Below are 56,145 nucleotides of genomic sequence, written 5' to 3' on the forward strand. Positions count from 1 at the left end.
GGCGCCAGCGGTTACGCAGGGCCACGGCGACGGCGCGCTTGGCGTCGTCCTGACCGACGATGAAGCGGTCCAGTTCAGAGACGATTTCACGAGGAGACAGATCAGTCATGGTTCAGACAGTCCAGAAATACGCGTATCAGGCGCTCAAGCAGCACGCCGCCGCGCGGCGAGTGATAGCGCCCTACAAACTTTCAATGGTGAGATTGCCGTTGGTGTAGACGCAGATGTCGGCGGCGATCTTCATGGCCTTGCGGGCGATCTGCTCGGCGTCCAGTTCGGTGTTCTCGTCGATCAGGGCGCGGGCGGCGGCCAGCGCATAGTTGCCGCCCGAGCCGACAGCGGCCACGCCGTATTCCGGCTCCAGCACGTCGCCGACGCCGGTGACCGTCAGAATGGTGTCCTTGTCGGCGACCAGCAGCATGGCCTCAAGACGGCGCAGGTAGCGGTCGGTGCGCCAGTCCTTGGCTAGTTCGACGCAGGCGCGGGCCAGTTGGTCCGGATACTGCTCCAGCTTGGCTTCCAGACGCTCGATCAGGGTCAGGGCGTCGGCCGTGGCCCCGGCGAAGCCCGCCAGCACCTTGCCGTTCGCCAAAGTCCGCACCTTGCGCGCAGCGCCCTTGACGATGGTCGGCCCCATCGAGACCTGGCCGTCGCCGGCGATGACGGTGCGGCCGTTCTTGCGCACCGCCAGGATGGTGGTGCCGTGCCAGTCGGGAAAGTTGGAAGCGGTCGTGTTCATGGCGGATCAGATGGCGAGGAACCGGCGTCGCCGCAAGACGGCCCTGCGCCGCAGGGGATCGCTCTGGACGCTCATGGCTCCGCTTGCCTCTGGCGCGCCCGCGTGACAGGAGCCCCTCCCCGTACGCGTTCCTTCGAGTTCTTCTTGCCTCTGCACCGCGCCATATACGTCAGCGACGCCGTCGGCGACGCCGCGACGAGTCTGCTGGTTCTCGCCGAAATTCTCGGCGCCTCTATTAGAAACAATCGCAGGGACCGCGTCACGGGCGTGCTGATGCGCCACGACGGACGCTTCCTTCAGGCCATCGAAGGACGCCGCGCCGATGTGGACCGGCTGATGGACCGGCTGCGCGCCGACCCGCGCCATGAGAACATCCGCCTGCTGTCGGATCAGAACACCGCAGTGCGCCTGTTCGAGGAGTGGCCGATGACGCTGGTTGAGATGCCTCGCCCTGTCTGGCCGCACATGAGCCGCCCCTCGCTGGATCAGTTGAGCGCGGCCCAGGCCGAGGCCTTGCTGGTCACGGCCTCCGAGGTCCTGGCGCTTTCAGCCTGAAGAGCCCAGCCTGAAGGATCCAGCCTGAAGGATCCAACCTGACGCATCGGCCGGACTGCGCTAGACAGTCCGGCGTGACCCAGCCTTCCGCCCCCGCCGCCCCGGTTCGCTTTTCCGACGAAGAGGTCGAGCGCTACGCCCGCCAGTTGGTGCTGTCCGAGATCGGCGGCCCCGGCCAGCAGGCGCTGAAGCGCGCCCGCGTGCTGATCGTCGGCATGGGTGGGGTGGGCAACCCGGCCGCCCTCTATCTGGCCGCCGCCGGGGTGGGGACGTTGGGGCTGATCGACGACGATACGGTGGCCCTGTCGAACCTGCAGCGCCAGATCGCCTTCACTGCCGACGACCCCGACCGCGCCAAGGTCGAGGCGGGAGCCGAACGCCTCAACGCCCTGAACCCGCACGTCACAGTGCAGTCCTTCAACCGGCGCGTGACGACGGACAGCGCAGCGGCCCTGATGCAGGACTTCGACCTGGCGCTGGACGGCACCGACGACTTCGAGACGCGTCTGGCCGTCAACGCCGCCTGCGTGGCGGCGGGCAAGCCGCTGGTGTCGGGCGCCCTGGGCCGCTGGTCTGGGCAGGTGTCGGTGTTCAAGGGACGACCCTGCTATCAGTGTCTGGTGCCGGAGATTCCGCCCAACGCCGAGACCTGCGCCCGCGTCGGCGTGGTCGGCGCCCTGGCGGGCGTCATCGGCGCGATGGCGGCGCTGGAAGCGATCAAGCTGATCACCGGCGCGGGCGAACCGCTGACCGGCCGCCTGATGCTCTATGACGGTCTGGCCGGAACCAGCCGCGTGGCGAAGATCGCCGCCGACCCCGCCTGCCCGGTCTGCGGTCAACTCACGCCTAAAGCATCGCCGGAATGACCCGATCCGGCGGGCGGTGGCCGTTCTGATAGGTCATGATGTTGGCGATGACACGGTCGCCCATGTCCTGACGCGCCTCGATGGTGGCCGAGCCCAGGTGAGGCAGCAGCACCACGTTCGGACGGCCGATCAGGCCGGGGTGGACCTTAGGCTCGTGCTCGAACACGTCCAGACCGACGCCGAACAGGGCGCGGCGGTCCAGCGCCTCGACCAGGGCCGCCTCGTCGATCAGTTCGCCGCGCGCCGTATTGACCACGATGGCGTGCGGCTGAAGCCGGGCCAGACGCCCCGCCGACAGCAGATGATGCGTCTCCCTGGTCGCCGGGCAGTTCAACGAGATGACGTCCATCCGCGCCAGCATCTGGTCCAGATCGTCCCACCAGGTGGCGCCCAGCTCTTCGGCGATCATGTCCGGGACGGGCTTGCGGTTATGATAGTGGACCTGCATGCCGAAGGCCTTGGCCCGGCGGGCCAGGGCCTGGCCGATGCGGCCCATGCCGACGATGCCCAGACGCTTGCCCCACAGTTTGCGGCCGCACATCCAGGTCGGGCTCCAGCCCTCGAAGCGCCCGGCCTCGACGACGGCGGCGCCTTCGACGATGCGACGGCTGACCGCCAGGATCAGGCTCATGCCCAGGTCGGCCGTGTCCTCGGTCAGGACGCCGGGCGTGTTGGTGACGATGATCCCGCGCCCGACGGCGGCGTCGATGTCGATGTGGTCCACCCCTGCGCCGAAGTTGGCGATCATCTTCAGCTGTTCGCCCGCGCCTGCGATCAGTTCGGCGTCCAGCTGGTCGGTGATGGTCGGGGCCAGCACCTCGGCCCGCTGCAGGGCGGCGGCCAGTTCGGCGCGCGACATCGGCCGGTCGGTCAGGTTCAGCTCGGCGTCGAAAAGTTCGCGCATCCGCGTTTCGACGGCGTCAGGCAGGCGTCTGGTTAATACGACCTTAAGCTTGCGAGCGGACATAGGGGACCTGGGTTTTCCACGGGCGGCGCCCGTTCGGAACGGGTCGATATTCGGTGTCTAGCAAAGCTGCGGTCAGGAACAAAAGGGCGCCTCGCGTCGCGGCCCTCGCCGCGGTCCTGATGACCGGGGTTCTGCTGGCGGCGGGATCGACCATGCCGGACGGCCGCCCGACCCCGACGGGGCTGGAGGTGCCGCGCTGGGTGACGCTGAAATCCTCGCAGGTAAGGGCGCGTCAGGGGCCGGGTCTCGACTACCGCATCCTGTGGGAATATCGCGCCGCCGGCCTGCCGGTGCAGGTGATCGCCGAGACGCGCGAGTGGCGAAAGATCTGCGACCCCGATGGCTCCGTGGCCTGGATCCACCGCACCGTCGCCTCGGGCCGCCGCAGCGTGTTCAACCGCTCGGACGAGGCTGTGCCCATCCGATCGGGCCGGTCGGAAACCGCCTCGGTCCGCGCCCTGCTTTCGCCGCACGCCCTGGTGTCGCTGGACGAGTGCGAGGACGGCTGGTGCCGCGTGCGGGCGCGCAAGCTGCGCGGCTGGGTGCAGCAGAGGGCCGTCTTCGGAGCCCAGGAACGCGCCCTGTGCAACGCCGCCCGCCCCGCCGGAACCGGCCGCGCCTCCTGATCCTCCATATTGACGGCACGGTTGAGCGCGGCCTTCGGGTCGTGTAACCCGCCAGCAACACCTTTCGGAGCTGATCAATCTTGAGCCAGTCGTCGCAATATCCGTCGTCGTTCGATCACGAAGGCCTGCTGGCCTCGGGCCGGGGCGAGTTGTTCGGCCCGGGCAACGCCCAGCTGCCCGCGCCGCCCATGCTGATGTTCGACCGCATCAAGACCATCAGCGCCGACGGCGGCGACTACGGCAAGGGCTATGTCGAGGCCGAACTCGACATCAACCCGGACCTCTGGTTCTTCCAGTGCCACTTCATCGGCGATCCGGTCATGCCGGGCTGCCTGGGTCTGGACGCCATGTGGCAGCTGGTCGGCTTCTACCTGGGCTGGATCGGCGGCCCCGGCAAGGGTCGGGCGCTGGGCGTCGGCGAGGTCAAATTCACCGGCCAGGTGACCCCGGACATCAAGAAGGTGGTCTATAAGGTCCACCTGAAGCGCGTCATCAACCGCAAGCTGGTCATGGGCATCGCCGACGGCGTGCTCGAAGCGGACGGCGAGGTCATCTATACTTGCGCCGATATGCGCGTCGGCCTGTTCGGCGGCGCGGCTCCGGTGGAACCGAGCGCCGCCTGACCCCACTTGATGGACAGCCGCGGCCCACGCGGCGTCCGAAGACTTTGTAGGATTGGAAACACCATGCGGCGTGTCGTCGTCACCGGACTGGGCATCGTCTCCTCCATCGGCACCGGCCAGGACGAGGTCGCGGCCTCGCTGCGCAACGCCAAGTCGGGCGTTCAGCACGCGCCCGACCACGCCAGATACGGCTTCCGCTCTCAGGTCTGGGCGCCTCCCGCCCTGGGTCATACGGCCGAGGACTGGGCGCCGCTGGTCGACCGCCGCGCGGCCCGCTTCCTGGCCAACGGCACGGCCTGGGCGCACATCGCCTTTGAAGAGGCGCTGAAGGACAGCGGCCTGACCGCCGAAGAGATCAAGGACGAGCGCATCGGCCTGATCGTCGGCGAGGGCGGCCCCTCGACCCAGGTCATCCTGCAGGCTGCGGCCACCACGGTCGAAAAGGGCTCGCCCAAGCGCGTCGGCCCCTTCGCCGTGCCCAAGGCGATGGCGTCAGGCCCCTCGGCGGTGCTGGCTACCTGGTTCGAACTGAAGGGCATCAACTATTCGATCAGCTCGGCCTGCGCGACCAGCGCCCACTGCATCGGCGCGGCCGCCGAGCAGATCGCCTGGGGCAAGCAGGACGTGGTCTTCGCCGGCGGCTGCGAAGACATCGACTGGTCCATGTCGAACATGTTCGACGCCATGGGCGCCATGTCCTCGAACTTCAATGATACGCCGGACAAGGCCAGCCGCGCCTATGACACGACCCGCGACGGCTTCGTCATCGCCGGCGGCGCAGGCATCGTCGTGCTGGAAGAATACGAACGCGCCGTGGCGCGCGGCGCGACCATCTATGCCGAAGTCACCGGCTATGGCGCCAACTCGGACGGCTACGACATGGTGGCTCCGTCGGGCGAAGGCGCCGAGCGCTGCATGAAGATCGCGCTGGACATGGCGGGCAATCCGAAGATCGACTACCTGAACCCGCACGGCACCTCCACGCCGGTCGGCGACAGCAAGGAGATGGGCGCGGTGCGCAACGTCTTCGGCGACGACCTTCCGATGATCTCCTCGACCAAGTCGCTGACGGGCCACTCGCTGGGCGCGGCGGGCGCGCAGGAGGCCATCTACTGCCTGTTGATGATGAAGCACGGCTTTGCGGCCGAGAGCGCCCACATCGAAAACCTGGACCCCGAATTCGAAGGCATGCCGATCCTGCGTCAGCGCCACGACGGCGAGTTGAAGCACGTCATGTCCAACAGCTTCGGCTTTGGCGGCACCAACGCCAGCCTGATCCTGTCCAAGGTCTGATTTCACCGATCGCAAAAATCTGAAGCGACACGAAAACGCCCCCATTCGGTCCTTCGTCCGCCCGGAAGGGCGCTCACAAAAGCAGCATCGGCCCGTCGGAGCCTGGAAAAGTCCCGGATCCTGAACAGCCCCCCCAGCCCCCCGGATTTTTCCGCTTACAGGGCATCGGCGGGTCGATGCCTCCTCCAAGCGACGCCCGCGCCTGCCTCCCCTCCCCCTCCCGGCAGCGCGGGCGTTTTGCTGCCTGCCTTCCTCTCAGCGCACAAGACATCGCCCGCGCGAGGGTCACGCGGGCGATGCCGTAGAGCTTCAGATGGCGCCGGTCAGGCCGGAAGGTCGATCTCGACGCGTTCATTATCGCGCAGGACGATGATCGGCACGACCGCCTCGCCTGCAGCCTGAAGGCGCTGCGCCAGATCCTTCATGTCCACGATCTCGGCGCCGCCGACCTGAACCACCACGTCCCCGGCTTCGAAACCGGCGGCGGCGGCGGAAGACCCGGCCTCGACCACGGCGATCTGGGCGCCCCGGCCCGACGCAGGATTGCGCAGGGTCAGGCCGCGCGCGATGGCGGCCTGCGCCCCCAGACGCACAGCGGCGGGATCAGACGGCTCGACCGTCAGCTGGGTCGAGGCCTCGCGACCGTCGCGCAGATAGACGACGGGCATCCGGGTTCCGGCCTGGGCGATGCCCACCGTGGCCTGAACCGACCCGGCGTTGGCCACGGGACGCCCCTGAATCCGCGTCAACACATCCCCCGGCTTCAGCCCCGCCTGCTCGCCGGACGAGCCCGGCTCGACATCATAGACCACGGCGCCGCGCACGATGTTCAGCCCGATCTCGCGCGCCCGCTCGGCTGTCAGCGAGCCCAGCCCCAGGCCGACGCGGCCGCGCTTGACCTCGCCCGAGGCGCGCAGCTGGTCGACCACGAACATCATGATGCGCGTCGGCACGGCGAAGGCGATGCCGTCGTTGCCGCCGCCGAAACCGCCCGACAGAATGGCGGTGTTGATGCCGATCAGCCGCCCGCGGCTGTCCAGCAGCGGCCCGCCCGAGTTGCCCGAGTTCACCGCCGCATCGGTCTGGATATAGTCCTCGATGGCGTCGCCCATGCCCGAGCGGTTCAGGCCCGAGATGACGCCCATGGTCAGGGTCTGATCCAGCCCCAGCGGATAACCGACCGCAAAGGCCAGATCGCCGCTGCGCAGGGTATCGGAATCCACCGTCGTCACCTGCGACAGGCCTGTGGCGTCGATCTTCAGCACGGCGATGTCGGTCGCCTTGTCCGCGCCGATCAGGGTGGCGTCGAACAGGCGGCCGTCGATCAGGTCGACGGTGAATTTCTGGCCGTTCTCGATGACGTGATGGTTGGTGACGATGATGCCTTCGCGCGCGTCGATGATCACGCCCGAGCCGCCCTGCGACGGCTTGGGATTGCGCGCCGAACTGGGGCCGCGCGACTGGCCCAGCGTCGTCACCTGCACCACGGCGGGCAGGCTTTCCTCCAGCCCGGCGGCGAAGGTGAAGACGCCGCGCCGGGCGTCATAGGGCATGGCGGCGACGGGGGACTGCACCGCCGCGCTGGCCGCCATCACGGGCGCCGCCTGGGCCATGCCGCTGAAGCTGAAGATCGCCAGGGCGGCGCCGGCCAGCAGGCTGTGTTTGGTCATTCCGAGTTCCTTCACGCGCCGACCGCCTTGGACCGGCAGACTGGCGAGGACCGCCGCCCCGCAGGCGAGACAAACGCGCGACGACGGCAAAAGATCGGCCCGCCGCGCGTTTTCTGCAACGCTTGGATCAGAAGGCGGCTTCGCCGGTGATGGCGCGGCCCAGGATGAGGGCGTGGACGTCGTGGGCGCCTTCATAGGTGTTGACGGTTTCCAGGTTCATGGCGTGGCGCATGACGTGCAGTTCGCCGGTGATCCCGGCCCCGCCGTGCATGTCGCGCGCCTCGCGCGCGACAGCCAGGGCCTTGCCGCAGTTGTTGCGCTTCATCAGGCTGATGGCCTCGGGAACCCAGGCGCCCGTGTCCAGCAGGCGGCCCAAGGCATAGGCGCCCTCGAAGCCGAGGAAGATCTCGGTCTGCATGTCGGCCAGCTTCTTCTGCACCAGTTGGCGCGCCGACAACGGGCGGCCGAACAGGGTGCGCTCGGCCACATAGTCGCGGCTGGCGTGGAAGCAGAACTCGGCCGCGCCCATCGCCCCCCAGGCGATGCCGAAACGCGCCTTGTTCAGGCACGAGAACGGCCCGCGCAGACCCTGCACGCCCGGCAGGATGTTGGCTTCCGGCACGAAGACGTCGTTCAGGCCGATGTCGCCGGTGATCGAGGCGCGCAAGGACAGCTTGTCGCCGATCTTGCCCGTGGTGAAGCCGTCGAAGTCGCGCTCGACGATGAAGCCCCGGATGGTCCCGTCCAGCTTGGCCCAGACGATGGCCAGGTCGCTGATGGGCGAGTTGGTGATCCAGTATTTGCCGCCGTTCAGGCGATAGCCGCCGTCGACCGCCACCGCCGTGGTCTTCATCGACGCCGGGTCCGACCCGCCGTCGGCCTCGGTCAGGCCGAAGCAGCCGACCAGTTCGCCCGCCGCCATCTTCGGCAGGAACTTCGCCTTCTGCTCGTCGGAGCCGAAGGCGAAGATCGGGTACATGGCCAGCGACGACTGCACGCTCATGGCCGAGCGATAGCCGCTGTCAATCGCCTCGACCTCGCGCGCGATCAGGCCATAGGCGACGTGCGACGCTTCGGAACCGCCGTACTGCTCGGGCAGCATGGCGCCGAGGAAGCCCATCTCGCCCATCTCCGTCATGATGGCGCGGTCGAAGACCTCGTCGCGGAAGGCGGCGACGATGCGCGGCAGCAGGGCCTCGCGCGCATAGGACCGCGCCGCGTCCTGAACCATCCGCTCCTCGTCCGTCAGCCGCCCCGTCAGGTCGAAAGGATCATCCCAGCGGAACGTCTGGCCCGAAGATTTCTGTGCGGAAGGGGTCTTGCCGTCGGCCATGTGTCGTCCTCTTGAGCCTGAAAAGGAAGATTCGTCCGCGCCCGCCTCACGCGGGGTTGAAGCGACGTGACGAAGCGCCCTCTGTTCCTGGCGCGGGTTTAGGCCAGAATGCGGCGGCCGGGTAGAGGGACCGGCGCGAACACGCTAGGCTGGCTGCATGTCGAACGCTTTCAATCGTCTGTTCCGCGATCACCCGCGTGAGGTCAACGAGACCTATTTCGAGCATATGGCCGCCTCGTCGCGCTTCGGCTTCAAGCTGATGCGTTTGGCCGGCTGCGCCTTCATCCACGCCGTCGTGCCGGGCCGTCACAAGACGACGGTGTCCGACGCCATTCGCAGCATGGCCCATGACATGGGCGGCCGCGCCGCCGAAGCCCGCGAATGCCGGATGCGCGACGCTGGCGTCTGGGACGTCGGCCTCTAGGCGCGGTTCAGCACGCCCACCGACCATAAGGCCAGGCTCAGCAAAAGCACCGCCGCCAGGATCGCCAGCCCAGTCCACTGAAAGGCGCTGAACCGGCGCGGCAGGCTGGTGCCGACAAAGCCCGCGCCAGACGCGAACGCCAGCAGGGCGAGCCCGCGCGACGCTGCACGAACCGTTGAATCGGGCGCGTTCAGGTCATCGCCCTCGTCCGTGGCGAACTCTCCGGCCCGCGCGCGTTTCAGCAGGTCGCGCGCCTGCTCGGCCTGATCCGCCCGCCCCATGAGACGAATGCCCAACGCGCGCTGCATCAGGGGATCGACTGTCGTCTGGAACCGCTCGGTCACGGACACCTCGATGTCGTGCGACGACAGGAAGGCGGCCGCCAGATCGGCCTCATAGACGTCTTGATATCGGGCGATCTCGACCAGGCTCATGCCGTCACCTTATCATCCGCCGCCCAATTGAAAACGGCGGGGCCGAAGACCCCGCCGTCGTCAGTCGTTCGCGTCGCGCGGACCTTACAGGTCCAGCAGGGCGCGCGCCGGGTCTTCCAGCAGTTCCTTGATGCGGACCAGGAAGGTCACGGCTTCCTTGCCGTCGACGATGCGGTGATCGTAGCTGAGGGCCAGGTACATCATCGGACGGATCTTGACCTCGCCGTTGATGGCCATCGGGCGCTGCACGATGTTGTGCATGCCCAGGATGCCCGACTGCGGCGTGTTCAGGATCGGCGTCGACATCAGCGAGCCGTAGGTGCCGCCGTTGGTGATGGTGAAGGTGCCGCCCTGCATCTGATCCATGGTCAGGGCGCCGTCACGGGCGGCCTTGCCCAGGGCGGCGATGCCCTTCTCGATGCCTGCCAGCGACAGCGCATCCGCGTCGCGCAGCACTGGAACCACCAGGCCCTTGTCGGTGCCGACGGCGATGCCGATGTCATAGTGGTTCTTGTAGATGATGTCCGTGCCGTCGATCTCGGCGTTGACGGCCGGGATTTCATGCAGGGCCTGAACCACCGCCTTGGTGAAGAAGGACATGAAGCCCAGCTTCACGCCGTGGCGCTTCTCGAAGACTTCCTTGTACTGGGCGCGCAGGGCCATGACGTTGGTCATGTCCACCTCGTTGAAGGTGGTCAGCTGGGCGGCCGTGTTCTGGGATTCCTTCAGGCGACGGGCGATGGTCTGACGCAGGCGCGTCATCTTCACCCGCTCTTCGCGCGGCTGGTCGGCGCGGGGAGCGGCAGGCGCAGCAGCCTTGGGCGCAGCCGGAGTAGCGGCGCCGATGGCGGCGATCGCGTCGGCCTTGGTGATGTTGCCCTTCGGACCCGAAGCCGACAGCGAGGCCGGGTTCAGATTGTTCTCGGACACGACGCGCTGAACGGCGGGCGACAGGTGAGCCGAGGCGGGAGCCTGAGCCGAACCCGTGTTGGCCGGAGCAGCAGCCGCAGCCGGAGCAGCCGCAGCAGCGGCGCCCGAGGCGGCGACCGAACCGATCACCTGGCCGGGGGTCACAGTAGCGCCGTCAGCAGCCGTGATGGTCAGGACGCCGGCGGCCGGCGCCGAGACTTCCACGGCCACCTTGTCGGTCTCGATCTCGACCAGCAGCTCGTCCTTGGCGACGGTGTCGCCCGACTTCTTCAGCCAGGTTCCGATCGAGCCTTCGGCGACGCTTTCGCCCATCGTCGGCACGGCGATGTCGACCGCAGCGCCGCCCGAAGCGGCCGGAGCAGCAGCAGGCGCCGAAGCCGCGGCGGCGCCGCCTTCGGTCACCGAGCCCAGCACAGTGCCGGGAACGACAGTGTCGCCGTCATTGGCGTTGATCGCCGACAGCACGCCGTCGGCGGGCGCCACGACTTCGAGCGAGACCTTGTCGGTTTCCAGCTCGACCAGGACTTCGTCTTTCTTCACGGCGTCGCCGACCTTCTTGGTCCACTTGGCGATGGAGGCTTCGGCGACGGATTCACCGAGGGCGGGGGTCAGGATATCGGCCATCTTCAGTGTCTTTTCGTGTCTGAACTTTGCTTGTCTTTTAGGTCAGGCGCGGCGGTCAGGCCATGGCCTCGGCGAGGAAGGTCTCGAGTTCCTTCAGATGGCGGCTCATCAGGCCCGCAGCGGTCGAGGCCGAAGCCGGACGACCGACGTAGCGCGCGCGCTTGGCCTTCACGTCCAGCTTTTCGAGCGTCAGCTCGATCCACGGATCGACGAAGGTCCAGCCGCCCATGTTCTTCGGCTCTTCCTGACACCACACCAGATCGGCGTTGGGGAAGCGCGCCAGTTCCGCCGAGATCGACTTGATCGGCCACGGATAGAACTGTTCCAGACGCAGGATGTAGATGTCGTTGACGCCAGCCTTCTCGCGCGCGTCCAGCAGGTCGTAATAGACCTTGCCCGAGCAGACGATGACCTTGCGGATGTCCTTGTCGGCCTTGAGCGTCACGCCCGCTACATCCGGACGCAGCTGAGCGTCGTCGCGCAGCACGCGGTGGAAGGAGCTGCCCTCGGCCATGTCGGCCAGGGTCGAGACCGCCTTCTTGTGACGCAGCAGAGACTTGGGCGTCATCAGGATCAGCGGCTTGCGGTACGAGCGGTGCAGCTGACGACGCAGGATGTGGAAGTAGTTGGCCGGCGTCGTGCAGTTGGCGACCTGCATGTTGTTCTCGGCGCACTGCTGCAGGAAGCGCTCAAGACGCGCCGAGGAGTGCTCGGGGCCCTGGCCTTCATAGCCGTGCGGCAGAAGCATCACGAGGCCGCTCATGCGCAGCCACTTGCGCTCGCCTGACGAGATGAACTGGTCGATCACCACCTGGGCGCCGTTCACGAAGTCGCCGAACTGGCCCTCCCACATGGTCAGGGTGTTCGGGTCGGCCAGCGAATAGCCGTACTCGAAGCCCAGCACCGCTTCTTCGGAAAGGGCCGAGTCGATGACCTCGAAGTGGGCCTGGCCGTCGCGCAGGTTGTTCAGCGGGAAGTAGCGGACTTCCGTCGTCTGGTCGGTGATGCCCGAGTGACGCTGCGAGAAGGTGCCGCGCACCGAATCCTGACCGGACAGGCGGACGTTGTAGCCCTCCTCCAGCAGGCTGGCGAAGGCCAGGCTCTCGGCCGTGGCCCAGTCGATGTTCTGGCCGCTCGACACCGCATCGCGGCGGGCGTCGATGACGCGCTTTAGCGTCTTGTGCACGTCGACGCTGTTCGGGATCGTCGTCAGGCGGTGACCGAAGTCCTTCAGCTTGTCGGCCGCGACGGCGGTGTCGCCGCGTTGAGCCGCATCGTCGACTTTCTCGGCGCCCAGGCCCTTCCAGACGCCGTCCAGCCAGTCGGCCTTCTTGGCTTCGAAGGTCTTGCCGGCCTCGAACTCAGCGTCGAGGTAGGCTTCGAAGCGGGCGATCTCGGCGTCCACCTCGGCCTGGGTGACGACGCCTTCAGCGATCAGGCGCTTGGCGTAGATCTCCAGCGTCGAGGGCTGGTTCTTGATCTTGGCGTACATCAGCGGCTGGGTGAAGGTCGGGTCGTCGCCTTCGTTGTGGCCGAAGCGACGGTAGCAGAACATGTCCACCACCACGTCCTTGTGGAACTTCTGGCGGTATTCGGTGGCCACCTTGGCGGCGAAGACGACCGCTTCGGGATCGTCGCCGTTCACGTGGAAGATCGGCGCCTGAACCATCAGGGCCACATCCGACGGATAGGGCGACGAGCGCGAGTTGCGCGGCGCCGTGGTGAAGCCGATCTGGTTGTTGATCACGAAGTGCAGTGTGCCGCCGGTGCGATAACCCTTCAGGCCCATCAGGGCGAAGCATTCGGCCACCACGCCCTGCCCGGCGAAAGCGGCGTCGCCGTGGATCAGCAGAGGCGCGACCTTGGAGCGGTCGAGCACCCATTCGGTGTCCGGCTTGCCGAGGTTGATCTCGGCCTCGCGGATATCGAACGCCTGCTTGGCGCGCGACTTGCCCAGGACGACCGGATTGACGATCTCCAGGTGCGAGGGGTTGGCGGTCAGCGACAGGTGGACGCTGTGGCCGTCGAACTCACGGTCCGACGAGGCGCCCATGTGGTATTTGACGTCGCCCGAACCCTCGATGTCCGACGGGACGGACGAGCCGCCCTGGAACTCGTGGAAGATGGCCTTGTATGGCTTGCCCATGACGGCCGCGAGCACGTTCAGACGGCCGCGGTGCGCCATGCCCAGCACGATTTCGTCAACGCCCAGGGCGCCGCCGCGCTTGATCACCTGCTCCAGCGCCGGGACCATGGCCTCGCCGCCGTCCAGACCGAAGCGCTTGGTGCCGGGGAAGCGCTTGTGCAGGAAGCGCTCGAAGCCTTCGGCCTCGGCCAGCTTCTTGAAAATGGCCAGCTTGCCTTCCTTGGTGAAGGCGTTCTGCGCGAACTTGTCCGGGCCCTCGATGCGCTGTTGCAGCCAGGCTTTTTCTTCCGGCTCGGCGATGTGCATGAACTGCACGCCGATGCTGCCGCAATAGGTGCGGCGCAGCAGCTCGATCACCTGGCGCAGCGAACCGGTCTCCAGACCCAGCACGCCGTCGAGGAAGATCGGACGGTCCATGTCGGCTTCGGTGAAGCCGTAGAATTCGGGCGTCAGCTCCGGGTTCTGAACCGGCGGCTCAATGCCCAGCGGGTCCAGGTTCGCCTGCAGGTGGCCGTTCACGCGATAAGAGCGGATCAGCATCAGGGCGCGGATGGAGTCGTGGGCGGCCGCGCGCACATCGGCGGCCGAAACACCGGCGCCAGCTGCAGCCGGAGCCGGGCGCGCGCCGGACTTGCCGGCGGCCTTGGGATCAACCTTGGGCGCGGGCCAGCGGCCGTCGAACACGGCGGTTTCCTCAGTCGGCTCGGTCGCGCCCGAACGGCCCCAGGAGCCGGCGGCGGCCGACTGCTTCACCAGGTCGGCGTTGTCCTTCAGCTGATCGAAGAAGGCGCGCCATTCCCCCGACACTGAGCCGGGGTCCGAGGCCCATTTTTCGTGCAGGTCCTCAATGAAGGCCGCGTTCGCGCCATAGAGGAAGGAGGTCTCGGCAAAGACCTGGTTCAGCCGACCCGCATCGTCCGCCATTTTTCTTTCAATCGTCCCTTTACAACCGCCCGCGCACAGCCGCGCGGAGAGCAGCGCCGTTCATATAGGCCCTGTTTCCTTACTGGTCATGACCGAAGGGAGGCGGAGCGGGTGGAATTTGGTCGATTCCGCAAGAAAAAACGCCTCCGGACGATTCCGGAGGCGTTACAAAAGGTCACATGGCGCGAAAAACGTCCCCGGAACGCGGATCGACTAGACTTTAGTCCAATTCGCCCCCGCCTGACGCCGTGACCTCCCTCAAGAAATCACGGCGCTCAAGCAGCGAGCGACCGCGTCGTGAGCGTTAGCGCCGCGCCTCCAAGGAGGCGCCGCTGAAGGGTTTAACCCTTCAGCACTTCCACCAGAGTGGTGCCCAGACGCGCCGGCGACGGCGAGACGCGGATGCCCGCGGCCTCCATCGCAGCGATCTTGGATTCCGCATCGCCCTTGCCGCCCGAAACGACGGCGCCGGCGTGGCCCATGGTGCGGCCCTTCGGCGCCGTACGGCCCGCGATGAAGCCGGCCATCGGCTTCTTGCGGCCCTTCTTGGCTTCGTCGATCAGGAACTGGGCGGCGTCCTCTTCGGCCGCGCCGCCGATTTCGCCGATCATGATGATGGACTCGGTAGCGTCGTCGGCCAGGAACATCTCCAGCACGTCGATGAACTCGGTGCCCTTGACCGGGTCGCCGCCGATGCCGACGGCCGTGGTCTGGCCCAGGCCTTCGTTCGTGGTCTGGAACACGGCTTCATAGGTCAGGGTGCCCGAGCGCGAGACGATGCCGACGTTGCCCTTCTTGAAGATCGAGCCCGGCATGATGCCGATCTTGCACTCTTCAGGCGTCAGGACGCCGGGGCAGTTCGGGCCCAGCAGGCGCGAGTTGGAGCGGTCCAGGCGCGCCTTGACGCGGACCATGTCCTGCACCGGGATGCCCTCGGTGATGCAGGTGATGAAGGGGATCTCCGCCTCGATGGCTTCGATGATGGCGTCGGCCGCGCCTGCCGGCGGGACGTAGATCACCGAGGCGTCGGCGCCGGTGCGCTCCTTGCCTTCGGCGACCGAGGCGAAGATCGGCAGGCTTTCGCCGTGCGAACCGGTCCAGGTCTGGCCGCCCTTGGCCGGATGGATGCCGCCGACCATTTGCGTGCCGTAGTAGGCCAGGGCCTGTTCGGTGTGGAAGCTGCCGGTCTTGCCGGTCAGGCCCTGGACCAGGATCTTGGTGTTCTTGTTAACGAGGATGGACATGTGTCTGTGCTCTGAAATCTGTGTGTCTGCGAGGCGGTCGTCGTTAAGGCCGAGCCTTAGGCGATCGCCGCGACGATCTTCTGGGCGGCGTCGTCCAGGTCATCGGCGGCCGTGATGGCCAGACCCGACTCGTTCAGGATCTTCTTGCCCAGCTCGACGTTCGTGCCTTCCAGACGCACGACCAGCGGCACCTTCAGGCCCACTTCCTTCACTGCGGCGACGACGCCTTCAGCGATGACGTCGCACTTCATGATGCCGCCGAAGATGTTGACCAGGATGCCTTCGACCTTGGGGTCGGCGGTGATGATCTTGAAGGCCGCTGCGACCTTCTCCTTCGAGGCGCCGCCGCCGACGTCGCAGAAGTTGGCGGGTTCCTTGCCGTACAGCTTGATGATGTCCATCGTCGCCATGGCCAGACCGGCGCCGTTGACCATGCAGCCGATGTTGCCGTCCAGGGCGACATAGGCGAGGTCCCACTTGGAGGCCTCGATCTCCTTGGCGTCTTCTTCGGTCTCGTCGCGCAGGGCGCGGATGTCTTCGTGGCGGTACAGGGCATTGCCGTCGAACGAGACTTTGGCGTCCAGAACGCGCAGGCGGCCGTTCTCCATGACGATCAGCGGGTTGATCTCGAGCATGTCCATGTCCTTCTCGACGAAGGCCTTGTACAGGATCGGGAACAGCGACTTGCCGTCTTCGGCGGCGTCGCCCGTCAGCTCCAGCGCGGCGTTGATCGCGGCGATGTTCTCGGCGGTCACGCCGGCTTCCGGGTTGATGGCGATGGTGTGGATCTTCTCAGGCGTGGCGTGGGCCACTTCCTCGATGTCCATGCCGCCTTCGGTCGAGACGACGAAGGCGGTCTGACCGACCGAACGGTCGACCAGCAGCGAGCAGTACAGCTCACGGGCGATGTCGGCGCCGTCTTCGATGTACAGGCGGTTGACCTGCTTGCCGGCCTCGCCCGTCTGGGCGGTGACCAGGGTGTTGCCCAGCATTTCCTTGGCGTGGGCGACGGCTTCCTCGATCGAGAAGGCCAGACGCACGCCGCCCTTGGCGTCGGCGCCCAGTTCCTTGAACTTGCCCTTGCCGCGGCCGCCGGCGTGGATCTGCGACTTCACGACATAGAGCGGGCCAGGCAGTTGCTTGGCGGCGGCTTCGGCCTGGTCGGCCGAGGTGATGGCGACGCCGTCCGCAACCGGGGCGCCGTAGCCCTTGAGGACCTGCTTGGCCTGATACTCGTGAATGTTCATGTCTGATCCGCGCCGTTTAGGGAGGTTTGTGGAAACTTTGGCCGCGCTTATAGGCGTCGCGCCTTCGCCTGCGCAACCGCCTGTCTGGTTATGGCCTCATGAGGATTTTCTTATGCCGGGCGGCGGACCCTGCCAGCCGCGCCGCCCGGACGTTTTTTCAGGCCGTCAGTCGACCCAGTCCTTCTTCAGCGTCCGCGAGGCGCAGATGAACAAGGCCGACGACAACAGATAGAAGCCCATGCCCGTGTAAATGGCCCAGCGCAGGCTCTCCTCGCCGAAGGTCGGGCGCAGCAGGTCGCTCATCCAGCCGAAATAATAGATGCCGACGGCGATCCCGAGCAGGTTGTTGATCAGCAGGAACAGGGCCGAGGCCGTGGTCCGCATGGCCGGCCCGCCCAGATGTTGCACCGCCGCCGTGATCGGCCCCAACCAGACCAGGTTCAGCCCCGTGGGGATCAGGAAGATCGCGAAAGCCAGAGCCAGGGAGGCGAAGCCGTTGGGGTCCGAGCCCGGCATGACGGCGCCGACCACCGCGCCCGAGTTCATCGCCAGGATGAAACAGGGCACCGAGATCAGAAAGGCGATCGCGGGCGTCAGCGGATAGGCCGACTTGGACTTCTTGCCGAGGCGATCGGCCATCGAACCGCCCAGCCAGATGCCCGCCACCCCGCCGACCAGGACGATTGCCGAATAGTACCAGGCCGTCTGCGACAGGCTCAGGCCGAAGCTGCGCATGAAGAAACTGGGCAGCCAGGCGGCGACGCCGTAGCCGCACACAGAAGAGGCCGCCGCGCCGAACGACAGCAGCCAGAAGCTGGGCTTGGGCGCCAGGGTGCGCACCACCTGCATGAAGGGCGGCGCCTTGTGGGCCTCGACAGGGGGCGCCTCGACGGGGGGCGCAACAGGCGCTGACGGCTCGACGTCCAGCCCGCCGCGTTTGGGATCCTTGACCGTCAGGCGCAGCACGGGCGCCACCAGCACCCCGAGCACGCCGACGACGATGAAGGCCGTACGCCAGCCCCAGGTCGCCGCCAGCAGGCCGCCCACCAAGGTGCCCGCCGCCATGCCCAGCGGAATGCCGAAGGCGTAGGCCGCCAGCGCCCGCGCCCGCTGCGACTTGGGAAAATAGTCGGCGATCAGCGAATAGGCCGGGGCCACCCCGCCCGCCTCGCCGATGCCCACGCCCATCCGGCATAGGAACAGTGAACCAAAACCTCCCGCCACGCCGCACAGGGCGGTGAAGCCCGACCACAGCGTCAGGGCGCCGGTCATGATCCATACCCGGCTGAACCGATCCGCGAGCCAGGCGATCGGAATGGCCAGGGTCGAATACAGCAGGGCGAAGGCCAGGCCGCCCAGCAGACCGAACTGGCTGTCGCTGAGATTGAACTCGGCCTTCAGCGGGGCAGCCAGGATGCCGATGATCTGCCGGTCCAGGAAGTTCAGCATGTAGATGAGGATCAGAATCCCCAGCACATAGTAGCGATAGCCCGGCGAGGCGGCGTGCGCATCGCCCGCCCCTGCTTCCGCCTTAGCGGCCTCAATCTGACTCATGAAGGTTTCCCGACTTGGTTAGCGGCGGCGACGGTAGCGCCCCCGCCGTCCCGCGCTACAAAAAAGAAGGGCGGCGGCTCCAGCGAACCGCCGCCCATGATCAGATGATCAGGCGTTCAGGAGAAAAATCCCGATCAGAACTTGTACTGCAGCGACGCCGTCACAGTACGCGGCGGGCCGTAGTAGCCGATCAGGGAGTCGTTGTAGGCGGCGCCCTCGAAGTTATAGGCGCCCACGCGGTACTCTTCGTCGGTCAGGTTCTTGCCGTACAGGCCGACGGTCCACTTGTTGCTGGGGTCCGTCCAGACGACCGACAGGTCGACAAGGGCGAAGGCGTCCTGATCCAACACCGGATTGGGGAACTCGAACTGGCTGTAGGAGTCGCGGTAGCTGACCGAGGGCGTCACCGCCAGCGAGCCGCCGGCCACGTCGCCGCGCCACGTCAGGCCGAAATAGCCCGTCCACTTGGGCGCATTCTGCAGCACGACCAGATCGGAGATGTCCTCATACTTCTGGGTCGTCAGATTGTAGCGCAGGAACTCCTCGAACTTGGAGTCGAGGTAGCCGACAGCGAAGTTGGCCGTCAGGCTGTCGGTCAGGATCAGAGAGCCTTCAATCTCGGCGCCGTAGAACTTGGACGAACCGACGTTGTCCACGAAGCTGGCGATGCCGCCCACGGCCGGAACCTGGGTGGTGACCTGCTGGTCCTGATAGTCGTTGTAGAAGATCGCCGAGGCGAAGCTCAGACGGCGATCGAAGGCCGAGCCCTTCAGGCCGATTTCATACGAATCGACTGTCTCCGGCTGATAGCCGTCGACCGTGTTCGGCGTCAGGACGGCGTCGCCGCGCATGTCGAAGCCGCCCGACTTGTAGCCCTTGGAGTAGGAGGCGTAGCCGGTAATGCGGTCCGAGAAGTCATAGGACAGCGAGGCCTTGGGCGTGAACTGATCGAAGCTGTTCGAGCGCGTATAGTCGGTGCGCAGCAGGATCGGATCACGGGCCGTCCCGCCGAGCAGCGGGCTGCGCGTCGCACCCAGATAGTTGGCGCGGAAGACGTGCCCGGTCTTGTCGTCGAGCGTATAGCGCGCGCCCAGACCCAGGTGCAGGCGATCGGTCAGGTCCAGGTTGACGTCGGTGAAGAGGGCGACGCTGGTCGTCTTCACATAGCCGGCCGTACCGATGACGATGCCGAAGTTCTCGGCAATGGTGTCAAAGGCGCCCGAGGCGGTGCCGTCCAGATAGAAGATTCCGGCCACGCCCTGGATGCGATCAGTGCTGAACAGGGCCTGGAATTCCTGGGTGAACTGGTGATCGCCGTACACGGCCGGGACATCCAGCGTAGGTGCCGGGGTGTTGTCGAAGTCGATCAGGGTGTCGGTGTCGCCCGAGCGGTAGGCGCTGATCGACTTGAAGGTCCAGACGTCGTTGAGATCGACCTGCGCCGTCAGCGAGACGCCCTCGGTCGTGACCTTGTTGCGGTCGCCCAGGCCCGCATAGGTGTCATAAACGCTGCCCGGCACGCCCGCGCCCGGCCCCACGCCCGCCCGCTCGCGGTGACCGTGACGCGGGTTGGAGCGGTCCTCGACGCGGTCATAGGCCAGGCGGAAGAAGGCGTTGTCGTAAGGCTGGAACTCAATGCTGGCGCGGCCGGCGATGATGTCCTTGTTGTAGTGTTCGGCGCCCGTGTTCAGGTTCTTGCCGAAGCCGTCGCGGTTATAGCTCGCCACGGCGGCGCCGACGCGCAAACGGTCGGTGATCGGCGCAGACCCCTGGGCCAGCAGATCGATCTGGTTATAGCTGCCGTAAGAGCCGCGCAGCGTCATTTCCGGCGCATCCGGGTCCAGACGCGAGGTCACGTATTTGATGGCGCCGCCGACCGTGTTGCGGCCGTACAGCGACCCCTGCGGCCCGCGCAGGACCTCGATGCGCTGGATGTCGAAGATGTCCAGCACGGCGCCCTGCGGACGCGCGACATAGACATCGTCGACATACAGGCCGACGCCCGGCTCAAAGCCCCACAGCGGGTCCTGCTGGCCGATGCCGCGGATGAAGGAGATCAGGGTGGAGTTGGAGCCGCGCGCCACCTGCACCGTGGCGTTCGGCGTCTGCTGCTGCAGAGCGGTGATGTCCGAGGCGCCGGTCTGCTCCAGGCGTTCGGCGCTCATGGCCGACACCGACACCGGCACGTCCTTCAGCGCTTCGTCGCGACGGCGCGCGCTGACGATGATGTCGTCGACGGAGGAAACCTGCGCCTCAGCGTTCGGGGCTTCCTGCGCCTGGGCTGCAGAAGCCATCACGCCGAAGGCGGCGCCCGCCAAAAGGGCGGTCTTCACGAGTCTGTTCATTTCAAATCCCAATCTTGTTTCCGGCCCGATCGACGCTTTTTATTCAGCGTTCAATGATTTTCAGCATAGGTGACCGGGTTTCGGCTGGCTGTCAAACGGCCAAGCCTGATTGTCGTCACGGAAAGGCCGCCCTGTGGCGCCGTTGCACTAACCCCCGAAGCGCGACTAGCTTCCCGCCATGACGAAGAGCGACCTGCCGCCGCCCCAGATTCCAGCCCAGCCTGCCGCCCCGACGCGGCGCGGGCGTCCCAAGAAGTCCAAGGCCGCCGCCGCCGGTGAGACCCGGGACGCCATCATGAACGCGGCCGAGGACCTGTTTTCCAAACATGGCTTCTATGGCGTCACCATCCGCGAGGTGGCGCGCGAGGCGGGCGTGGATACGGCGCTGGTCCACTATTATTTCGGAGCCAAGAAGGAGCTGTTCGACTCCGTCTTCAACCGCCGCGCCGAGGTGTGGAACAGCGAGCGCGTCGCCGCCGTCGACCGCTACGCCGAGGCCGCAGGCGACGCCATGACGCTGGAAGGCCTGCTGGAAGCCTTCCTGCGCCCGCCGTTCCAGTGGTCATTGAAAGGCGGGCCGGGTTGGAAGCACTACGCCGCTCTGGTGGCCCAGACCAACGCCAACCCCGCCTTCGGCGGCGAGACGATGGCCCGCTATTTCGACCCGGCGATCCGGCGCCTGCTGGAACTGGTCAAGCGCATCCTGCCCGAGGCGGACGAAGCGGACCTCTATTGGGCCTATCATAACCTGTCGGGCGCCCTGACCCTGACGCTGGGGGAAACGGGGCGGCTGGACCGCCTGTCCGGCGGGCTGTGCCGGTCAGGCGATCTGGACAGCGCATGCGACTACATGGTGCGCTTCGCCGCCGCCGGTTTCCGCGCCGTCTGCGGCCCGGCTCAGGACGATTAGAGCCAGCGTTTCTTGCGGAAGACGAAATAAGGCAGGGCCGCCGACAGGATCATCGCTCCGACCGCCGCCGGATAGCCGTACCGCCAGTGCAGTTCCGGCATGACGTCGAAGTTCATGCCGTAGATCGAGGCGATCAGCGTCGGCGGCAGCAGCGCTACGGCCGCGACCGAGAAAATCTTGATGATCTGGTTCTGCTCCAGATTGATCAGCCCCAGAGTCGCATCCATCAGGAACGTCACCTTGGACGACATGGAGACGCTGAGCTCGCTCAGCGCCGTCGCGTCCCGTTGCAACAAGCGCACGGTCTGACGCGCCTCGCGGTCGGCCTTGTTGCCCGCCCGCGCGCCGGACACGGCCGCATGATAGGCCAGCAGCCGCTGCAGACTGGACAGGCTTTCGCGGATCAGGGCCAGGAAGTCGCCCGCCCGGCCGATATCCCGGATCACCGCCTGAAGGTTGTGGCTCTCCATCGCCTTGGGGTCGCGCTTGCGGAAGATCATCCGCGAGATGGCGTCCAGCTCCAGTCCCTTGGTCTCCAGCGCGTCGGCGTAACGGTCGATGACGGCCTCGATCAGCCCCATCATGACGGCCTCGCCGCCCGCCAGCTTTTCGCCAGGTTTGTGGGTGGCGTGGGCGATGAAGGTCTGGAAGGAGCGCGGCTGGCCGTAGCTGACCGTCACCAGCCGCCCCCCCTTCAGGATGAAGGTCACCGGCGTCTTGATCGGATCGTGGGTCTCCAGATCGGTGGCGACAGAGCCGATCATGAAGACGCCGCCGTCTTCCGCATACAGGCGGGCGGACGGTTCGACGTCGTCCATCTCATCCCGGCTGGGGATGTCGATGCCGGTCATGACCTCCAGCGCAGCCGCCTCCTCGGCGGTCGGAGAGACGAGATCGATCCAGCAGGCAGGGCCGTGATCCACGGCCGTATCAAGGCGCACGAGCCGATCGGCGCGCCAGTCATAGGCGTTCAGCATGGTTGCTTCCTTTCGCGAGGGCGCTCGCGCGGAAGCGAAAGCGTCCTCAGAGCGTCGAAGAAGTTGAAGACAGACTTCGGTCTTCGGGGTTCATCTGAGGGTTTCCAAAAAAGACGCCGCCCCACGACAGGCATCTGGACGGCGCAGGCGTCTTGACGCGTTCGCAAACCAGGGTCAACCGCCCGCCTTCTCCCGAGGCCAGCCGATGGCGGAGTGTGACCTTTCCGCCCAGTCGCCGCGAAACGCCGCCGCGCGCTCGAAACAATGCGGAACGCGCGGGCTTGCCTCAGCGGCCCGGCTTGCCCCTCGCCTCGCACCCACGTAAGTCGCAAGGCCATGACCCAGACGACCGCGACCGCCCCGCTGATCTGCCCCTCCATCCTGGCCAGCGACTTCTCCAGGCTGGGCGAGGAAATCCGCGCGCTTGAAGCGGCGGGCGCCGACTGGATCCATGTCGATGTCATGGACGGCCATTTCGTGCCCAACCTTACCATAGGCCCGGACGTGGTGAAGGCCCTGCGCCCGCACACGACCCTGCCGTTCGACGTGCACCTGATGGTTGCCCCCGTCGACAACTGGCTGGAGGCCTATCGCGCGGCGGGCGCCGACATCATGAGCGTCCATCCCGAAAGCGGCCCCCACGTCCACCGCACGCTCGGCCAGATCCGCCAGCTGGGGGCCAAGGCGGGCCTCGTCTTCAATCCAGCTACGCCGCTCAGCGTGCTGGAAGAGGCGGTCGAACTGGTCGATCTGGTGCTGATCATGTCGGTCAATCCCGGCTTCGGCGGTCAGAAATTCATCGAGACCTCGCTGAGGAAGATCGAGCGCGCCCGCGCCATCCTCGACCGCGCGGGATCGAAGGCGCACCTTCAGGTCGACGGCGGTGTGGTCGCCGCCAACGCCGGGGCCTGCGTCTCCGCCGGGGCCGATGCGCTGGTCGCCGGCTCCTTCGTCTTCAAGGGCGGGCCGGACGCCTATGCCGCCAACATCCAGGCCCTGAAGGCCGCCGCCGCGTGAGCCCTCTCGGCCCCTTCGCCCCGCGCGACAGCGACGTCCCCCTGGCCGAGGGGCACATCCCCGGCCTGAAGGGCACCCCCATGCGGACCCCCGTGCGCCCCGCCTCGGGCGCGCGGCCGGATCCGCGCCTGTGGGCCTCGGTCGCCAAGGGACTGGTTGCGCGCCAGGCGTGGATCGAACTGTACGGCCTGCCCGGCTATGGCCTGACGCTGGGCGGTCCGACCGCCGAGGGCTTCGCCGTCAGCCCGCGCGACTTCCGCCCCCTGCCCGAGGAGGCGCCGCGCCCCCTGCTGTCGGGCAAGCTGACGCTAGCGGGCCTGAGCCTGGACGCCGGAACCCCGGCCGAGCTGTGGAACAGTCCCACGCCGAGCCGCGCCTTTGCGGTCGAGCTTCACAGCTTCAACTGGCTGCCCGCCATGATGGCTCAGGGCGATCGCGGCGTGCGCGAAGTTCTGGCCCTGACGCTGGCCTGGAATGAGGTCTTCAGCCGCTGGTCGCCCTTCTCCTGGGATCCGGACATTCTGGCCCGCCGCGTCTATCACCTGGCCTGCGCCGGACGCCGGCTGGCGGGCGTGGCGACCGAGGTCGAACGCCTTCAGCTGACCGATATCCTAGCCCATCAGGCTCGCCAGCTGCTGCGCCCGCCCGGCGGGATTATGGGCCGGGCCGAGCGCCTGACCGCCGCCGCCGTCGCTGGATGCGCCCTGACCGGCAAGACCGGCGCCGCCATCCGCAACAGGGCGCTGAAACGCCTGCCCGCCGCCCTGACCGCCACGGTCGCGCCCGACGGCGGCCACGCCTCGCGCGCGCCGGAAATGGGGCTGGAGCTACTGCTGGACCTACTGACGCTGGACGACGCCCTGGCTCAGCTGTCCGAAGTGACGCCCGAGGCCGTCGCCGAATCCATATCGCGCCTGACCCTGGCCCTGCGCATCCAGACCCTGCCCGACCGGAAGCTGGCCGTGTTTCAGGGCGGCGGCCCCTCGACGCCCAAACGCATCGCCGCCGCCCGCGCCCACGACGACGCCCCCGCCGCCCCGCCCAGCGGCACCGTCGGCGGCCTGCTGCGCGTCTCCAGCCCCCTGTTGACCGTCATGGTCGATGTCGAGGCGCCCGCCCGCAACGCCTGGTCGGCCGCCGCCTGCGGCCAGCCCGCCGCGCTGGAGGTCGTCTGCGGCCGCGACCGCCTGTTCACCTCGGCCGGATGGACGCCGCGCGCCCTGGACCGCCAGGCCCTGCGCCTGACGCCCGGCGCCTCGACCTTAACGCTGGGCGAACAGCCGCTGGGCGAACCCCTGTCCGGCTGGAAGGGCGAACTGCTGGGCCCGCGCTTCGTCGGCCCCGCCCTGCACGTCACGCGCCAGCATCAGGAAGACGACGGCGCCGTCTGGCTGGAGGTCGAGCACGACGGCTGGATGCCGCTGCATGGTCTGATGCACCAGCGTCGCCTCTATATCGACCAGCGTCTGGACGAGCTGCGCGCCGAGGAAAGGCTGCATCCGCCCGAAGGCCGCCCGGAAGCGACGCGCGCCATCGCCGCCCCCTACGCCCTGCGCTTCCAGCTGGAGCCCGGAGTCCAGGCCTCGCTGGCACGCGACCGTCGCTCCATCCTGCTGCGCGGCCCGTCCGGTCGCGGCTGGTGGTTCCGCAGCGACGGCCCCGACGTGGCCATCGAACCCGCCGTCCACATCGACGAAGGCCTGACCCGCCGCAGCCTCCAGATCGTCGTCCGCGGCTCAGCCCGCACCGACGCCGAAACCAAGGTGCGCTGGAAGTTGAGCCCGGCAGGCGCGAGCGGCGATCCGGACTAAGGGCTGACGCCGCGTCCCGTTGGTGCTAGAGGCCCCGCCATCTCCCCGCCCCAGCCGTAAACGGACGCCGCCCATGCCCGCCGCTCCCGACTTTCCGCCCGCCCCGGACGCGATCAAACCCGTCCGCGCCCTGATCTCCCTGTCGGACAAGGCGGGGCTGGAAGACGCCGCGCGCACCCTGGCGGGGCTGGGCGTCGAACTGGTCTCGACCGGCGGCACCAAGGCGGCGATCGCGGGCTTCGGCCTGCCGGTCAAGGACGTGGCCGATCTGACCGGCTTCCCGGAGATGATGGACGGCCGGGTCAAGACCCTGCACCCCGTGGTGCACGGCGGCCTTCTGGGCGTGCGCAACGCCCCGGCCCACGCCGCCGCCATGACCGAGCACAATATCGGCGCCATCGATATCGTCTGGATCGACCTCTATCCGTTCGAGAAGACCGTAGAATCCGGCGGCGGCTTTGAAGCAGCCATCGAGAACATCGACATCGGCGGCCCGGCCATGATCCGCTCGGGTTCGAAGAACCACGGCCATGTCGCCGTCGCCGTCGACGCGGAAAGCATCGGCCTGATCGTCGAGGCCCTGAAGGCCGACGGTTCCACGACCCTGGCCCTGCGCAAGCAGCTGGCCGCCCGCGCCTTCGCCCGCACCGCCGCCTATGACGCCGCCGTGTCCGGCTGGTTCGCCGCTCAGCTGGAAGACGCCGCCCCGGCCCGCAAGTCGATCGCCGGTTCGCTGGCCCAGACCCTGCGCTATGGCGAAAATCCGCACCAGACCGGCGCCTTCTACCGCACCGGCGAGCGCCGTCCGGGCGTGGCCTACGCCACCCAGGTCCAGGGCAAGGAACTGGGCTACAACAACATCGCCGACGCCGACGCCGCCTATGAGCTGGTGGCCGAGTTCGAGGCCCCGGCCTGCGTCATCGTCAAGCACGCCAACCCCTGCGGCGTGGCCGTCGGCAAGGACCTGTCGGAAGCCTACGCCCGCGCGCTGGAATGCGACGCCGTGTCGGCCTTCGGCGGCGTTATCGCCGTCAACCGCCCGCTGAACGGCGAAGACGCCCGCGCCATCACGGGCATCTTCACCGAGGTCGTCATCGCGCCGGGCGCGGACGACGAAGCCAAGGCCGTCTTCGCCGCCAAGAAGAACCTGCGCCTGCTGATCACCGACGGCCTGCCCGACCCGCACGGCGCGGGCGAGGTGTTCCGCTCGGTCGCGGGCGGCTTCTTGGTCCAGTCGCGCGACCGCTCGCTGATCAAGCCGTCCGACCTGAAGATCGTCACCCGCCGCCAGCCGACGCCGACCGAGATCCAGGACATGCTGTTCGCCTTCACCGTGGCCAAGCACGTCAAGTCCAACGCCATCGTCTACGCCAAGGACGGCCAGACGGCGGGCATCGGCGCCGGCCAGATGAACCGTCGCGACAGCGCCCGCATCGCCGCCATCCGCGCCAAGGAAGCGGGCGAGGTCAAGGGTCTGGCCCATTCGCTGGCTGAAGGCTCGGCCTGCGCGTCCGAAGCCTTCTTCCCCTTCGCCGACGGCCTGCTGGAAGCCGTCGCCGCCGGGGCCACGGCGGTGATTCAGCCCGGCGGCTCGATCCGTGACGAGGAAGTCATCGCCGCCGCCGACGAACGCGGCATCGCCATGGCCTTCACCGGCGTTCGCGTCTTCCGGCACTGATAGACCGCTACCGCAGGCGGCGCGGCCGCCTGCTGCTTGAGCTGTTTTTTGGACGCTAACGCAAGCCGCCCGGCGGCTCGCTGCTTGAGCGCAAGGAAAAGGGCGCTGCCGATCATCGGCAGCGCCCTTCTTCATGGCCGGTTTGAGCGCCGCCCATTCACCCCCGCTCATCCCGGCGGACGCCGGGACCCAGTGCTTTGGCTTCAACCGCCGCTCCCATGAGCAAAGCGTGAGACCGGCGCTCTTGCTGGATCCCGGCGTCCGCCGGGATGAGCGGGAGATTAAACATCAATCCTCAATGACCTCGTGCGAGCCGGCGCGGCCCAGACGCCAGTAGCCGGCGACCTTCATCCATTTCGGGTTGAACGGCCGGGCGGCCAGCAGAGCCGCCCGCATCGAGCGGGCGACCGAGGATTCGCAGGCCACCCACACATAGGCGTCGGCCGGGTCGATCCGTCTCGCCGCCGCGATCGCCGCCGTCGTCAGGGCCTCGGCGCGGCCGCGCGGGCCGCCGTTGCGGTGCACCCAGGCGATCTCGACGTCCGCCGGACTGGGCAGGTCCAGTTCGCCCGCCACATCATTGACCTCGATGCAGGCGATGGCGCGCGCCTCTTGGGGCAGTTCCTCCAGCCGCCGCGCGATGGCGGGGATCGCCGCCTCGTCGCCGACCAGCAGGTGTTCGGCGAAGCTGGTCGGGATCAGGAAGGAGCCGCGCGGCCCGCCCAGGCCCAGCTCATCCCCCGGTCGCGCATCCTCGGCCCAGGCCGTGGCCGGACCGCCGTGACCGACCGCGAAGTCGATCGTCAGCCGCCTGTTGGCCGCATCGAAGGCGCGCGGCGTGTAGTCGCGCGCCACGGGCCGGGGCTCCGGGAACACCGGCCCATCCGGCCCCAGCGTCGGCAGCACCAGCGCCTCGCCGCGCGGCGCCGGGAAGACCTTCACATGGTCGTCGAAGCCGGGGCTGAAGAAGCCTTCCAGCTCATCGCCCGTCAGCACGATCCGCTTCAGCACGGGGGTCAGCTGCTCCACCGCCTCAACGCGGGCGCGGCGGAATTTCAGCTCATGCCGCACGCGGCGCGGTTGTCTCAACAGAGCGTTGCTCATGCCTGTCTCACCTTTTCGGCTGCGGCTTCGATCAGATCGGCGATGGCCTCGACCTGGGCCTCGCTGAGCGGCGGCTCCTGGGTCAGGCGGTCGTGGGTCGCCGCGCGGAAGGCCTCTATGGCCTGAGCGATCCGGGCCGGACGGTCGGCGCGGCCGCGCAGAACCTTCATCTTGCGCTCGGCGTGCGCCAGGGCCTCGGCGTTCTCGACCAACAGGCGGCGGCCTTCATCTGTGATGGCGTAGCGTTTCTTGCCGCCCTCGGCGACGGCGCTCAGAGCGCCCATGTCTTCCAACAGCGTCAGGCTGGGGTAGATGACGCCGGGGCTGGGCGTATAGGCGCCGCCCATCCGCGATTCGACAGCCTTGATCAGCTCATAGCCGTGACTGGGCTTGTCGGCGATCAGCGACAGCAGCACCCAGCGCAGGGCGCCGTGCTCGAACATCCGGCCGCCGCCGCGCCGGCCGTGGCCCTCGCCGCGCATCCGGCCCTCGCCCATGCGTCGGCCTTCCGGACGCATCGTCCGGCCGTGACCGCCGCCAAAGCCCAAGCCGCGCTCAAATCCGCGACCGCCGCCCAGACCCAAGCCATGCCCCATGCCATGACCCATGCCGTGGCCGCGCTTTCCGATCCCCTTGGATCCTCTCATCTCGTCTTTTCTCTCACTTAGATATATCGAACATGCAAACAGATATATCTAAGTGAATGAGACGCAAGACCCCTTTCCTGAAAAAAACGACGCCCTAAGTTGCGGGTATGGACACCATCGCCGCCCGCTGGGCCAAGCTTGAGCCCCATATCCAGGTCGTCGGGCCGGACGACGACCGGCCGCGTCCGACCGTCCTGCTGTTCCACGGCTGCGGCGGTCTTCGCGCCCACCTGCCGCGGTACGCCGAGGCGGCGAAGGCGACGGGATGGCGGGCGGTCATCGTCGATTCCTACGCTCCACGCGGCTGGAGCCGGGCCTTCACCCTGACCGCCGTCTGCACCGGCCTGGCGCTTCGGGGCTATGAGCGGGCGGGCGATGTGCTGGCGGCCATCCACGGGATTTCACAGAGATCGGACGTGGACGCCTCGCAGCTCGTCCTGGCCGGATGGAGTCACGGCGGCTGGTCGATCATGGAGATGATGAGCGAAACGCCCGCGCCCCGCCGCATGGGTGTAGCCGATCCCGGCGTCGTCGATCTGTCGGGCGTGAAGGCGGTGTGGCTGGCCTATAGCTATATCGGCGCCTGGGCGTTCAACCGGATGAAGCCGTGGCGCCTGCATCCGCGCGTTTTCGCCCTGACGGCCGGGCGCGACCACCTGACCACGGTGCGCAACGCCGAGCGCGTCAACGCCATGATCCGCGCGGGCGGCTCAGAGGTGGAAAGCTGGGTCGTCGACGGCACCCACGCCTTTGACGAACCGACCAACAACGGGCCGATGCGCCATCATCCCGAGCTGGCCGCAGAGGCCCTGCGCCGCTTCACCGTCTTCCTGAAGGAAACCGCGCAGGCGGAAGCGACGCCAGAAGCCTGATGGTTGTCTGAAACCTGACTGAAGCCCCCCGCATCAACGCGGCTCGACCCTCACCTCGGCGCGGATCGAATTGGCGATGTAGCAGATGTCGTGGGCGCGATGGTGCAGGTCGGCGATGGCCGCCGCGTCCGGCCGCTTGTCGCCCGACCACGCGACGACGGGGCGCAGGACGATGTCCGTGATCGACATCTTGCCGCGCTCGTCCTTGCCCAGGGTTCCTTCCGCCTCGTCTCGATAGGAATCGACCACAAAGCCGTCCTTGCGGGCGTAGGCCAGGAAGAACAGCATGTGGCAGCTGGACAGGGCGGCGACCAGGGCCTCTTCCGGGTCCACCGCCGCCTCTTCCGACAGGGGCGGCGGGATCATGGGCGAAGGCGCAGACGATCCCCGCACCACCGCGCCGCCGTCAAAGCGCCAGTCATGGCCGCGGCCGTATTTGTTGTCGCTGAAGGGCTGATCGCCCCGGTTCCATTCGACGACGGCGACATGCTGGCTCATGACGGGCTCCAAGACTGAAGGTCGAAGCTAAGCTAGGCGCCCGGTTCAGCTTGCGCCAGATCGCCTTGGGTCAGATCGCCTCTGGTCAACATCCGCATCTGCATCGACGCACGAATGGTGAAGCCCAGCGAATGGTACAGGGCGATGGCCCCGGCGTTGTCCGCATAGGAGTGCAGGAAGGCCGTTTCGCCGCGCGCCAGGATACGCTCGATCACCGCCCGCATCAGGGCCCCGGCGTAACCGCGGCCGCGCGCGTCGGGGTGGGCGCAGACGCCGGACACCTCGGTGAAGCCGTCGGGCTTCAGCCGCTCGCCCGCCATCGCCAGCAGCCGACCGTCCTGCTTGACCCCAAAGAAGTCGCCCAGCCGGTGCGTCCGCTCGAAGAAAGGCCCCGGCTCGGTTAGGGTCGCCAGCGCCAGCATGGCGGCGGCGTCGGCCTCACCCAGCGGTTCGATGGCGATATCACGCGGCTTGGCTGGCGCCAGATCAACCAGCACCATCTGCGACAACACCGCCTCCTTCAGCACCGTCAGGCCGGGCGGGACAGGCGTCCGCGCCGCCTCGACCGTGGCCAGCATCCCCTCTGGTTGCTCCAACGCGGAAAGGGCCGCCAGGCTTTGCGGCGACGGATCAACCGCCGCTGCAAAGACGCCATAGCCCGGCGCCAGGCGCAGCGCCCCGCCTGCGCCCACGGCCAGCGGCGCCTGACGCGCAGACGTCAGGGCGCTCCAGACCGGCCGGTCGAGCGGATGGGTCATCGCCGCTTCTTCCCGATTAGCCCTGCCAGAAGCCGACGATCTTCTTGACCTCGGCGATGGTCGGTTCGGCGATCTCGCGCGCCTTTTCGGCGCCGGCGGCCAGGGCGCGGTCGATCTCGGCCGGGTCGTTCATCAGGCGGCGCATCTCGGCCGTGACATTGGCCATGGACGACACGGCCAGTTCAGCCAGCTTGGGCTTGAAGGCGCCGAAGCCCTGCCCCGCGAACTCGGCCAGAACGGCCTCGCGCGTGGTGTCGGCCAGGGCGGCGTAGATGGCGACCAGGTTCTTGGCCTCGGGCCGACCTTCCAGACCCTCAAGCGTTTCCGGCAGGGGCTCCATGTCGGTCTTGGCCTTGCGGACCTTGTTGGCGATGGCGTCGGCGTCGTCGGTCAGATTGATGCGCGACAGGTCCGACGGGTCGGACTTGGACATCTTGGCCGCGCCGTCGCGCAGGGACATCACCCGCGTCGCCGGCCCCTGGATCAGCGGCTCGGGCAGGGGGAAATAGCCGGGCGTCCCGAAGTCGTTGTTGAACTTCTGGGCGATGTCGCGGGTCAGCTCCAGATGCTGTTTCTGGTCCTCGCCGACCGGCACCTCGGTCGCCTTGTAGAGCAGGATGTCCGCCGCCTGCAGCACCGGATAGGTGTAGAGGCCGACGCTGGAGCGTTCCTTGTGCTTGCCCGACTTCTCCTTGAACTGGGTCATCCGGTCGAGCCAGCCGAGACGGCCGACGCAGTTGAAGATCCAGGCCAGTTCGGCGTGGGCGGGCACGGCTGACTGCGGAAAGATGACGGCCTTGGCCGGGTCCAGGCCCGAGGCCAGATAGGCCGCCGCGATCTCGCGCGTCTGGGCGGCCAGCTTCTCGGGCTCCTGCCACACGGTGATGGCGTGCATGTCGGCGACGAAGACGAACAGGGGCGCGCCCGTCTCCTGAAGTTCAGTGAAGCGTTTCAGCGCGCCCAGATAGTTGCCCAGGTGCAGGGCGCCCGAGGCCTGGATGCCGGACAGGATGCGGCGCGGGCCGGTGTATTGGGCCGGGGTCTGGTCAGTCATGATAGCGGATCTCGGAAGTCGAAAGGCGAATGTCGGCGCACGGTTTCGCGTGCGAAAGGCGGGCGTGCGGAAGCCCGGGGCGGCGGATCAGCCGCGCCATCGTCCGTGAGCGAGAAATCGTCCCGAAAGCGCCATGCCCTCGCGCTTATCGGTTCGGGCCGCGAAGGGCAACACTCCTGCGGCGGTTCGCGCGTCGCCGCGATCGCGGAACGATGTTAGCCTCCTCTTCCATCCTCATGGAGGGAAGGACATGGACGAGTTCGAAGTCGCCCCGCCCGAGAGCTTCGACTCTCGCCAGGCGCTGACGCGGATGCTGGCGCTGCTGCATCACCTGATCGACATGATCGCCGAGTTCAGGGAGATGCTGATTCTGACCAGCGGCGGCAACCCCGCCGACCCGGTGCTGGATGACGCTTTCCTGGCGGCCAGACTTTTGGCGCTGGAGGATGTCGACGCCCTGATCGCCATGGTCGGCGACGCGGACTTCTCGACCCCCGCCATGGTCGAGCATCGCCTTCAGGGCGACGCGCTGCGCTTCAAGATGCTGGCGATCCTGGCGGCCTATCGCCTGGTCGTCGCCGCTCAGCCTAGCCGGAATCCGGGCATGAGCCGAGGCTGGTCCCTCTATCGCCGCGCCCTGCGCGCGACGCTGGCGGCCATCGACGGTCCGTTGGAGTCCCTTACGGCGGCGCTCGGCGCCAAACAGGGGCTGGTAGAGTTCAAGAAAGCGCTGGAGGTTCTGCTAGACCTATGACCGGGCCGAGCGTCGAACCAGGCCCTTGACCTCGGCCACAGTCACGGCGCGGGTCAGGAAGGCGAGCGCGACATAGGCCAGACCGCCCGCCGCCACGACCAGCAGCAGGGTGATCTCCTTGGCGCCGTGGCTCGAACCCGCCATCGCCAGCAGGTCCGCGACCGGCGCCTGCAGCATCGGCCGCGCCCACGACGCCGCGCCGACCACCGCCGCCAGACCCGCGCTGGCCAGGGCGATGCGGCCCAGACGCCAGATGGCGCGCGGGCTGGGTCGGTAGTGCTCGCGACGCCACAGGGTCGCGCCCAGAAGCAGGACATTGGTCCAGGCCGATGCGCTGACCGCCGCCGCAATGCCGGACACCCCCATGCCAAGGTTGAACAGGCCGATGGCCAGCACGGCGTTCACCGCCACGGACACCAGAGCGAAAACCATGGGCCTGCGCGTATCGCCGCGCGCGAAGAAGGCCGGGGCCAGGATGCGGATCAGGACGAAGGCGGGCACGCCCCAGCCGAAATGCAGCAGGGCGTGAGCCGTGTTGACGGCGTCCACCTGCAGGAAGGCGCCGCGCGTGAACAGGGCGTCGATCAGGAAGTAGGGCATGGCCATCAGGGCCGCCGCCGCCGGCAGGGTCAGGGCCATCGACAGGATCAGCGCCTCGTCCATCGACGCCTGCTGTTGGCCGTGATCCTGAGACGCCACCGCCGCTGACAGCTTGGGCAGAAGGGCGATGCCGATCGCCACCCCGACCAGACCCAGCGGCAGCTGATACAGCCGGTCCGCCGTCGCCAGCCAGGTGCGCCCGCCGTTGACGAAGCTGGACAGGTTGCCGGAGATGAAGACGTTGATCTGGGTCGCGCTGTTGCCGATGGCGGCCGGGATGGCGGTGATGATGATGGCCTTCACGGCCGGGGTCATCTTCGGCAGGCTGAGACGGATGTTCGCCCCCGCCTTGCGCGCCGCCCACCAGCACAGGCCCGCCTGGGCTATCCCTGCGACCAGCACGGCCCAGGAGGCGGCGTAGGCGGCCTGGATCTGGTCGCCCTTCACCGGGATGACGGCGGCTAGCATGATCAGGTTCAGCAGGATCGGATAGGCGCCCGAGACGATGAAGCGTCCCCGTGCGTTCAGCACCCCGCTGAGCAGGGCGGCGATCGCCATACAGGGCAGGTAAGGCATGGTGATCTGGGTCAGGATCACCGCCAGCTTGAACCGCGCCGGATCGTCCAGAAAGCCGATGTTGATGACCGTCATCAGCCACGGCATCGTCAGCTGGGCGACCACGGTCAGGGCCACGGTGACGGCGGCAACGGCGGCCAGGGCGTCGGTCGCCACCCTGTCGGCCGCCGCCTCGCCTTCGCTCTTCAGCGTCTTGGCGTAGGCGGGCACGAAGGCGGCGGCGAAGGCGCCTTCGGCGAAGATGCGCCGGAACAGATTGGGGAAGTTCAGCGCCGTATAATAGGCGTCCGCCGCCGGTCCCGCCGAGGCGCCCAGCGCCGCCGTGATGACCAGATCGCGCGCAAACCCGGCCAGACGGCTGAGAAGGGTCATGGCGCTGAAAATGGCCGAGGAGCGCGCCACCCCGCCCGCCTTGGCTGTTGCAGCAGACGCAGGCGGCTGGACCACCGGCTCGACCGTGGCGTTAGCCGCTGAAATCGGCGCGGCCGGTTCGATGGGGTCGGTCTTGTCGTTCACGGCTATTCCTGCGCTCGGTCCCGCAACGCCTTAGCGCGCCTGCGGGTCGCTGGATACGCCCGCGCGGCCCAGCGCGCCTTCCAGATCCGAAACGTCGCGCACGCTGGCGCGCACGGGGGTGATGCTGCGCCCGGCGGGGCCTTGCGGCGCGCGATCCAGCACCTCCAGCAGATCCGCTTTCAGCGCCTCCAGCTTCGCCTTGCTCTTGGGTTTCCGGCCGTCAGCGTCGGTGATGTAGAAGCCGTCCACCGCCCGCTCGCCGAAGCTGGCGACGTGGGCCGAGCGGGTCGAATAACCGTGCGTCGAAATGGTCCGCGCCAGATCGGCCAGCAGACCGGGCCGGTCGGCGCCCGAAACCTCGATCACCACGGCGCTTGTGCCCGTATCGGCGTCGATCCGCACCACCGGCCGCACATCAAAGACGGCGCGGCGGGCGCTGACGCGCGGCGCCTGCATGGCCGAGGTCCGCGCGCCCTTCAGCACCGCCCGCTCCATCGCCTTGACCAGAATGGCCAGCCGTCGCGGCTCGCGCTGACCGTAAGGCTCGCCCGCGCCATCCTGAATCTCGAACACGTCCAGCGCCATGCCGTCGTCGGCCGTGGCCAGACGCGCGCCCACGACGTCTGCGCCCGCCATCGACAGGGTGGCGGCCAGATCGGCGAACAGACCCGACCGGTCGCGCGCCGCCACGGCCACGCGGGCCGTCGATTCCAGCGGCCCCTCGGCGGCCAGGGCCTCGACCGCCGCCCCCTCGCGCCGCGCGCGCTCGACCAGGGCCGGGTGGTCGGCCAGAGGGTCTTCGCGCGTCACGGCGTCGCCCCGGAACAAGGCCTCGGTCGCCTCGAACAGGGCGCGCATCAACTGCCCCTTCCAGCCGTTCCAAACGCCCGGCCCCACGGCGCGGATGTCGGCCACGGTCAGCACCATCAGCATCCGCAGACGTTCCGGGTCGCCGACCGCCTCGGCGAAGGCGCGCACGGTCGAGGGGTCGGACACGTCGCGCTTCTGGGCGTAGTCGCTCATCAGCAGGTGGTGGCGCACCAGCCAGACGACCAACTCGATCCGGCGCGGATCGACGCCCAGGCGCTCGCACGCCCGGCGCGCGGCGATGGCGCCGTCCTCCAGCTGTCCCCGGTCGCCGCCCTTGCCCACGTCGTGCAACAGCATGGCCAGCATCAGGGCCTCGATATCGGCGATGCGCGGCACGATGGCGGTCGAGGCCGGATGGTCCGCCTTCAGCTTGCCGCGCGCGATATCGTTGATGATCCCCACCGCCTGCAGCGTGTGCTCGTCCACCGTATAGGCGTGGTACATGTTGAACTGGGTCTGGCCGACGATCCGCCCCCATTCGGGCAGGAAGCGGCCCAACAGCCCCGTCTCGTTCATGATCGACAGGACGCGATAGGGCCGCTGCCCGTGCGCCAACACCTTCAGGAAGGCATCGGCCCCGCGGGGGTCGCGCCGCAGAGCGGGCGTCACCAGCGTCAGGGAGCGGATCACGGCGGCGAAGGCGTCGGGGTGCAGGTCCAGATCCAGCCGATCCGCTTCGACGAAGAGCAGCAGCAGACGCACCGGATCACGCGCGAAAACGTTGGCCCCGGTGACGGTCAGCCGCCCCTCCTCCACCGCCAGCCCATCGAAGGCCAGCTTGATGCGTCGGCGGCGGATCAGCCGCGACAGGCCGCGCGCCAGCCCTTCGGCCTTCTTCTGCTGGCGCGCCTCCAGCTGGGCCGAGACGGCGCGGGTCAGGGCGCCGACCTCGCGCGCCACCTGGAAATAGCGGCGCATGAAGCGCTCGACCGCCAGTTCGTCGCCGCGACCGCGCCAGCCCATGCGCCGGGCGATCTCGGGCTGGAAATCGAAAGTCAGCTTCTCCTCAGGTCTCCCCGCGACCAGATGCAGCAGGACGCGCACCCGCCACAGGAAGCCGATGGCCTCGCGGAAGCTGCGCAGCTCGCGCGCAGTCAGCAGGCCCTCCAGCGCCGCCTGCCCCCGCTCGCTGTCCGGGACCAGCGAGCGGGCGATCCAGAACAGGGTGTTGAGGTCGCGCAGCCCGCCCTTGCCGTCCTTGACGTTCGGCTCGACGCGATAGCGGACGGCGCCTGTCTTCTGCAGGCGCACATCGCGCTCAGCCATCTTGGCGGCGATGAAGGGACGCGGGTCGGCGCGGGCGACTTCGCTGCGGAACCGCTTCAGCAGGCTGTCGCCCAGGCCTGCATCCCCCGCCAGGACCCGCGCTTCCAGCAGGGTAGTGCGCACCGTCATGTCGTCGCGCGCCAGCGCCAGCGTCTCGCCGATGGAGCGGAAGGCCGAGCCGACCTTCAACCCCAGATCCCACAGGACGTAGTGAACGAACTCGACCACCGCCTGAGCGCGCGGACTGATCGCCTGCCCCGGCCGCAGGAACAGCAGATCGAGATCCGAAAACGGCGCCAGCACCCCGCGCCCGTACCCGCCGACCGCCAGCAGGGTCAGCCGCTCGTCCGGGGCCGGATGGACCTGTTCGGTCGTAAAGCGCCACAGGGTCGACAGCAGGGCGTCAGCCGCCTCGGCGTACAGGCGTGCGGCCTCTGCGCCGTCGGTGGCGCTCTCGGCCCGGCGTGCGGCGCGGGCGCGATCGGCGTCGAAACTTTCACGCAGGAGCGCGGTGACAGCGGCGCGCGGGTCCGGCGCCGAGGCGGCGTCGAGGATGGCGGACGGGAGCGGAGGCGGTGAGATCACGATGGCGACCATAGCATGCTCCCTATCTCCCGCTCATCCCGGCGGACGCTGGGACCCAGTGAGAGCTTCGCCCTCAAAGCCCAAAAAATTCATCATGTCCAAGCGCGCGGATGAGGCCAAAGGACTGGGTCCCGGCGTCCGCCGGGATGAGCGGCTTTCTTAGGTCTTAGCGAGCCCCTTCAGCCGATACAGCGCCTCCAGCGCCTCGCGCGGGGTCAGGTCATCCGGGTCGATGGCGGCGACGGCCTCGTCCAGCATGGACTTCATCGGCGGCGGGGGCGGTTCGGCGGCGGCGGCGAACAGCGGCAGGTCGTCCAGACGGGCGGTCGCCGCCTTCTCATTCTCCAGCCGCTCCAGCACCTCGCGGGCGCGGCCGACAACGGCGGTCGGCACACCGGCCAGACGCGCCACCTGCACGCCGTAGGAACGGTCCGCCGCCCCTGGCGCCGCCTCGTGCAGGAAGACCAGTTCGCCGTTCCACTCGCGCGCCTTCATCGACAGGTTGCAGACGTGGTCGAGCCTTTCCTCGAGCTGGGCCAGCTCATGATAGTGGGTGGCGAACAGGGTCCGCGCGCGGTTGGTCTCGTGCAGGGCCTCGGCCGTGGCCCAGGCGATGGCGAGGCCGTCATAGGTGGCGGTGCCGCGCCCGATCTCGTCCAGCACGACGAAGCTGCGCCCGGTCGCCTGCGTCAGGATGGCGGCCGTCTCGACCATCTCCATCATGAAGGTGGAGCGGCCGCGCGCCAGATCGTCTCCGGCGCCGACGCGACTGAACAGACGGTCGACCACGCCCAGCTTCATCGACCGCGCCGGCACGAAGGCGCCGGCCTGCGCCAGCACCACCAGAAGCGCGTTCTGGCGCAGGAAGGTCGACTTACCCGCCATGTTCGGGCCGGTGACGATGGACAGGCGCGAGGCCCCGACGCCGTCGCCCGCCAGTTGGCAGTTGTTGGGGGTGTAAGGCAGGCCCTGCGCCTTCACCGCCGCCTCGACCACCGGGTGGCGGCCCGCCTCGACGGCGAAACAAAGGCTGTCGTCGACGCTGGGGCGCACGGCCCCGACCTCTTCGGCCCATTCTGCCAGGGCGGCGTGAGCATCCAGTTCGGCCAGAGCCTCGGCCACGCCCTGCAGCGGCCCGGCCAGACGCGCCACCTCGCGGCGCCAGCCCTCGAAGGTCTCGGCCTCGATGGCCAGGGCGCGGTGCCCGGCCTGGCTGATTTTCGCGTCCAGCTCAGACAGTTCGACGGTGGTGAAGCGCACCTGATTGGCCAGAGTCTGGCGGTGGATGAAGGGGCTGTCCGGTCCCGCGCGCAACAAGGGTTCGGCCGCCTTGGCGCTGGCTTCAAGGAAGTAGCCGAGGACGGCGTTGTGGCGGACCTTGAAGGCGACGCCGCTGTCGGCGACCGCCTTGGCTTCCAGTTCAGCGATGATCTTGCGGCTGTCGTCGCGCAGGGTGCGGGCGGCGTCCAGCTCGGGGCGATGGCCGGGGTTCACATAACCGCCGTCGCGCGCCAAATGCGGCGGCTCGTCCATCAGGCCATCGGTCAGTTCGGCCAGCAGGTGCGACAGGTCGCCCTCAAGCGCCAGTTGGTCCAGACAGGCCGTCACCCGCGCGGGCGGCCCGGCCAGCGGATCATTGGCCGAGGCGGCGAACAGGGCGCTGAGACCCTGCGCCGTCTTCAACCCCGAACGGATCGCCGCCAGATCGCGCGGCCCCCCGCGCCCCAGCGCCAGACGCGAGGTCGCCCGCGCCACATCAGCCGAGGCGCGCAAGGCGTCGCGCAGGTCGCGTCGCAGATCGCGCCGCTCCAGCAGCCACTCGACCGCATCCAGCCCGGCGTTGATCGCCGCTGGATCGCGCAAGGGCCGGGAGACGCGTTCGGCCAGCGCCCGCGCCCCGCCCGAGGTCACGGTGCGGTCGATGGCGTGCAGCAGGGACCCGTCGCGTTCTCCACGTTGGGTGCGGTCGATCTCTAGGCTGAGGCGGGTCGCCGGATCGATGGCCAGGAAGCCGCTCTCGCCCGAACGGCGCGGCGGGGTCAGGGCGGGAATCCTGCCCGCCTGCGTCGTCTCCAGATAGGCGGCGATCAGGCCCAGGGCCGAAATCTCGGCCTCTTCAAAGGCGCCGAAGCCGTCCAGCGCCGAGACGCCGTAAAGCCGCTGCACCCGATCCTTGGCCCCGACCGGCTCGGCCAGAGCCTGAGGCATGGCCTGAACCACCCCGCCCGAGCCGTCCAGCGCGCCCTTCATCGTCTCGTCCGAGAACAGGCGGTCGGGGACCAGCACCTCGGACGGACGGAACGCCGCCAGCGCCGCGCCCAGATCAGACAGGTCGCAGGCGACCGAATCCACCACACCCGCCGACAGTTCGACCACCGCCACGGCGGCCCTTCCTTTACGGATCGCCACGGCCGCCAGACGGTTGGCGCCGCGCGCGTCCAGCAGCGTGTCCTCGGTCAGGGTGCCGGGCGTCACCACCCGCACGATGTCGCGGTGAACCACGGCCTTGGAGCCGCGCTTCTTGGCCTCGGCCGGGTCTTCCAGCTGTTCGCAGACGGCGACCTTGAAGCCCTGGCGGATCAGCCGCGCCAGATAGCCGTCCATCGCGTGGACCGGCACCCCGGCCATGGGGATGTCCTCGCCCTGATGCTTGCCGCGTTTGGTCAGGGCGATGCCGAGCGCCGCCGCCGCCTTCTGCGCGTCCTCGAAGAACAGCTCGTAGAAGTCGCCCATGCGGAAGAACAGCATGGCGTCGGGCTGTGTGGCCTTGACCGACAGATACTGGGCCATGACCGGCGTGGTGCCAGCGTCGGGCTTGAGGTCGGTTTTCGGCGGATGGGAAAGCGGCGCGTTCATCTGGTCCGCAGGGTGGCGGATCGGGGCGACGGCCTCAAGCGCGGGCGGCGTCCCTCATGCACAGGCGCAAGGCGACCTGTGGACAGCTTTGTGGATCAGGCGGCGCTCACCAGCCGCAGACGCGGGCGCGAGGCCAGGGCGGCGGGCGTCTCGTCCAGCGCCAGGGCGTCCCAGTCGATGTCGGGGCGCGGCGCGTGGGAGGCGGCGATGATGGCGCGCAGTTCGGCCGACGAGGCCACGCTGGCGATGACCGAGGCCACGCCCGGCAGGGTCAGGGCGTAGGCCAGGGCCGCCTGCATCGGGTCGACCCGCGCCTCGGCCAGACGGCGGCGCGTACGGGACAGCGCCATGCCGTGAGCCGCCAGTTCCGGCGGCAGGCTCTCGCGGTTGGCGAACAGCAGCCCTTGCGCAAAGACCGAGGCCAGATGCACCTCGACGCCCTGCCCGGCCAGATCGGCGATGGCGCCGGAGCGCGCCGCGCGCTGATCCAGGATGTTGCAGGTCAGTTGCACCACGTCCGGTTGGAAGCGGCGCGCCAGCAGAGCCGGGCCGTCCTCGACCGTGGCGATGAATCCGACCTTGCGGAAAATCCCGCGATCCTTCAGCGCCTGCAGGCGATCCCACAGGGCGCGGCCCTCGGCGCCCGCCAGATCAGCGGCGCTCTGCACCAGAACGGCGTCGCCGCGCGGCAGGCCCATCCGTTCCAGCGAGCGGCGGGCGCGGGCCTCGACCCGGTCCAGACCGTCGGCCAGGGGCACGGTGCGCGCGGTGACGCGGAAGGGCGAGGGGAAGGGCCAGGCCTGGCCCAGCATCCGTTCGACGTCGCCCTCGGGACGGGTGGCGACCAGGCCGACCCCGGCGTCGCCCGCGGTCTGCAGCAGGTGGCGCGTCGCCTCCTCGCGCTGGCCGGGCGGCAGCGGGCGGGACCGATCAGGCTCGACCACCAGGGCGATGGCGAGTTTGTCGGCTGGAGAGGGCGGAACAGCGAATCTCACGACCCCGATCATCCGACCCAAAGCTTAAGGGAGATTGACCGAAATCAAGGTCGTTGGTGAACGAAGAGGCTTAATCCGCGTCCGGCTGGTTTTCCGGCTTGGCGGCGATGAAGGCGGGATGCGCCTCGGCCCGCCCCTCGACCTCCAGCAGGCGCGGGAAGGCCGCCAGATCGACGTTGAACCGCCGCGCCGAATAGAGCTGGGGAATCAGATAGCAGTCGGCCAGCGTCGGCGCCGCGCCGAAGCACCAGCCGTCGCCGTGGCGCGCGACCAGCGCCTCCAGCGCCGTGAAGCCCTCGATGATCCACTGACCGGCCCAGGCGTCCACGCCCGCCTGATCGGCGCCCATTCCATCGGACGTCAGGCCTCGCACCGCCTTCAGAACCCGCAGATTATTGAGCGGATGGATGTCGCAGCCGATCACCGCCGCCATCGCCCGCACCTGCGCCCGGCCCGCCGCGTCGCGCGGCAGCAGGGGCGGTTCGGAATGGATTTCCTCCAGCCACTCCAGAATGGCCGGGCTCTGGGTCAGAACCAGGCCCTCGTCTGTCTCCAGCGCGGGGACCAGCCCCTGCGGATTGAGGCTGAGATAGGCTTCCGACTTCTGCGCCCCCGTGCGCAGGTCCAGCAGCGCCTGCTGATACTCCAGGCCCTTCAGATTGAGGGCGATGCGGGTGCGATAGCTGGTCCCTGAACGCCAGTAGCCATGCAGGATCATGATTGCACCGTGAAGCTGAGCGGCGGCAGGCCCGCGATGACCGCCTCGACCCGATCGCCGGGATTCAGTGGGCCGACGCCCGCCGGCGTGCCGGTGAAGATCAGATCGCCGGGCTGGAGCGCCCACAGTTCGGACGCCTTGGACAGGACGCCGTCGATGTCCCAGATCATGTCGGACAGGCGGCCGGACTGATGCACCGCGCCGTTGACCTTCAGCTCAATGACCGCATCCGGCGCGGGCGGCGTCAGGCTGAGCGCGCCGCACGGCGCGGACTGGTCGAACGCCTTGCCCGCCTCCCACGGCCGGCCCTTGGCTTTCGCTTCCGCCTGAAGATCGCGCCGCGTCAGATCGACGCCGACGGCCCAGCCGATCGGCCGGGCGTCCGGGCCCAGCGCGACGACCAGTTCGACTTCGTAATGCAGGTTCTGCGTCGCTGAGGGATAGGTCGGATCCGCGCCGTCCGCGACCAAGGCGTCGCCCGGCTTGGCGAAGAAGAAAGGCGCCGGCTTGTCGGGATCGGCGCCCATCTCGCGGGCATGAGCGGCGTAGTTCTGGCCCACGCACAGAATGCGCCGCACGGGCAGGCGGCGCGCATCGCCGTCAATCGGCAGAGAAGGCGTCGGGGCGGTCGGGAACAGCCATTGGGTCATGACGCCTGTTCTAGAAGCGCGCTTCGCTGCGCGCCAGATGGGAAGCCGCCCCGCACTGCAGGAACCTTGATCGTCGGTGTGGCGTTTCGAGCAGGGCTTCTCTATTTAATCGTCAAGCTTACACAAGGAGCGGAGCGCGCATCATGGCCACGTCCAAGGCTCGTGAAGACATCAAGAACGACCTCAAGACTCTGAAGGAGGACCTCAAGGCCGGCGCCCGTGAGGAAACCCAGCGTCTGAAGGAAAAGGCCTCTGAGGCCGAAGCCCGCCTGCGCGAGCAGGGCGAGGAATTGCGCGAAAAGGCGCGCGGCTACTATGACGACGCCAAGGTGCGCGGTCGTGAATATTACGACGACGCCGCCGAGAAGTTCGACGAAGCCCAACGCTATGTCGTCGAACGGGTGCAGGAGCGTCCGATCCAGTCGACCGTCATCGCGCTGGGCGTCGGCGTCGTGCTGGGTCTGCTGCTGGCCGGGCGTCGGCGCTGATGATCGGCCGGGGGCTCATCAACCGCGCCGTGGCGACCTTCGTCGCCGCCGGCGCGGCCTTCGTGGCCATGATCGCCCTGGGGGCCACGGTCTATTACCTGCTGCTGCTGGTCGTGATCCCCGTGATCGCGGCCGCCCTGACGGCGCTCCTGTTCGCCCTGATCGCGGCGATCGTCGCCCTGGTGTTCGTGCGCCGCGCGCGCGGCGACGGCGATGATGAGGAAGACGAGGAGCCGGAGGGGTTGGGCGCCCGCGCCCTGCATCTGTTCCAGCAACGCCCGGTCCTGGGCGCCGTTGCAGCCCTGGCCGGCGGTTTCATCTTCCTGCGCAATCCCGCCCTGGCGACGATGGTGGCGGCCGCCTTCACCGAAAAAAGCAGGGTTCGTCGTCGGCGATAAAGGAACAGCCAAGCCTCCGACGCGTTGTTTCAGGTAAGCGGCGCTGACGACGGGAGGGGTCGAAAGCTCGCTCCCGTCAACACCTTACGGAGGGTTTCGCCTATGCTTCGCTGGGCCATTATTTTCTTTATCATCGCCTTGGTCGCAGCCGTACTCGGCTTCGGCGGCATCTCGGGCATGTCGTTCGAGATCGCCAAATTCATCGCCATCATTGCGGTGATCCTGTTCGTCGTCTCCCTGCTGGTGGGCGGCCTGAGAGGGCGAGGCGGACCGCGCATCTAGCGCTGGCCGTTTCATGGAAAACGAGGGCTGCGACCTTGGCGTCGCGGCCCTTTTTCATGGCTGGAGCTTCAGGCGCGGCGACGCGGCAGGCGCCAGGTCTGATGATCGGCGAACTGGCGCCCGTCCCAGGCCACGGCCGAGACCGTCACGGCTTCGGCGTCCCACTCGATCCGGTTGAAACTGGGCGGCGCCCCGCGCTCGCGATGCGACAGCGTCCCGCAGCCGACGGCATAGGAGCAGTTGTCGCCGACGCCGACCGGCAGGGCGAAGGGGACATGGACGTGGCCGGTCACAATCAGATCGACCCCGGCCTCGGCGAAGATGCGGGCCGCCCGCTCGCCGCGCTTGACCTCGCCGGTCATGGGGGCGCCGATCATCTCGATGAGAGGGTGGTGACAGGCCAGCACGCGCAGGGCGCCTGTCGGCGCCTGGCGCAGGGCGTCCGCCGCCCGGCGCGTCTGATCCAGGTCGATCACCCCTTTGGACCAGTTGAGCCGGGCCTGCCAGCCTCGCGCAGTCGTGACGCCGCGCACCATCAACTGATCCGATCGGAACTCGTGGTCATGCGCGGGATGGCCGGTCGCCCGTTCAAACGCGCGCCAGGGCCAGAACAGCCGCGCCATCACATCCCAATAGGGCACGTCATGATTGCCGACAGTGACGAAGACCGGCTCGGGCAGCGCCCGGATCCATTCCCCCGCTGCGGCGAACTCCGCCGGATAGCCCTTTTGCGTGATGTCGCCGGTGATCAGGGTCAAATCCGGCGCTGCAGCGTGGGCGTAGTCTGCGGCGGCGGCCACGGCCCCCTTGTGCTCGCAACCGAAATGGACGTCGGAAAACTGGAGGACGACCCCCACTAGAGACTGGCCTCGCCCGCCGCAGGCTTCGGCGCCAGGGCCATGAAGGCGCGCGGCAGGAAGCGCACCGCCGCCTCGCGACCCAACAGCATCGGCTCCCCGTCAATCACCGCCGGAACGCGCGAGCGCGCCTCGACCACAATACGGCGCGCGCTGCGCGTGGTGACGTTGGGATCATGACGCCAGTCGTCGAACAGGGCATGAGCGGCAAGGCGGAAGGCCTGGGCCGCGTCCCCCGTATTCATGGCCGCCGCCTCCAGCCCGTCATTCTTCTGCATCGCCTTGGAGATCAGCGGACTGATCAGCACCAGAGCCTCGGCCTTTTCGCGCTCGCCGCCGTCCAGCGCATAGCGGACCCGGCCAGAAAACGCCTTCTTCAGCGCGCGCCTGCCATAGGTCCAGGCCATCTTCAGCTTGCCCTCGCGAATGGCTTCACGCGCCGGGGCCCACAGGGCGGGCGAGCCCAGGATGGCGGCGCAATAGAAGGCCTCGCCCTCGACCTCGCCTCCGGCCACGGGCAGGGGCGCGCCTTCCTCCAGCGCCAGCCGCAGAGCCTTCTTCCAGTCTCCGGTGCCGTAAAGGGCCTTGGGCAGCATGTTCATCGTGCCGCCAGGCAGGGGCGCGATCAGGGGGCCGTCCTCGCCGGCGCGGGCGGCGACCGACCGGGCCGTCCCATCGCCCGCCAGTATGAACAGCACGTCGGGCCGGGCTTCCAGCGCCTCGCCGATCTGATCGGGAATGCGCGCGCCTTCCAGCACGACCACCTCGGCCTCCAGCGGATACTCGGCCAGGATGGCGGCGGCTTCCTCGGCCGCCTGTCCTCCAACTCCGCCCGACAGCGGATTGACCAGGATGATGATCCGCTCCAGCCGAGCCTCCTCGGTCAGAGGCCGCCGCCCTTCTCCTGAATCGGCCGACGACGGCGGTGCGGCTTCAACAGCGTTCGGCGCTGGCGGGGCGTCGTTCTGAGCGTCAGTGTTCATGGGCGGCGAACGCCTGCGCACAGGGGCGGTTCCCCTTCTGCGGCCCTACACCGCGATTTAAAGTAAAGCTTACAGCGTTCGGCCTCGGAACCGCCTTGTTCGCCCTGCGTTATCGAAGCTTCAGGGGTGCCCCCTAAGGGATGAAGGACAGAACCATGAACAAGGCGATCATCGCCATTGCCGGCGCCGGACTTCTGGTGACCGCCTGCGCCAGCGATCCGTACTACGGCGGCGGCGCCGGACCGAACAACACCGTGCGCCAGGGCGCTGTCGGGGCCGGACTGGGCGCCGTGGCCGGCGCCATCATCGGCAACAACGTCGGCAGCGGCAACGCAGCGACCGGCGCAGCCATCGGCGCCCTGGCGGGCGGCGCGGCGGGCGCCATCCGCGGCTCCAATCAGGACCGCAACAACCAGCAGCGCTACCGCGACAATCAGGGCCGCTACTACTACTGCTACGACAACCGCCAGACCGAGTGTTACTGGGAAAATGGTCAGCGCCGCTACTGATACCGGCGTATAGCCTCTGGCGCCCGAAGCGTTTTCGGGACAGTCTTGAAAGGGCGATCCGCATGGCGCGGGTCGCCCTTTTTTGCTGAAGGCAGCGCACGCCGCACAGCGAGCGCGAGGGGGCTGACATGAAGCGTGTTTCCGCAATCGTTATGATGGCCCTCGGCCTGACCGCCGCCGGTTGCGCCGCCAACAGCGGCTATAAACAGCGCAGCGATCTGGTCAGCGACCCGTCCGCCTGCGCCGACAAGCGGTTCGAAGTCTATTTCGTCCCCGATCGCGCCACCCTGACCGACGCCGCCCGCATGGCCATCGGCATGACGGCGACCCAGCTTCAGGGCTGCCAGATCAAGCACGTCAAGGTGACGGGCCTGGCCGACGCCCGCAGCGGCACGGCGGCCGCCAACCAGAGCATTTCCGAACGACGCGCCCGCGCCGTCGCCGAAGCCCTGGCCGGCGCCGGCCTGCCCGCCCCCGCCTTTGATATCGAGGGGGCCGGAGCCGAAGGCGCGGTCGTGGGCGGGGTCAACGACCCCTTGCGCCGCCGCACCGAGGTGCTGATCGAGGTCGTCGCCCCGCGCTGAGGCCCGAGCCGTCCGCTGCGGCCCGCCGTCGCGGGCCGTGGCTAGGCGGGGCTAGAGGGTCTAAGCTCGCGCCTTTCCCCTGATCCTGTTTCCGGCATCGCCCTTGCGCATCCTGTTTCTGCTCCTGACCTGGCTCGCCCTCGCCCTTCCGGCGGCGGCGAGCGTCCCGGCGTCCGAGGCCGCCCTGCGCGACGCCCTGGCGGCCGGGGCCGCGCCGGTCGTCAAGGCTTCCACTGCGCCGGGCCCGCAGCGCACCGAACGGATCGAGGCGGAACTGGTCCCCATGAGCGCCTGGGCCGTCCCCGGCTCGACCGCCGTCGTCGCCATCCGCCAGCAGATCAAGCCCGGCTGGCACACCTATTGGCGCAATCAGGGCGATTCCGGCGGACCGACGACCCTGACCTGGTCCCTGCCTGCGGGCGTCGCGCCGGGCGACATCCTGTGGCCCCTGCCCGAGCGTCAGCGGCTGCAGAGCCTGATGAACTACGGCTATTCCGGCGCCGTCTTCCTGCCCGTCCCGATCGAGATTCCGGCGGACGCTGCGCCGGGCCGGAGCCTTCCCTTACGCGTCACCGCCCACTTCTACGTCTGCAGCGACGAGATGTGCGTGCCCGAAGACCTCGATCTGGCGCTGGACCTGCCGGTGCGCGACAGCGCGGCGCCGCTGGACACGCGGTTCGGTCAGGCGATCCAGGACGTCGTCGCCGCCGCGCCGCGTCCCGCCGGGATCGAGGCCCGCGTCGCCCTGACCGACGGCCGTCTGGTCCTGACGGCTGCCGGCGGCCCGCTGGCGGGCGCCGCGCCCCGGTGGGCCTATTTCCATCCCTTCGAGGGCGGGCTGATCGACCACGCCGCCGCCCAGTCAGGCGAGCGCGGGCCGCAGGGCCTGACCCTGACCGTCGCCGCCGGACGCGGCCTGACGTCCAATGGGCTGAAGGGACCGATCAGCGGCGTCCTGTCCACCGATCTCGGCGCCTGGGAGATCACCGCCGAGCCGGGCGCCGCCCTGACCGGCGTCACAGGCGACGGCGCGATCGGCGACGGCGAGGGCGCGCAGACAGCCGCCGCCGCCACCGCCCTGCCCGACTTCATCAAGGCGGCCGTCTTCGCCCTGCTGGGCGGGCTGATCCTGAACCTGATGCCCTGCGTCTTCCCCATACTGGCGATGAAGGCGGCCTCGCTTAGCCGCGCCGCCCATAACCCGGCCGAGGCGCGCCGTGACGGCCTGGCCTTCCTGGCCGGGGTGCTGGCGACCTTCCTGGTGCTGGCGGGCGCCCTGCTGGCCCTGCGCGCGGGCGGTCAGGCGCTGGGCTGGGGCTTTCAGCTGCAGTCGCCGGGCGTGGTGGCCGCGCTGGCCCTGCTGATGCTGGCGGTGGCGCTGAACCTGTCGGGCGTCTTCCACATCGGCGCCGGTTTGCAGGGCGCGGGGCACGGCCCGCTGTCGCGCCTGCCCGGCGTCGCGGGCGCCTTCTTCACCGGCGTGCTGGCCGTGGTCGTGGCCGCCCCCTGCACCGCTCCCTTCATGGCCTTCGCTCTGGGCGCGGCCCTGTTCATGCCCTGGCCGATGGCGCTGGCGGTCTTCCTGATGCTGGGGCTGGGGCTGGCCCTGCCCTATGTGCTGATCAGCCTCAATCCGCGCCTGCTGGCCCGCCTGCCGAAGCCGGGGCCGTGGATGGAGACCCTGCGCAACCTGCTGGCCTTCCCCATGTACGGCGCCGCCCTGTGGCTGGCCTGGGTCTATGGCCGCCAGACCGCCGACGCGCTGGCCCTGCTGTTCGGCGCGGGCCTGATGCTGGCGCTGGCGCTGTGGCTCTATGGTCGGGTACAGGCTGCGCCGGGCAAGGGGCGGGCGGCCGGCGTCGGCGCTCTGCTGGCCGCGATCGCGGCGCTGGGCCTGGGCGTGCTGGCGGGCAAGGCCCCCGCTGCTTCGTCTGAGAGCGGCGCTCCCTCTTCCCGTCTATCGTCTCAGCCCTGGTCCGAGCAGGCGGTTCAGGCCGCCCTCGCCGAAGGGCGGCCGGTTCTCGTCAACTTCACCGCCGACTGGTGCGTGACCTGTAAGGTCAACGAAAGCACGGCCCTGTCCTCGGCCCGCACGGCGCAGGCGCTGGAACAGGCCAACGCCCTCTATCTGGTCGGCGACTGGACGCGGCGCGACGACGCCATCACCGCCGAACTGCAACGCCACGGCCGTTCGGGCGTGCCGCTGTATCTGGTCTATGCGCCGGGCCGGTCCGAGCCGCGCATCCTGCCGCAACTTCTGACCGAAGGCGTCGTCATCGACGCGCTGAAGGACGCCATCGACTGATTTCATCTCTGGAGAGACCGCCATGTTCCGCCTGCTGACCGCCGCTTCCGCCTCTCTTCTGCTGCTCGCCGCCTGTCAGCAGCAGCCCGCTGCATCGCCCGAGCGCACGGAAAGCGCCGCCGCCGCGCCCGAAGCGACCGAGGCGGCCGGCCCCGGCGAGCTGGCCCCCGCCTTCACCCTGGTCGACGCCGAGGGGCAACAGCGGTCGCTGGCCGACTTCCGCGGCAAGACGGTCGTGCTGGAGTGGACCAACGAAGGCTGTCCCTTCGTGAAGAAGCACTACACCGGCGCCATGCAGGCCTTGCAGCGCGAGGCGACGGCCGATGGGGTGGTCTGGCTGACCATCATCTCCTCGGCGCCGGGCACGCAAGGCTTCGTCGAGGGCGAGGAGGCGCAGGCCTGGAAGGCCAAGCATAAGGCCGCCTTCACCCACCTGCTGCTCGATCCGACCGGCGAGGTCGGCAAGCGCTATGACGCCAAGACTACGCCCGACATGCGCATCATCGATCCGGAAGGGCGGCTGATCTACGTCGGCGGCATCGACGACCGACCGACCAACAAGGTCGAGGACCTAAACGGAGCCAATAACTTCGTCCGCGCCGCCCTGGCCGACGCCAAGGCCGGACGCCCCGTCCAGACCGCCTATGCCACACCCTACGGCTGCGCCATCAAATACCCGGAAACGGTCGAGGGCTGAGAGCGGCCTTTCTCACGAGGACACCGGCCTTCCTCCAGGCGAGGTAGGCCACATCGGGCCTCAAGCAGCGCGAAGCGCGATAGGCCCAAAAATTAAGCCACAGCCAGAGGCTACGCCTCGGGCTGTGGCGGCGAGGTAATGACCTCGATGTTGTCGTTCAGCAGATAGGACAGTTCGTCCAGCGCCAGCTTGCGGGCCGGGGCGTCGGCGGCGGCTTCCAGCGCGGCGACCTTCAGCGGAATGTCTTCTGAGATGCCGCGCAGGATGCATTTCAAATCATTGTCCGTGCCGCGTTCCTTGAGGATCAGATGGCCCTGCATGTCGCGCTGGGCTAGTTCCGTCGCCTGCCCCTTGAACGCCGCCCAGGCCGCGCCGGTGAAGAAGCCGGAGTTGTCCGCCTCGCCCGAGGCCATCCAGCCGTCGACGATCGACTTCAGCGCGCCCGAACGGGCGACCAGATCAGCGAACAGGGGCTCCTGCGCCACCGACACCGGGGCCGAGGGAGCTACGGGCGGCAGGGCGGCGGCTTCGGCGACGGCGGGATCGACGAGCATCAGGGCGACGGCGAGGGCTATTCCGCAGGACATGGCGTGCCTTTCACAAAGGACCGGGGGACAATCGGCTTCCGGCTGGAAATCCAGCTTGACCCAGTCTTGGATTGAACTCTTCTCGGCCTGAGCCGTAAACCAGAGCCTGCAAACCCCGGGCCAGATGGCGGATCGCTTCCGAACACGGCCCCCTATGGGAGACCAAGATGCCGCATGTCGCCTGGACTGAACTGGAGGCCGCCGCCCGTCGGGACGCGCAGTCCCGCATCCAGGATCAGTTCGCCGCCGACCCTGACCGACTGTCGCGGCTGACGCTGGACGCCGCAGGTCTGCACCTGGACCTGTCCAAGCAGAGCTGGTCTCAGGCCGGGTTCGAGGCCGCCCTGTCCCTGGCGCGGGCGTGCGACATCGAGGGGCGCCGCGCCGCCCTGTTCGCGGGCGAGGCCGTCAATCTGACCGAAGGGCGGGCGGTGTTGCATCCGGCCCTGCGCGCGCCGGACGGCGCGTCATTCCATGCGCTGGGCGAGCCGGTGTCGGCCGAGGTCGAGGCGGTGCGCGCCGAAATGAAGACCTATGCCGAAGCTTTACGGTGCGGAAATGAGACAGGCGCCACGGGGCGCCGGTTCGAGACGGTGCTTCATATCGGCATCGGCGGCTCGGACCTGGGGCCGCGTCTGATCTGGGACGCCCTGCGCCCGCTGGACCCGGACATCGACCTGCGCTTCGTCGCCAACATCGACCCGCGCGACATGGCCGAGGCCCTGGCCGGGCTGGATCCTGAAACGACGCTGGCCATCGTCGTCTCCAAGACCTTCACCACCCAAGAAACCTTGACCAACGCCGAGGCCGCCAAGGCGTGGCTGGCGGCCTCCCTGCCGGCCGAGGGGCTGGCCAAACACTTCACCGGCGTAACCGCCGCGCCGGAAAAGGCGCAGGCCTTCGGCTGCGGCCGCACCTTCGCGTTCCGGGACTGGGTCGGCGGGCGCTATTCCCTCTGGTCTGCGGTCAGCCTGTCCTGCGTCATCGCCCTGGGGTGGGAGCCGTTTCAGGCGTTTCTGGACGGCGCCGCCGACATGGACCGCCACTTCCTCGAGGCCCCGCTGGAGAAGAATGCGCCGGTGCTGCTGGCCCTGGCCGAGATCTACAATGTCGACGGCCTGCATCGCGGGACCCGCAGCGTGGCGCCCTACGCCCATGCCCTGCGCCGCCTGCCCGCCTTCCTGCAGCAGCTGGAGATGGAATCGAACGGCAAGCAGGTGCGCCGCGACGGCTCGCCGGTCGGGCGCCAGACCTGTCCGGTCGTCTTCGGCGAGCCGGGATCCAACGGCCAGCACGCCTTTTTCCAGCAGTTGCACCAGGGACTGGAGGTCGTTCCGGTCGAATTCATCGTGGTCGGCCACACCTGCGGGGGAACATCTGCAACAGCCCTATGGGCCAACGCCCTCGCTCAGGCCCAGGCCCTGATGCAGGGCAAGAGCGAGGCTCAGGCCCGTGCTGAACTGATCGCTTCGGGCGCGTCGGAAGCCGAGGCGAATCGACTGGCCCCGCACAAGGCCTTCCCCGGCAACCGTCCGTCGACGACCGTTCTGATGAAGCGGCTGACGCCGCAGACCCTGGGCGCCCTGATCGCCCTCTATGAGCACAAGACCTTCGTCGAGGGCGTGATCTGGGACATCAACAGCTTCGACCAGTGGGGCGTGGAACTGGGCAAGGTTCTGGCCAGGGCGCTGCTCAAGGACGCCGCCAGCGGCGCGCCCTCGCCCGATCTGGACCCGTCGACGGCTGACCTGCTGCGCCGGCTGACGGCGTGACGGTCGTCGCATCAGGCTGGCAAAGGCTGGAGGGGCTGGCCCTGCTGGCTATCGCCGCCTTCGCCTATGCCCGGTTCGGTCAGGGATGGGGCCTGTTCGCCGTTCTGTTTCTGGCGCCCGATCTGTCTTTCGCCGGCTATCTGGCCGGACCGCGCCTCGGCGCCCTGACCTATAGTCTGGCGCACAGCCTGATCGGGCCGCTGCTGCTTGCGGGCGCGGGCCTGGTCGCGGATCAGTCGCTGGCTGTCGCGCTCGCCCTGATCTGGCTGGCCCATATCGGGTTCGACCGGGCGCTGGGCTACGGATTGAAGTCCCCGCTGGACTTCGGCGTCACCCACCTGGGCCTGATCGGCAAGGCCCGCAGAGGCCTATCCGCCTGAGCGCGCACACGAAAAAGGCCCGGTCGTGAAACCGGGCCTTTCTTTATGTCACCGGCCGCTTACCAGCGGCGGTCATAGCGGTAGTCGCGGTCGCGGCGGTTCTGATAGCTGCGCCACTCGCCCTGGTTCTTCCAGTAACGACCATCGCGATAATAGCGACCGTCATTGCGCTCATAGCGACCGTTGTAATAGCCGTCGCGGCTGTTGATGCCGTGCTCCCGCTCCCAGTGGCCCTGGTTCCGGTAGCAGCGGCCGCCGCGATAATAGCCGCAGCTGTCGTTGTTCGAGGACGAGGCCGCGCCCAGGGCCGCACCCGCCAGGGCGCCCCCCGCGACATAGCGTCCATCGCCCTGGCCGATCAGGGCCCCGGCGACGCCGCCGACCACCGCGCCCAGCACGGCGTCACGGCCGGTGTTGTCGCGATCGCGGTCGCGATAGTTCTGGGCGGCGGCCGGGGTCGTGGCCAGCATCGTCACAACCAGAGCAGGGGCGATAGCGCCGGCGCCGATCTTGAACAGGGTCTTCATGGCGGGCTCCTTTCGAAAGCCGGTTGATCCGTTGTCCCCCTTTTAGCGAAGCCTGTCTGAACGACCCCGGGGGCGCCTGTTCATTTTCGCTTCATCCAGGCGCCTAATTTCGCGCCGCCCCGCCCTTGACGCCCTCCTCCCCCCTGCCTAACTCCCCGGTCGTTAGCACTCGGGGAGGGCGACTGCCAAAGTCGTGGGCTCCGGGGGCTGGAACCAACATCCTGACAGGAGTTACTCAGATGGCGTTTCGTCCGCTCGGCGACCGCGTGCTGGTCAAGCGCGTTGAAGAAGAATCCAAGACCAAGGGCGGGATCATCATCCCCGACACGGCCAAGGAAAAGCCCCAGGAAGGCGAAGTCGTCGCCGTGGGCCCCGGCGTCCGTGACGAAGACGGCAAGTTCGTCGCCCTGGAGCTGAAGGCCGGCGACCGCGTCCTGTTCGGCAAGTGGTCGGGCAGCGAAGTGAAGATCGACGGCGAAGACCTGATCATCATGAAGGAAACCGACGTCCTGGGCGTGCTGTCGTAAGACACGTCCTGGGTTTCCGGTTTCTCTCGTAAAAACATCTAGATAGGAGCAGCCCGCATGGCCGCTAAAATCGTAAAGTTCAACACCGACGCCCGCGACAAGATGCTGAAGGGCGTCAACGTCCTGGCTGACGCCGTCAAGGTGACCCTGGGGCCGAAGGGCCGCAACGTCGTGATCCAGAAGTCCTTCGGCGCCCCGCGCTCGACCAAGGACGGCGTCTCGGTGGCCAAGGAAATCGAGCTGGAAGACGCCTTCGAGAACATGGGCGCCCAGATGATCCGCGAAGTCGCCTCCAAGGCGAACGACAAGGCGGGCGACGGCACCACCACCGCCACCGTCCTGGCCCAGGCCATCGTCCAGGAAGGCCTGAAGGCCGTGGCCGCCGGCATGAACCCGATGGACCTGAAGCGCGGCATCGACAAGGCTGTCGAAGCGGTGCTGGAAGAGGTCAAGTCGAACTCCAAGCCGGTCTCGAACAACTCGGAAATCGCCCAGGTCGGCACCATCTCGGCCAACGGCGACGCTGAAATCGGCGACCTGATCGCCCAGGCCATGGCCAAGGTCGGCAACGAAGGCGTCATCACCGTCGAAGAAGCCAAGACCGCCGAAACCACCGTCGACATCGTCGAGGGCATGCAGTTCGACCGCGGTTACCTGTCGCCCTACTTCATCACCAACCCGGACAAGATGGAGGTCTCCCTCGAAGAGCCGCTCATCCTGCTCCACGAGAAGAAGCTGACCTCGCTGCAGCCGATGCTGCCGGTGCTGGAAGCCGTGGTTCAGTCGGGCCGTCCCCTGCTGATCATCGCCGAGGACATCGAAGGCGAAGCCCTGGCCACCCTGGTGGTCAACAAACTACGCGGTGGTCTGCGTGTGGCGGCTGTCAAAGCCCCTGGCTTCGGCGACCGCCGCAAGGCCATGCTGGAAGACATCGCCATCCTGACCGGCGGCCAGGTCATCTCTGAAGACCTCGGCATCAAGCTGGAAACGGTCACGCTCGACATGCTGGGCAAGGCCAAGAAGGTCCAGATCACCAAGGACGACACCACCATCGTCGAAGGTTCGGGCGAGAAGGACGGCATCGAGGCCCGCGTCGGCCAGATCAAGCGTCAGATCGAAGACACCACCTCCGACTACGACAAGGAAAAGCTGCAAGAGCGTCTTGCCAAGCTGGCCGGCGGCGTCGCCGTCCTGCGCGTCGGCGGCTCGACCGAAGTCGAAGTGAAGGAAAAGAAGGACCGCGTCGACGACGCCCTGAACGCGACCCGCGCCGCTGCCGATGAAGGCATCGTCCCGGGCGGCGGCGTGGCCCTGCTGAAGGCCTCCAAGGTGCTGGCCGCGCTGAAGGTCGACAACGCCGACCAGACCGCCGGCGTCAACATCGTCCGCCGCGCCCTGCAGGCTCCGATCCGTCAGATCTCGGAAAACTCGGGCGTCGAAGGCTCGATCGTGGTCGGCAAGGTGCTGGAATCGGACAAGGCCGAGTTCGGCTTCAACGCCCAGACCGAAGAGTACGGCGACCTGGTGGAAATGGGCGTCATCGACCCGGCCAAGGTCGTCCGCTCGGCTCTGGCCTCGGCTGGCTCGGTCGCAGGCATCATGATCACGACCGAAGCCGCCATCGCCGACGCGCCGAAGAAGGCTTCGGCCGGCGGCGCCCCCGACATGGGCGGCATGGGCGGTATGGGCGGCATGGACTTCTAAGTCCGGCTTCTCAAAGCTCAGACTACGGAAGGGCGGGATCGAAAGGTCCCGCCCTTTCTTTTTGCGCACGGCTTCTCCCTTCCCTTCATGGGGAGGGTGGCTGAGGCCGACAGGCCGAAGCCGGGTGGGGGCGGCAAGACGATGCAGGCGCCGAGGCCAGGATCACCCGGCCCTCCCCACCCGGTCTCCGCTTCGCGTCGACCACCCTCCCCATGAAGGGGAGGGAGAACCCGCGCGCTAGTTGCCCTCCTCCCCCACCTCACGCCCTGCCAGCCGCGCGCCCTCGACCACCGCCGGGTCGGTCCGCGCCGTGTCCAGCACCCAGTCCCTAAAGCGGGCGATCTTGGAGGTCAGACGGCGGCCGGGCGGGTAGCAGAGCCAATAGCCCTCGGCCAGGGCGACCGTCGCTTCGAACGGCCGAACCAGCAGGCCCCGCTCGATCTCTCGGCCGTAGAGAATGGGCGAGCCCAGGGCCACGCCCTGATCGCCCAGAGCCGCCGCCACCTCCATCGCCTGATTGTCGGCCGTCAGACGCGGCGGCGGGGCGGCGTCAGCCGGCGCCACGCCGGCGGCGGCGAACCAGGCCCGCCACTCGCGCGGCTCGCCGATCAGATGCGCCCGCTTCAGGTCGGCGGGCGTCTTCAGATCCAGACGGTCGCGCATCGCCGGGGTGCAAAGGGGGGTGAAGACGGCGGGCATCAGGAACCGGCTCTCCAGTCCAGGCCAGTCGCCTGAACCGAAGCGCAGGGCGACATCCAGCCCATCCGCCCCCAGGCTGGACAGAACCGAACTGGTGTCCACGCGCACCGCCAGATCGGGGTTGGCCAATTGAAACGCTCCAAGCCGCGTCGCCAGCCACTGGGTCGCCAGCGTCTGCAGCGTGGTGACGGCCAAGACGCCCTGATCCGCCTCGACCACCTCGGCCACAGCTCGTCGCAGCAGGGTCATGGCCTCGGTCGCCGCTGTCGCCAGACGCTCCCCCTCCGGGGTCAGACTCACCTGCCGCGCTCCACGTGTGAAAAGAGGACGCTCAAGCTTTTCCTCCAGGTCGCGGATACGCCAGCTGACCGCCGCCTGCGTCATGCCCAGAGCTTCGGCGGCGCGGGTGAAGCTGAGCAGGCGCGCCGCGGCTTCAAACACCCGCAAGGCGTCCACCGGGATCCGCGCAAGAAGATCAACCATAAGCCAGCCTTATACCGAAGCGTCGTCATCTCGTTTGTGACGGCGACCAACATGGCCCATCTTCAAGCTCTCAGAAAGGAGGATGGACATGGAAGACATTCACCGCA

Annotated in this window: 52 protein-coding genes (1 of these 52 running past the window's edge); 23 read left to right on the forward strand and 29 right to left on the reverse strand. The window is 68.2% G+C overall.

What is annotated here, in order from left to right; all coding sequences use genetic code 11:
• Together hslU and hslV are read right to left on the reverse strand one after the other, a co-directional pair.
• Window positions 1-109: the 5' portion of an ATP-dependent protease ATPase subunit HslU gene (gene hslU, locus RSD66_RS00250; RefSeq protein ID WP_415288583.1), read on the reverse strand. The gene continues 1,199 nt to the left of window position 1, outside the view; 109 of the gene's 1,308 nt are visible here — the first part of the coding sequence; its start codon is at window positions 107-109; the stop codon falls past the left edge of the window.
• Between the two features lie 72 nt (window positions 110-181).
• Window positions 182-739 (reverse strand): ATP-dependent protease subunit HslV, encoded by a 558-nt coding sequence (gene hslV / locus RSD66_RS00255; RefSeq protein ID WP_003168021.1) that lies wholly within the window; start codon window positions 737-739, stop codon window positions 182-184.
• A 144-nt stretch (window positions 740-883) separates the two neighbouring features.
• On the opposite strand from hslV, the gene RSD66_RS00260 reads away from it, so the two are divergent.
• Together RSD66_RS00260 and RSD66_RS00265 are read left to right on the forward strand one after the other, a co-directional pair.
• Entirely contained in the window at window positions 884-1,294 is a 411-nt protein-coding gene (locus RSD66_RS00260; RefSeq protein WP_024355068.1) for a BLUF domain-containing protein, read from the forward strand.
• A 74-nt stretch (window positions 1,295-1,368) separates the two neighbouring features.
• Window positions 1,369-2,160 (forward strand): HesA/MoeB/ThiF family protein, encoded by a 792-nt coding sequence (locus tag RSD66_RS00265; protein WP_415288584.1) that lies wholly within the window; start codon window positions 1,369-1,371, stop codon window positions 2,158-2,160.
• Here RSD66_RS00265 and RSD66_RS00270 read toward each other — a convergent pair.
• Window positions 2,141-3,127: a 2-hydroxyacid dehydrogenase gene (locus RSD66_RS00270; protein ID WP_415288585.1), complete on the reverse strand. Its 987-nt coding sequence runs from the start codon at window positions 3,125-3,127 to the stop codon at window positions 2,141-2,143. The two genes, RSD66_RS00265 and RSD66_RS00270, sit on opposite strands and share 20 nt — an antisense overlap.
• Before the next feature lie 119 nt (window positions 3,128-3,246).
• Between RSD66_RS00270 and RSD66_RS00275 the strand changes: the two genes are divergently transcribed.
• The 3 genes from RSD66_RS00275 (at window position 3,247) to fabB (ending at window position 5,669) form a co-directional block, all read left to right on the forward strand.
• Window positions 3,247-3,753: an SH3 domain-containing protein gene (locus tag RSD66_RS00275; protein WP_119413814.1), complete on the forward strand. Its 507-nt coding sequence runs from the start codon at window positions 3,247-3,249 to the stop codon at window positions 3,751-3,753.
• Between the two features lie 80 nt (window positions 3,754-3,833).
• Entirely contained in the window at window positions 3,834-4,376 is a 543-nt protein-coding gene (fabA, locus tag RSD66_RS00280) for a 3-hydroxyacyl-[acyl-carrier-protein] dehydratase FabA (RefSeq protein WP_024355072.1), read from the forward strand.
• A gap of 63 nt (window positions 4,377-4,439) precedes the next feature.
• Window positions 4,440-5,669 (forward strand): beta-ketoacyl-ACP synthase I, encoded by a 1,230-nt coding sequence (gene fabB, locus RSD66_RS00285; protein WP_024355073.1) that lies wholly within the window; start codon window positions 4,440-4,442, stop codon window positions 5,667-5,669.
• Between the two features lie 323 nt (window positions 5,670-5,992).
• Here fabB and RSD66_RS00290 read toward each other — a convergent pair whose 3' ends face one another.
• Both RSD66_RS00290 and RSD66_RS00295 read right to left on the reverse strand, forming a co-directional pair.
• Window positions 5,993-7,339: a trypsin-like peptidase domain-containing protein gene (locus RSD66_RS00290; protein ID WP_415288586.1), complete on the reverse strand. Its 1,347-nt coding sequence runs from the start codon at window positions 7,337-7,339 to the stop codon at window positions 5,993-5,995.
• Window positions 7,340-7,466: 127 nt separating this feature from the next.
• On the reverse strand, window positions 7,467-8,672 hold the full coding sequence (locus tag RSD66_RS00295; RefSeq protein ID WP_415288587.1) for an acyl-CoA dehydrogenase: 1,206 nt from the start codon (window positions 8,670-8,672) through the stop codon (window positions 7,467-7,469).
• A gap of 157 nt (window positions 8,673-8,829) precedes the next feature.
• Between RSD66_RS00295 and RSD66_RS00300 the strand changes: the two genes are divergently transcribed.
• Window positions 8,830-9,096: a DUF6356 family protein gene (locus RSD66_RS00300; RefSeq protein WP_024354486.1), complete on the forward strand. Its 267-nt coding sequence runs from the start codon at window positions 8,830-8,832 to the stop codon at window positions 9,094-9,096.
• On the opposite strand, the gene RSD66_RS00305 is transcribed toward RSD66_RS00300, so the two are convergent.
• From RSD66_RS00305 to RSD66_RS00335, 7 genes are all read right to left on the reverse strand, one after another.
• The gene (locus RSD66_RS00305; protein ID WP_415288588.1) at window positions 9,093-9,530 is read right to left on the reverse strand and encodes a hypothetical protein; all 438 of its coding nucleotides are present in this window, start codon (window positions 9,528-9,530) and stop codon (window positions 9,093-9,095) included. The genes RSD66_RS00300 and RSD66_RS00305 overlap by 4 nt on opposite strands.
• 84 nt (window positions 9,531-9,614) lie before the next feature.
• Window positions 9,615-11,084 (reverse strand): 2-oxoglutarate dehydrogenase complex dihydrolipoyllysine-residue succinyltransferase, encoded by a 1,470-nt coding sequence (odhB, locus tag RSD66_RS00310; protein WP_415288589.1) that lies wholly within the window; start codon window positions 11,082-11,084, stop codon window positions 9,615-9,617.
• 55 nt (window positions 11,085-11,139) lie between these two features.
• Window positions 11,140-14,154: a 2-oxoglutarate dehydrogenase E1 component gene (locus RSD66_RS00315; protein WP_415288590.1), complete on the reverse strand. Its 3,015-nt coding sequence runs from the start codon at window positions 14,152-14,154 to the stop codon at window positions 11,140-11,142.
• Between the two features lie 341 nt (window positions 14,155-14,495).
• A complete protein-coding gene (sucD, locus tag RSD66_RS00320; protein WP_024354482.1) occupies window positions 14,496-15,398 on the reverse strand; it encodes a succinate--CoA ligase subunit alpha in 903 nt (300 codons plus the stop codon).
• Window positions 15,399-15,454: 56 nt separating this feature from the next.
• On the reverse strand, window positions 15,455-16,645 hold the full coding sequence (sucC, locus tag RSD66_RS00325) for an ADP-forming succinate--CoA ligase subunit beta (RefSeq protein WP_134581866.1): 1,191 nt from the start codon (window positions 16,643-16,645) through the stop codon (window positions 15,455-15,457).
• Between the two features lie 165 nt (window positions 16,646-16,810).
• Complete coding sequence (locus RSD66_RS00330; RefSeq protein ID WP_415288591.1) at window positions 16,811-18,199, reverse strand: spinster family MFS transporter; 1,389 nt, start codon at window positions 18,197-18,199, stop codon at window positions 16,811-16,813.
• A gap of 134 nt (window positions 18,200-18,333) precedes the next feature.
• Complete coding sequence (locus RSD66_RS00335; RefSeq protein WP_415288592.1) at window positions 18,334-20,544, reverse strand: TonB-dependent receptor; 2,211 nt, start codon at window positions 20,542-20,544, stop codon at window positions 18,334-18,336.
• Between the two features lie 178 nt (window positions 20,545-20,722).
• Between RSD66_RS00335 and RSD66_RS00340 the strand changes: the two genes are divergently transcribed.
• Entirely contained in the window at window positions 20,723-21,454 is a 732-nt protein-coding gene (locus RSD66_RS00340; RefSeq protein WP_024354478.1) for a TetR/AcrR family transcriptional regulator, read from the forward strand.
• On the opposite strand, the gene RSD66_RS00345 is transcribed toward RSD66_RS00340, so the two are convergent.
• Window positions 21,451-22,431 carry a magnesium transporter CorA family protein gene (locus RSD66_RS00345; protein ID WP_346525193.1) on the reverse strand — a complete coding sequence of 327 codons (981 nt, stop codon included), beginning with the start codon at window positions 22,429-22,431 and terminating at the stop codon, window positions 21,451-21,453. The two genes, RSD66_RS00340 and RSD66_RS00345, sit on opposite strands and share 4 nt — an antisense overlap.
• Window positions 22,432-22,767: 336 nt before the next feature.
• Here RSD66_RS00345 and rpe point away from each other — a divergent pair, with 336 nt between their 5' ends.
• From rpe to purH, 3 genes are all read left to right on the forward strand, one after another.
• The gene (gene rpe, locus RSD66_RS00350; RefSeq protein WP_119413082.1) at window positions 22,768-23,448 is read left to right on the forward strand and encodes a ribulose-phosphate 3-epimerase; all 681 of its coding nucleotides are present in this window, start codon (window positions 22,768-22,770) and stop codon (window positions 23,446-23,448) included.
• Window positions 23,445-25,259: a heparinase II/III family protein gene (locus tag RSD66_RS00355; RefSeq protein WP_415288593.1), complete on the forward strand. Its 1,815-nt coding sequence runs from the start codon at window positions 23,445-23,447 to the stop codon at window positions 25,257-25,259. The genes rpe and RSD66_RS00355 overlap by 4 nt, the downstream gene beginning before the upstream one ends.
• Window positions 25,260-25,332: 73 nt before the next feature.
• A complete protein-coding gene (gene purH, locus RSD66_RS00360) occupies window positions 25,333-26,937 on the forward strand; it encodes a bifunctional phosphoribosylaminoimidazolecarboxamide formyltransferase/IMP cyclohydrolase (protein ID WP_415288594.1) in 1,605 nt (534 codons plus the stop codon).
• 288 nt (window positions 26,938-27,225) lie between these two features.
• Here purH and RSD66_RS00365 read toward each other — a convergent pair whose 3' ends face one another.
• Window positions 27,226-28,041, reverse strand: coding sequence for a siderophore-interacting protein (locus tag RSD66_RS00365; protein ID WP_415288595.1), 816 nt, complete (start codon window positions 28,039-28,041; stop codon window positions 27,226-27,228).
• Complete coding sequence (locus RSD66_RS00370) at window positions 28,038-28,688, reverse strand: PadR family transcriptional regulator (RefSeq protein ID WP_415288596.1); 651 nt, start codon at window positions 28,686-28,688, stop codon at window positions 28,038-28,040. Before RSD66_RS00370 ends, RSD66_RS00365 begins: the two co-directional genes overlap by 4 nt.
• A gap of 107 nt (window positions 28,689-28,795) precedes the next feature.
• Here RSD66_RS00370 and RSD66_RS00375 point away from each other — a divergent pair, with 107 nt between their 5' ends.
• A complete protein-coding gene (locus RSD66_RS00375) occupies window positions 28,796-29,560 on the forward strand; it encodes a dienelactone hydrolase family protein (protein WP_415288597.1) in 765 nt (254 codons plus the stop codon).
• A 33-nt stretch (window positions 29,561-29,593) separates the two neighbouring features.
• Here RSD66_RS00375 and RSD66_RS00380 read toward each other — a convergent pair whose 3' ends face one another.
• Genes RSD66_RS00380 through trpS form a run of 3 tightly spaced genes read right to left on the reverse strand, consistent with a single transcriptional unit; the run spans window position 29,594 to window position 31,870 of the window.
• On the reverse strand, window positions 29,594-30,058 hold the full coding sequence (locus RSD66_RS00380) for an OsmC family protein (RefSeq protein WP_415288598.1): 465 nt from the start codon (window positions 30,056-30,058) through the stop codon (window positions 29,594-29,596).
• 32 nt (window positions 30,059-30,090) lie between these two features.
• The gene (locus RSD66_RS00385) at window positions 30,091-30,816 is read right to left on the reverse strand and encodes a GNAT family N-acetyltransferase (RefSeq protein WP_346525202.1); all 726 of its coding nucleotides are present in this window, start codon (window positions 30,814-30,816) and stop codon (window positions 30,091-30,093) included.
• 16 nt (window positions 30,817-30,832) lie between these two features.
• On the reverse strand, window positions 30,833-31,870 hold the full coding sequence (gene trpS, locus RSD66_RS00390) for a tryptophan--tRNA ligase (RefSeq protein WP_119413089.1): 1,038 nt from the start codon (window positions 31,868-31,870) through the stop codon (window positions 30,833-30,835).
• Window positions 31,871-32,120: 250 nt separating this feature from the next.
• On the opposite strand from trpS, the gene RSD66_RS00395 reads away from it, so the two are divergent.
• Complete coding sequence (locus RSD66_RS00395; protein ID WP_415288599.1) at window positions 32,121-32,624, forward strand: hypothetical protein; 504 nt, start codon at window positions 32,121-32,123, stop codon at window positions 32,622-32,624.
• Here the strand turns inward: RSD66_RS00395 and murJ are convergent.
• The 6 genes from murJ to RSD66_RS00425 all read right to left on the reverse strand — a co-directional run bounded on the left by murJ (window position 32,619) and on the right by RSD66_RS00425 (window position 42,256).
• Window positions 32,619-34,316, reverse strand: a complete 1,698-nt coding sequence (murJ, locus tag RSD66_RS00400) for a murein biosynthesis integral membrane protein MurJ (RefSeq protein ID WP_415288600.1) — start codon at window positions 34,314-34,316, stop codon at window positions 32,619-32,621. The genes RSD66_RS00395 and murJ overlap by 6 nt on opposite strands.
• A gap of 30 nt (window positions 34,317-34,346) precedes the next feature.
• Window positions 34,347-37,049, reverse strand: coding sequence for a [protein-PII] uridylyltransferase (gene glnD / locus RSD66_RS00405; protein ID WP_415288601.1), 2,703 nt, complete (start codon window positions 37,047-37,049; stop codon window positions 34,347-34,349).
• A gap of 147 nt (window positions 37,050-37,196) precedes the next feature.
• Window positions 37,197-39,893: a DNA mismatch repair protein MutS gene (gene mutS, locus RSD66_RS00410; RefSeq protein ID WP_415288602.1), complete on the reverse strand. Its 2,697-nt coding sequence runs from the start codon at window positions 39,891-39,893 to the stop codon at window positions 37,197-37,199.
• 95 nt (window positions 39,894-39,988) lie between these two features.
• Window positions 39,989-40,888 (reverse strand): aldo/keto reductase, encoded by a 900-nt coding sequence (locus RSD66_RS00415; RefSeq protein WP_415288603.1) that lies wholly within the window; start codon window positions 40,886-40,888, stop codon window positions 39,989-39,991.
• A gap of 70 nt (window positions 40,889-40,958) precedes the next feature.
• Window positions 40,959-41,606: a maleylacetoacetate isomerase gene (gene maiA, locus RSD66_RS00420; RefSeq protein WP_415288604.1), complete on the reverse strand. Its 648-nt coding sequence runs from the start codon at window positions 41,604-41,606 to the stop codon at window positions 40,959-40,961.
• Window positions 41,603-42,256 (reverse strand): fumarylacetoacetate hydrolase family protein, encoded by a 654-nt coding sequence (locus tag RSD66_RS00425; protein WP_415288605.1) that lies wholly within the window; start codon window positions 42,254-42,256, stop codon window positions 41,603-41,605. Before RSD66_RS00425 ends, maiA begins: the two co-directional genes overlap by 4 nt.
• 143 nt (window positions 42,257-42,399) lie before the next feature.
• On the opposite strand from RSD66_RS00425, the gene RSD66_RS00430 reads away from it, so the two are divergent.
• The 3 genes from RSD66_RS00430 to RSD66_RS00440 all read left to right on the forward strand — a co-directional run bounded on the left by RSD66_RS00430 (window position 42,400) and on the right by RSD66_RS00440 (window position 43,424).
• Window positions 42,400-42,744 (forward strand): glycine zipper domain-containing protein, encoded by a 345-nt coding sequence (locus RSD66_RS00430; RefSeq protein WP_415288606.1) that lies wholly within the window; start codon window positions 42,400-42,402, stop codon window positions 42,742-42,744.
• Window positions 42,744-43,142 (forward strand): hypothetical protein, encoded by a 399-nt coding sequence (locus RSD66_RS00435; protein WP_024354461.1) that lies wholly within the window; start codon window positions 42,744-42,746, stop codon window positions 43,140-43,142. The genes RSD66_RS00430 and RSD66_RS00435 overlap by 1 nt, the downstream gene beginning before the upstream one ends.
• Before the next feature lie 102 nt (window positions 43,143-43,244).
• Complete coding sequence (locus tag RSD66_RS00440; RefSeq protein WP_003166483.1) at window positions 43,245-43,424, forward strand: DUF1328 domain-containing protein; 180 nt, start codon at window positions 43,245-43,247, stop codon at window positions 43,422-43,424.
• Between the two features lie 68 nt (window positions 43,425-43,492).
• Here the strand turns inward: RSD66_RS00440 and RSD66_RS00445 are convergent, their stop codons facing one another.
• Together RSD66_RS00445 and RSD66_RS00450 are read right to left on the reverse strand one after the other, a co-directional pair.
• The gene (locus RSD66_RS00445; protein WP_346525216.1) at window positions 43,493-44,281 is read right to left on the reverse strand and encodes a metallophosphoesterase; all 789 of its coding nucleotides are present in this window, start codon (window positions 44,279-44,281) and stop codon (window positions 43,493-43,495) included.
• A complete protein-coding gene (locus tag RSD66_RS00450; RefSeq protein ID WP_346525218.1) occupies window positions 44,281-45,264 on the reverse strand; it encodes a diacylglycerol/lipid kinase family protein in 984 nt (327 codons plus the stop codon). The genes RSD66_RS00445 and RSD66_RS00450 overlap by 1 nt, the downstream gene beginning before the upstream one ends.
• A gap of 155 nt (window positions 45,265-45,419) precedes the next feature.
• On the opposite strand from RSD66_RS00450, the gene RSD66_RS00455 reads away from it, so the two are divergent.
• From RSD66_RS00455 to RSD66_RS00470, 4 genes are all read left to right on the forward strand, one after another.
• Entirely contained in the window at window positions 45,420-45,773 is a 354-nt protein-coding gene (locus RSD66_RS00455; protein WP_024354458.1) for a YMGG-like glycine zipper-containing protein, read from the forward strand.
• A 128-nt stretch (window positions 45,774-45,901) separates the two neighbouring features.
• Window positions 45,902-46,357: an OmpA family protein gene (locus tag RSD66_RS00460; RefSeq protein ID WP_415288607.1), complete on the forward strand. Its 456-nt coding sequence runs from the start codon at window positions 45,902-45,904 to the stop codon at window positions 46,355-46,357.
• A gap of 103 nt (window positions 46,358-46,460) precedes the next feature.
• Window positions 46,461-48,662: a protein-disulfide reductase DsbD family protein gene (locus RSD66_RS00465; RefSeq protein WP_415288608.1), complete on the forward strand. Its 2,202-nt coding sequence runs from the start codon at window positions 46,461-46,463 to the stop codon at window positions 48,660-48,662.
• Window positions 48,663-48,684: 22 nt separating this feature from the next.
• On the forward strand, window positions 48,685-49,359 hold the full coding sequence (locus tag RSD66_RS00470; RefSeq protein WP_415288609.1) for a thioredoxin family protein: 675 nt from the start codon (window positions 48,685-48,687) through the stop codon (window positions 49,357-49,359).
• A gap of 110 nt (window positions 49,360-49,469) precedes the next feature.
• Here RSD66_RS00470 and RSD66_RS00475 read toward each other — a convergent pair whose 3' ends face one another.
• Window positions 49,470-49,946 (reverse strand): hypothetical protein, encoded by a 477-nt coding sequence (locus tag RSD66_RS00475; RefSeq protein WP_415288610.1) that lies wholly within the window; start codon window positions 49,944-49,946, stop codon window positions 49,470-49,472.
• 167 nt (window positions 49,947-50,113) lie between these two features.
• Here RSD66_RS00475 and pgi point away from each other — a divergent pair, with 167 nt between their 5' ends.
• Window positions 50,114-51,718, forward strand: coding sequence for a glucose-6-phosphate isomerase (pgi, locus tag RSD66_RS00480; RefSeq protein WP_415288611.1), 1,605 nt, complete (start codon window positions 50,114-50,116; stop codon window positions 51,716-51,718).
• Complete coding sequence (locus RSD66_RS00485) at window positions 51,715-52,098, forward strand: DUF4260 domain-containing protein (RefSeq protein ID WP_415288612.1); 384 nt, start codon at window positions 51,715-51,717, stop codon at window positions 52,096-52,098. The genes pgi and RSD66_RS00485 overlap by 4 nt, the downstream gene beginning before the upstream one ends.
• A gap of 59 nt (window positions 52,099-52,157) precedes the next feature.
• Here the strand turns inward: RSD66_RS00485 and RSD66_RS00490 are convergent, their stop codons facing one another.
• The gene (locus RSD66_RS00490) at window positions 52,158-52,625 is read right to left on the reverse strand and encodes a hypothetical protein (RefSeq protein WP_415288613.1); all 468 of its coding nucleotides are present in this window, start codon (window positions 52,623-52,625) and stop codon (window positions 52,158-52,160) included.
• 239 nt (window positions 52,626-52,864) lie between these two features.
• Here RSD66_RS00490 and groES point away from each other — a divergent pair, with 239 nt between their 5' ends.
• Window positions 52,865-53,152 (forward strand): co-chaperone GroES, encoded by a 288-nt coding sequence (groES, locus tag RSD66_RS00495; protein WP_024354450.1) that lies wholly within the window; start codon window positions 52,865-52,867, stop codon window positions 53,150-53,152.
• A gap of 57 nt (window positions 53,153-53,209) precedes the next feature.
• The gene (groL, locus tag RSD66_RS00500; RefSeq protein WP_024354449.1) at window positions 53,210-54,856 is read left to right on the forward strand and encodes a chaperonin GroEL; all 1,647 of its coding nucleotides are present in this window, start codon (window positions 53,210-53,212) and stop codon (window positions 54,854-54,856) included.
• Window positions 54,857-55,093: 237 nt separating this feature from the next.
• Here the strand turns inward: groL and RSD66_RS00505 are convergent, their stop codons facing one another.
• Window positions 55,094-56,038, reverse strand: a complete 945-nt coding sequence (locus RSD66_RS00505) for a LysR substrate-binding domain-containing protein (RefSeq protein ID WP_415288614.1) — start codon at window positions 56,036-56,038, stop codon at window positions 55,094-55,096.
• Window positions 56,039-56,145 lie beyond the last annotated feature (107 nt).

Source organism: Brevundimonas sp. S1H14 (genome assembly GCF_047716865.1).
GTDB lineage: Bacteria > Pseudomonadota > Alphaproteobacteria > Caulobacterales > Caulobacteraceae > Brevundimonas > Brevundimonas naejangsanensis.

Coding starts and splice junctions, on each gene's coding strand:
- pgi (WP_415288611.1), top strand. CDS start 50,114: ATGCCGCATGTCGCCTGGACTGAACTGGAGGCCGCCGCCCGTCGGGAC.
- RSD66_RS00475 (WP_415288610.1), bottom strand. CDS start 49,946: ATGTCCTGCGGAATAGCCCTCGCCGTCGCCCTGATGCTCGTCGATCCC.
- RSD66_RS00370 (WP_415288596.1), bottom strand. CDS start 28,688: ATGAGAGGATCCAAGGGGATCGGAAAGCGCGGCCACGGCATGGGTCAT.
- odhB (WP_415288589.1), bottom strand. CDS start 11,084: ATGGCCGATATCCTGACCCCCGCCCTCGGTGAATCCGTCGCCGAAGCC.
- RSD66_RS00340 (WP_024354478.1), top strand. CDS start 20,723: ATGACGAAGAGCGACCTGCCGCCGCCCCAGATTCCAGCCCAGCCTGCC.
- RSD66_RS00460 (WP_415288607.1), top strand. CDS start 45,902: ATGAAGCGTGTTTCCGCAATCGTTATGATGGCCCTCGGCCTGACCGCC.
- RSD66_RS00385 (WP_346525202.1), bottom strand. CDS start 30,816: ATGACCCATCCGCTCGACCGGCCGGTCTGGAGCGCCCTGACGTCTGCG.
- RSD66_RS00395 (WP_415288599.1), top strand. CDS start 32,121: ATGGACGAGTTCGAAGTCGCCCCGCCCGAGAGCTTCGACTCTCGCCAG.
- RSD66_RS00470 (WP_415288609.1), top strand. CDS start 48,685: ATGTTCCGCCTGCTGACCGCCGCTTCCGCCTCTCTTCTGCTGCTCGCC.
- hslV (WP_003168021.1), bottom strand. CDS start 739: ATGAACACGACCGCTTCCAACTTTCCCGACTGGCACGGCACCACCATC.
- glnD (WP_415288601.1), bottom strand. CDS start 37,049: ATGGTCGCCATCGTGATCTCACCGCCTCCGCTCCCGTCCGCCATCCTC.
- groL (WP_024354449.1), top strand. CDS start 53,210: ATGGCCGCTAAAATCGTAAAGTTCAACACCGACGCCCGCGACAAGATG.
- sucC (WP_134581866.1), bottom strand. CDS start 16,645: ATGAACATTCACGAGTATCAGGCCAAGCAGGTCCTCAAGGGCTACGGC.
- RSD66_RS00295 (WP_415288587.1), bottom strand. CDS start 8,672: ATGGCCGACGGCAAGACCCCTTCCGCACAGAAATCTTCGGGCCAGACG.
- RSD66_RS00375 (WP_415288597.1), top strand. CDS start 28,796: ATGGACACCATCGCCGCCCGCTGGGCCAAGCTTGAGCCCCATATCCAG.
- purH (WP_415288594.1), top strand. CDS start 25,333: ATGCCCGCCGCTCCCGACTTTCCGCCCGCCCCGGACGCGATCAAACCC.
- RSD66_RS00305 (WP_415288588.1), bottom strand. CDS start 9,530: ATGAGCCTGGTCGAGATCGCCCGATATCAAGACGTCTATGAGGCCGAT.
- RSD66_RS00365 (WP_415288595.1), bottom strand. CDS start 28,041: ATGAGCAACGCTCTGTTGAGACAACCGCGCCGCGTGCGGCATGAGCTG.
- groES (WP_024354450.1), top strand. CDS start 52,865: ATGGCGTTTCGTCCGCTCGGCGACCGCGTGCTGGTCAAGCGCGTTGAA.
- RSD66_RS00425 (WP_415288605.1), bottom strand. CDS start 42,256: ATGACCCAATGGCTGTTCCCGACCGCCCCGACGCCTTCTCTGCCGATT.
- RSD66_RS00330 (WP_415288591.1), bottom strand. CDS start 18,199: ATGAGTCAGATTGAGGCCGCTAAGGCGGAAGCAGGGGCGGGCGATGCG.
- mutS (WP_415288602.1), bottom strand. CDS start 39,893: ATGAACGCGCCGCTTTCCCATCCGCCGAAAACCGACCTCAAGCCCGAC.
- RSD66_RS00490 (WP_415288613.1), bottom strand. CDS start 52,625: ATGAAGACCCTGTTCAAGATCGGCGCCGGCGCTATCGCCCCTGCTCTG.
- RSD66_RS00345 (WP_346525193.1), bottom strand. CDS start 22,431: ATGCTGAACGCCTATGACTGGCGCGCCGATCGGCTCGTGCGCCTTGAT.
- RSD66_RS00505 (WP_415288614.1), bottom strand. CDS start 56,038: ATGGTTGATCTTCTTGCGCGGATCCCGGTGGACGCCTTGCGGGTGTTT.
- RSD66_RS00300 (WP_024354486.1), top strand. CDS start 8,830: ATGTCGAACGCTTTCAATCGTCTGTTCCGCGATCACCCGCGTGAGGTC.
- RSD66_RS00275 (WP_119413814.1), top strand. CDS start 3,247: ATGACCGGGGTTCTGCTGGCGGCGGGATCGACCATGCCGGACGGCCGC.
- maiA (WP_415288604.1), bottom strand. CDS start 41,606: ATGATCCTGCATGGCTACTGGCGTTCAGGGACCAGCTATCGCACCCGC.
- rpe (WP_119413082.1), top strand. CDS start 22,768: ATGACCCAGACGACCGCGACCGCCCCGCTGATCTGCCCCTCCATCCTG.
- sucD (WP_024354482.1), bottom strand. CDS start 15,398: ATGTCCATCCTCGTTAACAAGAACACCAAGATCCTGGTCCAGGGCCTG.
- RSD66_RS00455 (WP_024354458.1), top strand. CDS start 45,420: ATGAACAAGGCGATCATCGCCATTGCCGGCGCCGGACTTCTGGTGACC.
- fabB (WP_024355073.1), top strand. CDS start 4,440: ATGCGGCGTGTCGTCGTCACCGGACTGGGCATCGTCTCCTCCATCGGC.
- RSD66_RS00335 (WP_415288592.1), bottom strand. CDS start 20,544: ATGAACAGACTCGTGAAGACCGCCCTTTTGGCGGGCGCCGCCTTCGGC.
- RSD66_RS00380 (WP_415288598.1), bottom strand. CDS start 30,058: ATGAGCCAGCATGTCGCCGTCGTCGAATGGAACCGGGGCGATCAGCCC.
- RSD66_RS00315 (WP_415288590.1), bottom strand. CDS start 14,154: ATGGCGGACGATGCGGGTCGGCTGAACCAGGTCTTTGCCGAGACCTCC.
- RSD66_RS00450 (WP_346525218.1), bottom strand. CDS start 45,264: ATGAACACTGACGCTCAGAACGACGCCCCGCCAGCGCCGAACGCTGTT.
- RSD66_RS00270 (WP_415288585.1), bottom strand. CDS start 3,127: ATGTCCGCTCGCAAGCTTAAGGTCGTATTAACCAGACGCCTGCCTGAC.
- RSD66_RS00430 (WP_415288606.1), top strand. CDS start 42,400: ATGGCCACGTCCAAGGCTCGTGAAGACATCAAGAACGACCTCAAGACT.
- RSD66_RS00290 (WP_415288586.1), bottom strand. CDS start 7,339: ATGACCAAACACAGCCTGCTGGCCGGCGCCGCCCTGGCGATCTTCAGC.
- trpS (WP_119413089.1), bottom strand. CDS start 31,870: ATGACTGACCAGACCCCGGCCCAATACACCGGCCCGCGCCGCATCCTG.
- RSD66_RS00435 (WP_024354461.1), top strand. CDS start 42,744: ATGATCGGCCGGGGGCTCATCAACCGCGCCGTGGCGACCTTCGTCGCC.
- RSD66_RS00440 (WP_003166483.1), top strand. CDS start 43,245: ATGCTTCGCTGGGCCATTATTTTCTTTATCATCGCCTTGGTCGCAGCC.